48 protein-coding genes and 5 tRNA genes (1 of these 53 running past the window's edge) are annotated in these 57,671 nt (G+C 45.3%); 25 read left to right on the plus strand and 28 right to left on the minus strand.

The window, feature by feature from the left end:
- Positions 1 to 883: 883 nt before the first annotated feature.
- The 8 genes from FTU87_RS13510 to secA form a co-directional block, all read right to left on the minus strand.
- Positions 884 to 960 (minus strand) — tRNA-Pro (locus tag FTU87_RS13510).
- A 17-nt stretch (positions 961 to 977) separates the two neighbouring features.
- Positions 978 to 1,053, minus strand: a tRNA-His gene (locus FTU87_RS13515).
- Positions 1,054 to 1,086: 33 nt separating this feature from the next.
- Positions 1,087 to 1,163, minus strand: a tRNA-Arg gene (locus FTU87_RS13520).
- A gap of 34 nt (positions 1,164 to 1,197) precedes the next feature.
- Positions 1,198 to 1,274, minus strand: a tRNA-Pro gene (locus tag FTU87_RS13525).
- Positions 1,275 to 1,425: 151 nt separating this feature from the next.
- Entirely contained in the window at positions 1,426 to 2,493 is a 1,068-nt protein-coding gene (gene nadA / locus FTU87_RS13530; protein ID WP_179999634.1) for a quinolinate synthase NadA, read from the minus strand.
- 152 nt (positions 2,494 to 2,645) lie between these two features.
- A complete protein-coding gene (argJ, locus tag FTU87_RS13535) occupies positions 2,646 to 3,866 on the minus strand; it encodes a bifunctional glutamate N-acetyltransferase/amino-acid acetyltransferase ArgJ (RefSeq protein ID WP_074383508.1) in 1,221 nt (406 codons plus the stop codon).
- Between the two features lie 158 nt (positions 3,867 to 4,024).
- Positions 4,025 to 4,378 carry a hypothetical protein gene (locus FTU87_RS13540; RefSeq protein WP_005098054.1) on the minus strand — a complete coding sequence of 118 codons (354 nt, stop codon included), beginning with the start codon at positions 4,376 to 4,378 and terminating at the stop codon, positions 4,025 to 4,027.
- A gap of 137 nt (positions 4,379 to 4,515) precedes the next feature.
- Positions 4,516 to 7,242 carry a preprotein translocase subunit SecA gene (secA, locus tag FTU87_RS13545; RefSeq protein WP_180097631.1) on the minus strand — a complete coding sequence of 909 codons (2,727 nt, stop codon included), beginning with the start codon at positions 7,240 to 7,242 and terminating at the stop codon, positions 4,516 to 4,518.
- A 334-nt stretch (positions 7,243 to 7,576) separates the two neighbouring features.
- Here secA and FTU87_RS13550 point away from each other — a divergent pair, with 334 nt between their 5' ends.
- Complete coding sequence (locus FTU87_RS13550) at positions 7,577 to 8,212, plus strand: peroxiredoxin (protein ID WP_180097633.1); 636 nt, start codon at positions 7,577 to 7,579, stop codon at positions 8,210 to 8,212.
- A 396-nt stretch (positions 8,213 to 8,608) separates the two neighbouring features.
- Here the strand turns inward: FTU87_RS13550 and FTU87_RS13555 are convergent, their stop codons facing one another.
- The 4 genes from FTU87_RS13555 to trpA are packed head-to-tail and all read right to left on the minus strand — an operon-like array spanning position 8,609 to position 12,627.
- Positions 8,609 to 9,658, minus strand: coding sequence for an SPOR domain-containing protein (locus tag FTU87_RS13555; protein ID WP_373684778.1), 1,050 nt, complete (start codon positions 9,656 to 9,658; stop codon positions 8,609 to 8,611).
- Entirely contained in the window at positions 9,649 to 10,932 is a 1,284-nt protein-coding gene (folC, locus tag FTU87_RS13560; protein ID WP_180097635.1) for a bifunctional tetrahydrofolate synthase/dihydrofolate synthase, read from the minus strand. Before folC ends, FTU87_RS13555 begins: the two co-directional genes overlap by 10 nt.
- A complete protein-coding gene (gene accD / locus FTU87_RS13565) occupies positions 10,929 to 11,825 on the minus strand; it encodes an acetyl-CoA carboxylase, carboxyltransferase subunit beta (RefSeq protein WP_034608357.1) in 897 nt (298 codons plus the stop codon). Before accD ends, folC begins: the two co-directional genes overlap by 4 nt.
- A 1-nt stretch (position 11,826) precedes the next feature.
- The gene (gene trpA, locus FTU87_RS13570) at positions 11,827 to 12,627 is read right to left on the minus strand and encodes a tryptophan synthase subunit alpha (RefSeq protein WP_005098062.1); all 801 of its coding nucleotides are present in this window, start codon (positions 12,625 to 12,627) and stop codon (positions 11,827 to 11,829) included.
- Between the two features lie 365 nt (positions 12,628 to 12,992).
- Here trpA and FTU87_RS13575 point away from each other — a divergent pair, with 365 nt between their 5' ends.
- Complete coding sequence (locus FTU87_RS13575; RefSeq protein WP_100355754.1) at positions 12,993 to 14,327, plus strand: Na+/H+ antiporter NhaC family protein; 1,335 nt, start codon at positions 12,993 to 12,995, stop codon at positions 14,325 to 14,327.
- A 48-nt stretch (positions 14,328 to 14,375) separates the two neighbouring features.
- Here FTU87_RS13575 and FTU87_RS13580 read toward each other — a convergent pair whose 3' ends face one another.
- Positions 14,376 to 15,413, minus strand: coding sequence for an AraC family transcriptional regulator (locus FTU87_RS13580; RefSeq protein WP_005098065.1), 1,038 nt, complete (start codon positions 15,411 to 15,413; stop codon positions 14,376 to 14,378).
- 142 nt (positions 15,414 to 15,555) lie between these two features.
- On the opposite strand from FTU87_RS13580, the gene FTU87_RS13585 reads away from it, so the two are divergent.
- The gene (locus tag FTU87_RS13585; RefSeq protein WP_100329829.1) at positions 15,556 to 16,434 is read left to right on the plus strand and encodes a metal-dependent hydrolase; all 879 of its coding nucleotides are present in this window, start codon (positions 15,556 to 15,558) and stop codon (positions 16,432 to 16,434) included.
- A gap of 61 nt (positions 16,435 to 16,495) precedes the next feature.
- Here FTU87_RS13585 and FTU87_RS13590 read toward each other — a convergent pair whose 3' ends face one another.
- Both FTU87_RS13590 and FTU87_RS13595 read right to left on the minus strand, forming a co-directional pair.
- Positions 16,496 to 17,488 carry a DUF2804 domain-containing protein gene (locus tag FTU87_RS13590; RefSeq protein WP_180078679.1) on the minus strand — a complete coding sequence of 331 codons (993 nt, stop codon included), beginning with the start codon at positions 17,486 to 17,488 and terminating at the stop codon, positions 16,496 to 16,498.
- Between the two features lie 136 nt (positions 17,489 to 17,624).
- Entirely contained in the window at positions 17,625 to 18,134 is a 510-nt protein-coding gene (locus tag FTU87_RS13595) for a DUF1543 domain-containing protein (RefSeq protein ID WP_005098068.1), read from the minus strand.
- Positions 18,135 to 18,620: 486 nt separating this feature from the next.
- On the opposite strand from FTU87_RS13595, the gene FTU87_RS13600 reads away from it, so the two are divergent.
- The gene (locus tag FTU87_RS13600; RefSeq protein WP_005098070.1) at positions 18,621 to 20,852 is read left to right on the plus strand and encodes an NADP-dependent isocitrate dehydrogenase; all 2,232 of its coding nucleotides are present in this window, start codon (positions 18,621 to 18,623) and stop codon (positions 20,850 to 20,852) included.
- Between the two features lie 252 nt (positions 20,853 to 21,104).
- On the opposite strand, the gene FTU87_RS13605 is transcribed toward FTU87_RS13600, so the two are convergent.
- Positions 21,105 to 21,191, minus strand: a tRNA-Leu gene (locus FTU87_RS13605).
- Positions 21,192 to 21,358: 167 nt separating this feature from the next.
- Between FTU87_RS13605 and queA the strand changes: the two genes are divergently transcribed.
- The 8 genes from queA to secF all read left to right on the plus strand — a co-directional run bounded on the left by queA (position 21,359) and on the right by secF (position 29,640).
- A complete protein-coding gene (queA, locus tag FTU87_RS13610) occupies positions 21,359 to 22,393 on the plus strand; it encodes a tRNA preQ1(34) S-adenosylmethionine ribosyltransferase-isomerase QueA (RefSeq protein ID WP_180097637.1) in 1,035 nt (344 codons plus the stop codon).
- A gap of 15 nt (positions 22,394 to 22,408) precedes the next feature.
- On the plus strand, positions 22,409 to 23,437 hold the full coding sequence (locus FTU87_RS13615; protein WP_005168601.1) for a hypothetical protein: 1,029 nt from the start codon (positions 22,409 to 22,411) through the stop codon (positions 23,435 to 23,437).
- Positions 23,438 to 23,493: 56 nt separating this feature from the next.
- Entirely contained in the window at positions 23,494 to 24,063 is a 570-nt protein-coding gene (locus FTU87_RS13620) for a LemA family protein (RefSeq protein ID WP_005098074.1), read from the plus strand.
- A 111-nt stretch (positions 24,064 to 24,174) separates the two neighbouring features.
- Positions 24,175 to 25,026 carry a DUF4303 domain-containing protein gene (locus tag FTU87_RS13625; protein ID WP_180050901.1) on the plus strand — a complete coding sequence of 284 codons (852 nt, stop codon included), beginning with the start codon at positions 24,175 to 24,177 and terminating at the stop codon, positions 25,024 to 25,026.
- Between the two features lie 119 nt (positions 25,027 to 25,145).
- A complete protein-coding gene (gene tgt / locus FTU87_RS13630; RefSeq protein WP_005098076.1) occupies positions 25,146 to 26,276 on the plus strand; it encodes a tRNA guanosine(34) transglycosylase Tgt in 1,131 nt (376 codons plus the stop codon).
- 101 nt (positions 26,277 to 26,377) lie between these two features.
- Positions 26,378 to 26,707 carry a preprotein translocase subunit YajC gene (gene yajC, locus FTU87_RS13635; protein WP_005098077.1) on the plus strand — a complete coding sequence of 110 codons (330 nt, stop codon included), beginning with the start codon at positions 26,378 to 26,380 and terminating at the stop codon, positions 26,705 to 26,707.
- A gap of 51 nt (positions 26,708 to 26,758) precedes the next feature.
- Positions 26,759 to 28,657: a protein translocase subunit SecD gene (gene secD / locus FTU87_RS13640; protein WP_180097639.1), complete on the plus strand. Its 1,899-nt coding sequence runs from the start codon at positions 26,759 to 26,761 to the stop codon at positions 28,655 to 28,657.
- Between the two features lie 8 nt (positions 28,658 to 28,665).
- On the plus strand, positions 28,666 to 29,640 hold the full coding sequence (gene secF, locus FTU87_RS13645) for a protein translocase subunit SecF (protein ID WP_171255744.1): 975 nt from the start codon (positions 28,666 to 28,668) through the stop codon (positions 29,638 to 29,640).
- 47 nt (positions 29,641 to 29,687) lie between these two features.
- Here secF and FTU87_RS13650 read toward each other — a convergent pair whose 3' ends face one another.
- The 5 genes from FTU87_RS13650 to cysM all read right to left on the minus strand — a co-directional run bounded on the left by FTU87_RS13650 (position 29,688) and on the right by cysM (position 35,945).
- The gene (locus FTU87_RS13650) at positions 29,688 to 30,341 is read right to left on the minus strand and encodes a hypothetical protein (protein ID WP_159516640.1); all 654 of its coding nucleotides are present in this window, start codon (positions 30,339 to 30,341) and stop codon (positions 29,688 to 29,690) included.
- Positions 30,342 to 30,441: 100 nt separating this feature from the next.
- On the minus strand, positions 30,442 to 32,751 hold the full coding sequence (locus tag FTU87_RS13655) for a bifunctional (p)ppGpp synthetase/guanosine-3',5'-bis(diphosphate) 3'-pyrophosphohydrolase (protein WP_180001501.1): 2,310 nt from the start codon (positions 32,749 to 32,751) through the stop codon (positions 30,442 to 30,444).
- 44 nt (positions 32,752 to 32,795) lie between these two features.
- A complete protein-coding gene (gene rlmD / locus FTU87_RS13660) occupies positions 32,796 to 34,172 on the minus strand; it encodes a 23S rRNA (uracil(1939)-C(5))-methyltransferase RlmD (RefSeq protein WP_005098083.1) in 1,377 nt (458 codons plus the stop codon).
- Between the two features lie 6 nt (positions 34,173 to 34,178).
- A complete protein-coding gene (locus tag FTU87_RS13665) occupies positions 34,179 to 34,997 on the minus strand; it encodes a 3'-5' exonuclease (RefSeq protein ID WP_005098085.1) in 819 nt (272 codons plus the stop codon).
- 18 nt (positions 34,998 to 35,015) lie between these two features.
- Positions 35,016 to 35,945 (minus strand): cysteine synthase CysM, encoded by a 930-nt coding sequence (gene cysM, locus FTU87_RS13670; RefSeq protein WP_005098086.1) that lies wholly within the window; start codon positions 35,943 to 35,945, stop codon positions 35,016 to 35,018.
- A 366-nt stretch (positions 35,946 to 36,311) separates the two neighbouring features.
- Here cysM and FTU87_RS13675 point away from each other — a divergent pair, with 366 nt between their 5' ends.
- The 5 genes from FTU87_RS13675 (at position 36,312) to rsfS (ending at position 42,237) form a co-directional block, all read left to right on the plus strand.
- Positions 36,312 to 39,119, plus strand: a complete 2,808-nt coding sequence (locus FTU87_RS13675) for an ATP-binding protein (protein WP_100329836.1) — start codon at positions 36,312 to 36,314, stop codon at positions 39,117 to 39,119.
- Between the two features lie 105 nt (positions 39,120 to 39,224).
- Positions 39,225 to 40,013, plus strand: a complete 789-nt coding sequence (locus tag FTU87_RS13680) for a crotonase/enoyl-CoA hydratase family protein (protein WP_100329837.1) — start codon at positions 39,225 to 39,227, stop codon at positions 40,011 to 40,013.
- Positions 40,014 to 40,049: 36 nt separating this feature from the next.
- The gene (locus FTU87_RS13685; RefSeq protein WP_180097642.1) at positions 40,050 to 40,919 is read left to right on the plus strand and encodes an NAD(P)-dependent oxidoreductase; all 870 of its coding nucleotides are present in this window, start codon (positions 40,050 to 40,052) and stop codon (positions 40,917 to 40,919) included.
- Positions 40,920 to 40,959: 40 nt separating this feature from the next.
- On the plus strand, positions 40,960 to 41,748 hold the full coding sequence (locus tag FTU87_RS13690) for a hydroxypyruvate isomerase family protein (RefSeq protein ID WP_100329839.1): 789 nt from the start codon (positions 40,960 to 40,962) through the stop codon (positions 41,746 to 41,748).
- An 81-nt stretch (positions 41,749 to 41,829) separates the two neighbouring features.
- Positions 41,830 to 42,237: a ribosome silencing factor gene (gene rsfS, locus FTU87_RS13695; RefSeq protein ID WP_180097644.1), complete on the plus strand. Its 408-nt coding sequence runs from the start codon at positions 41,830 to 41,832 to the stop codon at positions 42,235 to 42,237.
- 268 nt (positions 42,238 to 42,505) lie between these two features.
- On the opposite strand, the gene FTU87_RS13700 is transcribed toward rsfS, so the two are convergent.
- From FTU87_RS13700 to FTU87_RS13710, 3 genes are read right to left on the minus strand one after another with little or no spacing between them, the layout of a single operon-like run.
- Entirely contained in the window at positions 42,506 to 43,951 is a 1,446-nt protein-coding gene (locus FTU87_RS13700; protein ID WP_180097646.1) for an NAD(P)(+) transhydrogenase (Re/Si-specific) subunit beta, read from the minus strand.
- Between the two features lie 3 nt (positions 43,952 to 43,954).
- Positions 43,955 to 44,278 (minus strand): proton-translocating transhydrogenase family protein, encoded by a 324-nt coding sequence (locus FTU87_RS13705; protein WP_004281642.1) that lies wholly within the window; start codon positions 44,276 to 44,278, stop codon positions 43,955 to 43,957.
- 11 nt (positions 44,279 to 44,289) lie between these two features.
- Entirely contained in the window at positions 44,290 to 45,417 is a 1,128-nt protein-coding gene (locus FTU87_RS13710; protein ID WP_179999655.1) for a Re/Si-specific NAD(P)(+) transhydrogenase subunit alpha, read from the minus strand.
- A gap of 942 nt (positions 45,418 to 46,359) precedes the next feature.
- Here FTU87_RS13710 and FTU87_RS13715 point away from each other — a divergent pair.
- The gene (locus FTU87_RS13715) at positions 46,360 to 47,547 is read left to right on the plus strand and encodes an MFS transporter (RefSeq protein ID WP_005098097.1); all 1,188 of its coding nucleotides are present in this window, start codon (positions 46,360 to 46,362) and stop codon (positions 47,545 to 47,547) included.
- Positions 47,548 to 47,561: 14 nt separating this feature from the next.
- Here FTU87_RS13715 and FTU87_RS13720 read toward each other — a convergent pair whose 3' ends face one another.
- Positions 47,562 to 48,206 (minus strand): hypothetical protein, encoded by a 645-nt coding sequence (locus tag FTU87_RS13720; RefSeq protein ID WP_180097648.1) that lies wholly within the window; start codon positions 48,204 to 48,206, stop codon positions 47,562 to 47,564.
- A gap of 273 nt (positions 48,207 to 48,479) precedes the next feature.
- Here FTU87_RS13720 and dusA point away from each other — a divergent pair, with 273 nt between their 5' ends.
- Positions 48,480 to 49,505 carry a tRNA dihydrouridine(20/20a) synthase DusA gene (gene dusA, locus FTU87_RS13725; RefSeq protein WP_373684779.1) on the plus strand — a complete coding sequence of 342 codons (1,026 nt, stop codon included), beginning with the start codon at positions 48,480 to 48,482 and terminating at the stop codon, positions 49,503 to 49,505.
- A gap of 50 nt (positions 49,506 to 49,555) precedes the next feature.
- On the opposite strand, the gene FTU87_RS13730 is transcribed toward dusA, so the two are convergent.
- Both FTU87_RS13730 and coaBC read right to left on the minus strand, forming a co-directional pair.
- Positions 49,556 to 50,068 carry a hypothetical protein gene (locus FTU87_RS13730; RefSeq protein WP_100355763.1) on the minus strand — a complete coding sequence of 171 codons (513 nt, stop codon included), beginning with the start codon at positions 50,066 to 50,068 and terminating at the stop codon, positions 49,556 to 49,558.
- A 229-nt stretch (positions 50,069 to 50,297) separates the two neighbouring features.
- Positions 50,298 to 51,572, minus strand: coding sequence for a bifunctional phosphopantothenoylcysteine decarboxylase/phosphopantothenate--cysteine ligase CoaBC (gene coaBC, locus FTU87_RS13735; protein ID WP_180097650.1), 1,275 nt, complete (start codon positions 51,570 to 51,572; stop codon positions 50,298 to 50,300).
- Positions 51,573 to 51,685: 113 nt separating this feature from the next.
- Here coaBC and radC point away from each other — a divergent pair, with 113 nt between their 5' ends.
- Positions 51,686 to 52,387: a DNA repair protein RadC gene (radC, locus tag FTU87_RS13740; RefSeq protein ID WP_180097652.1), complete on the plus strand. Its 702-nt coding sequence runs from the start codon at positions 51,686 to 51,688 to the stop codon at positions 52,385 to 52,387.
- A gap of 65 nt (positions 52,388 to 52,452) precedes the next feature.
- Positions 52,453 to 53,364, plus strand: coding sequence for a bestrophin family protein (locus FTU87_RS13745; protein ID WP_004281608.1), 912 nt, complete (start codon positions 52,453 to 52,455; stop codon positions 53,362 to 53,364).
- Positions 53,365 to 53,438: 74 nt separating this feature from the next.
- Here the strand turns inward: FTU87_RS13745 and FTU87_RS13750 are convergent, their stop codons facing one another.
- Positions 53,439 to 54,293 (minus strand): PHP domain-containing protein, encoded by an 855-nt coding sequence (locus FTU87_RS13750; RefSeq protein WP_180075585.1) that lies wholly within the window; start codon positions 54,291 to 54,293, stop codon positions 53,439 to 53,441.
- Between the two features lie 44 nt (positions 54,294 to 54,337).
- Here FTU87_RS13750 and FTU87_RS13755 point away from each other — a divergent pair, with 44 nt between their 5' ends.
- The 4 genes in view from FTU87_RS13755 to mnmC are tightly spaced (at most 39 nt apart) and all read left to right on the plus strand, a layout consistent with a single transcriptional unit that may run on beyond the window.
- Positions 54,338 to 54,949, plus strand: coding sequence for a septation protein IspZ (locus FTU87_RS13755; protein WP_005168649.1), 612 nt, complete (start codon positions 54,338 to 54,340; stop codon positions 54,947 to 54,949).
- A 28-nt stretch (positions 54,950 to 54,977) separates the two neighbouring features.
- Positions 54,978 to 55,280 (plus strand): YciI family protein, encoded by a 303-nt coding sequence (locus FTU87_RS13760; RefSeq protein ID WP_005098111.1) that lies wholly within the window; start codon positions 54,978 to 54,980, stop codon positions 55,278 to 55,280.
- A gap of 5 nt (positions 55,281 to 55,285) precedes the next feature.
- The gene (locus tag FTU87_RS13765) at positions 55,286 to 55,792 is read left to right on the plus strand and encodes a hypothetical protein (protein ID WP_005168651.1); all 507 of its coding nucleotides are present in this window, start codon (positions 55,286 to 55,288) and stop codon (positions 55,790 to 55,792) included.
- Between the two features lie 39 nt (positions 55,793 to 55,831).
- Positions 55,832 to 57,671: the 5' portion of an FAD-dependent 5-carboxymethylaminomethyl-2-thiouridine(34) oxidoreductase MnmC gene (mnmC, locus tag FTU87_RS13770; protein ID WP_180097654.1), read on the plus strand. Its footprint extends 59 nt past the window's final position; 1,840 of the gene's 1,899 nt are visible here — the first part of the coding sequence; its start codon is at positions 55,832 to 55,834; its stop codon lies off the right edge, out of view.

Raw genomic sequence — 57,671 nt, forward strand, 5'->3', positions numbered from 1 at the left:
CAATCTTGGCTCATCAATTTTCTGACAAATATTTCTCAAATAAACTTCGAGTCATTTCTACCATCAATCAATGAAAATAATTTCGATCGATCAACCAGTAAAAATCCACACAAGTTGTTCTTCATAAGCTCTTAATGATCTTCTTGCTGATTCGTCACCAGCAAGCTAGGTCGGCTATATTACACTGAATTTCTAAAGTGTCAATCCGTAATTCAAATTAATTTAAACTTAACCAACAAAACCTAATCTTAACACTTCGTGCTAAGTTACTGTTTTATCAGAAGTTTTAATCTTCATCACTGCCGATGGATGTGCATTCTACAGGATTTCACACCCAACACAACCCCTATTTCTAAATAATTCAGCAAAAAACCAACGACTGTTTATTTATTCTACAAAAAGTGCAGGTTTTTCTATTTTTTGATTATAAAACATACATTCCAAGGAGGTTTATAGTGTTTATTTACTTATAAAAGCTATTTCTGGTGGATTTCATATTTATATTTTAATTTATCTTTTCTTTAGCAAGAAAAATATAGATATCAAGACTGATAAATTATTTATATTTCCCTTTTATATAAATGCTGAGGAACGCATACACCTTACCAAAATAAAATAGTATGACAATGAGAATGCCTCAACATCCCCCCCCTTAAACGCATCATAATCCTTCTTCAACAAAAGACACAAAATAAAAAATCCATCTCACCTGAATATCTATATTGAGTGAAGAATAAATTGATATAGAGATATAAGTGCTTGTATAAGCAATTATTAAAAAGGCAATTATAAATAATATTGTATATTTTTTACTCTTGTTGAATTTCAGGCATAAAAAAACCGCTTAACGCGGTATCTTTTATCTCGACCATCTTTAAGGAGATGGTCGGAGCAGTAGGATTCGAACCTACGACCCCCTGGTCCCAAACCAGGTGCACTACCAGGCTGTGCTATGCTCCGATTTCAACTTTAAAAGTTGGGGTGAATGACGGGATTCGAACCCGCGACAACTGGAATCACAATCCAGGGCTCTACCAACTGAGCTACATCCACCATCATTTTGATTCTTAACATCAAGCGACCAAATGGCGCGCCTGACAGGATTCGAACCTGTGACCATCCGCTTAGAAGGCGGATGCTCTATCCAACTGAGCTACAAGCGCGTTACTGATGCAAACATCATTTGCCTTGAAGAATTGGTCGGAGCAGTAGGATTCGAACCTACGACCCCCTGGTCCCAAACCAGGTGCACTACCAGGCTGTGCTATGCTCCGATTCATCTCAGCTTTCGTATCGAACATCGTTCGGTACGGTGTGCATTCTAGGCGTGACGCCCGGAGACGTCAACACCTATCTTAAAAAAAAACCTAAAAAACGCGCCAAGCGTTTATTTATCAAGCGCTTCAGACATTTTTTATACAAATTTTAACGTTTTAGTCCGGCACTAAAATTCAACATGCGATCTAGAGGCAGTTTTGCGCGTTCAGCCAGTACAGGATCGACATGTACTTCCTGATCCTTATGCTGTAATACATGCAAAATACCATCCAGCTCATTCATTGCCATCCACGGACAATGCGCACAAGAACGACAGGTTGCCCCTTCCCCCGCAGTTGGTGCCTCAATCAGGACTTTATCGGGAACTGCTTGCTGCATTTTATAGAAGATACCACGATCCGTAGCCACAATTAAACGCTGATGTGGCAAAGTCTGTGCGGCTTTAATCAGTTGCGAGGTACTGCCTACTGCATCGGCAATCTCGACTACAGACATGGGGGATTCCGGATGTACCAACACCGCAGCATCGGGATAGAGTGCTTTCATATTGACAATACCGCGTGAACGGAATTCTTCATGCACGATACAGGCACCATCCCAGAGCAACATTTCTGCACCGGTTTTGCTTTGGATATATCGGCCCAAGTGCTGATCCGGCGCCCAGATAATTTTTTCACCGAGACTATCCAGATGTTCAATAATTTCCACTGCACAGCTAGAAGTCACTACCCAATCGGCACGCGCTTTCACCGCTGCGGAAGTATTGGCATACACCACCACGGTATGATCGGGGTGCGCATCGCAAAAAGCTGTAAATTCATCAACCGGACAACCAAGATCCAGTGAACAGGTTGCTTCCAGGGTTGGCATCAGCACGGTTTTATCTGGAGATAAAATTTTTGAGGTTTCACCCATAAATTTCACTCCTGCCACCACCAACGTAGAGGCTGGATGATCGCGACCAAAACGTGCCATTTCCAGAGAATCCGAAACACAACCACCGGTCAACTCAGCCAGTTCTTGCACTTCAGGATCGCAATAATAATGCGCCACCAAAACGGCATCCTGTTTTTCCAGTTCAGCCTTGATTTGTGCAAATTTGTCTAATTTTTCCTGCTGGCTCATTTGATGTTCTTGAGGAACGCCTAAACGATCTAAATGCGCCTGCACAATCGACTTTGCTTCATTGGCTATTAATTTGGTCGCACTATTCATAACAACTCTTACTCTACCCTAATTATCCGTTATGACACGGACATTTACCCTACACCCTAATCACAATTGGCAAAATGCCATTTTTGACCAGTCATTAAAAATCATAAGATATAAAAAAAGCCCCACAACGGAGGCTTTAGAAACGATCTGAATTATGAACGATAATCTGCATTAATCTTGACGTAATCATAAGACAGGTCACAGGTATAGACCGTGTCTTTCGCTGTACCACGTCCAAGATCAACACGAATCGTCATTTCAGCTTGGGCCATCACACCTGCACCAGCTGCTTCAGTATAGTCTGCCGCCGCACCACCATCTTTACAGATTTGTACATCATCTAACCAAACCTGAATTTTTGCAACGTCTAAATTCGGCACACCAGCATAACCAATCGCTGCCAGAATACGCCCCCAGTTTGGATCAGAAGCAAAAATCGCAGTTTTAACCAATGGCGAATGTGCAATGCTATAAGCCACATCACAGCATTCCTGAATATTAGCACCACCTTCTACCGCAACTGTAATAAATTTGGTGGCACCTTCACCATCACGCACAATCAGTTGCGCCAAGCGTTTCATGGTACGCATTAACACATCAAGCACGACTGCATAACGTGGATCTTCAGTCGAAGTAATTTCAGCCCCCCCGCCTTGACCTGTGGCAATCAAGATGCAGGAATCATTGGTTGAAGTATCACCATCGATGGTAATGCGGTTAAACGACACATTTACTGTTTCTGTTAATAACTGCTGAACCAGTTCACGGCTGATTGGAGCATCGGTTGCCACATAACCCAGCATAGTCGCCATATTTGGACGAATCATGCCGGCACCCTTGGAAATACCGGTCATGGTATAGGTGGCACCATCCAGCTCGAACTGCTCTGAAGCGCCTTTCGGTGTAGTATCTGTGGTCATGATTCCCGTTGCAGCATCGACCCAGGCATCATCACGCAATGAGTCTAGCGCAGGTTGTAAACCGCTGAGCAAACGCTCCATTGGCAATTGCTCGCCAATGACACCCGTAGAGAATGGTAAAACTTCAGCAGCCTGTACCCCTGCCAGTTCAGCCAGCTTGGCACAGGTAGCTTCTGCATTTGCCATGCCTGTAGGGCCGGTTCCTGCATTGGCATTGCCGGTATTGATCACTAGGTAACGCGGATTCCCTACCTGTAAATGCGCTTTAGATACATGCACCGGGGCTGCGCAGAAGGCATTTTGAGTAAATACCCCTGCAACATTGGAGCCTGCAGCCAGTTCAAATATCACCAGGTCACGTCGGTTCTGATAGCGCACATAGGCTTCAGCCGAACCAATTTTAACCCCTTTTACCACATGCATCTGTGGCATAGATACGTCACCAACTGCCATTTTAAAGTCCAATATTGAAGTTTCGGAAAAATACAGCTTAGTTGATCTGCAACAAAAAATCGAGCCAAAGCCTGAGTCAGCTTGAGATTTATGATGGATTTTCACAATAAAAAACCAGTCATCAAGACTGGTTTCTGCATTTTAAAAAATCGGAGATTTTAATTTTTCGCAAGTTGCCCTGCTTCATTTAATAAAGCCTGCTTCGCTTGCTGCTGACTCGCGGCAGAAAGTGCCGGATTAGATGCCACAATACGATCTGCATTGGCCGCATTGGCCGGTGCGATCGCAGCGGTCTGCAACACAATCGGGCGATTCTGATTGGCAAAGGTATAACGAATCCCGGTACGCGGGCTGGCCACGGTCACTTGTTCATCTGTACGTTGTACTTGAGCTGTAGTAGAACCCACTGCTTGCTGAACTTTATCAAGTGTCGTGGTGGCTGCAGTTTCTGCAAAACTTAAAGCAGGCATGGCCAAAGCGGCAATCATGAGCGTTTTTAATACTTTTTTCATTCAGGTTATTCCACTTTTCGGTGTTGAATGAGCCATTAAATACCATTTAATCCGCAGGACTGCAAATAGTATTCAGTTTCTGAAAAATCTTTATACATAAAAAATCAGAGCCATGTGGCTCTGATTTTCAATATCGCTTAGATTCTGCCATGACACTGTTTATATTTCAGGCCTGAACCACATGGACAAGGTGCATTACGGCTTGCCGGCGCTTCAAAGACTGGCGCTACCGGACTTACCTCAGCATTTTGTTCAGTCGTATTTTCATGTTCATCTGCAAGTAAACCCTCGAACTCATCATGAGATAACTGCAATCGCATTGCCTCAGCCTGTGCCTGCTGCTGTGCTTCCATTTCAGCCAGCTCTTCAGGGGTCGGCACATGAATACGCGATAAATCTGTAACGACATCCGATTTGATGACACCCAGCATATTCACAAACAGGTTATAGGCTTCTTTTTTATATTCCTGCTCTGGATTTTTCTGTGCATAGCCACGTAAATGGATGCCCTGACGCAAGTAATCCATCGCTGCCAGATGTTCTTTCCAGTGACGATCCAGAGAATTCAGCATAAAGTGACGTTCAAGCGATGCTGCAGATTCCGCACCCATTTGTTCACGACGTGAACGGTAACGATTCAGTACTTCATCGCTAATACGCACCACCAATGCCTCTTCATCGAGACGACGGTCCTGTTCCAGCCATTGTGCGATAGGAAGATCCAGTGACATGTCTTCACGCAAGGCCAATTCCAGACCTTCAATATCCCACTGGTCATGAATCGACTCAGGCGGAATATAATTGGCAATTACACCCTGCATCACTTCACGGATCATTTCTTCAATATAATCTTGCAGCGAATTTTCTGCCAGAATGTCATCACGCTGACTATAAATAATCTTACGCTGTTCGTTATTCACGTCATCGTATTTCAGCAAGTTCTTACGAATATCGAAGTTACGTGCTTCGACTTTACGCTGTGCATTCTCAATCGAGCGAGACACCATTTTGTGTTCAATCGCTTCATCTTCCTGCAAGCCCATGGCACGCATCATACCCACCACACGGTCACCGGCGAAAATACGCATCAAGTCATCTTCAAGCGACAGGTAGAAACGCGATACACCCGGATCCCCCTGACGGCCTGCACGACCACGCAACTGGTTATCGATACGACGTGATTCATGACGTTCAGAACCGATAATATGCAAGCCACCCGAATCCAGAACGGATTGATGATTAACATCCCATTCCGCTTTCAGACGCGCTTCGTCATCGCTTGTCGGATTTTCAATTTTGGCCAGCAATGCTTTCCAGTTACCACCCAGCAGAATATCGGTACCACGCCCCGCCATGTTGGTGGCAATGGTCACGGCACGCGGCGCACCAGCTTGCGCAATAATATCCGCTTCACGTTCGTGCTGTTTGGCATTCAGTACTTCGTGGGTAATGCCCGCAGCTTTCAGCTTATCGGATAGAATCTCAGATGCTTCGATGGTTGCCGTACCAATCAAGATTGGCGCAACACCGGCTTCATGCACACGCTGAATTTCTTGAATAATCGCGTTATATTTGCCTTCACGATTTAAATAGATTAAATCGTTCTGGTCATCACGGATCATTGGACGATGGGTCGGAATCAGCACCACATCCAGACCATAAATTTCTTTCATTTCCGCGGCTTCAGTATCAGCGGTACCGGTCATACCCGATAATTTTTTATACAGACGGAAATAGTTCTGGAAGGTTGTGGTTGCCAGGGTCTGGTTCTCTGGTTGAATTTCCAGACCTTCTTTGGCTTCTACCGCCTGATGCAAACCTTCAGACCAGCGACGGCCCGGCATGGTACGACCGGTATTTTCATCGACGATAATCACTTCACCATCATTGATGATGTATTGCACGTTACGTTGATATAAATAATGGGCACGAATTGCCGCAGTCACATGATGCAACAGGTTCAGGTTCGACGCTGAATACAAGCTCTCGCCTTCTGCCAACAAGCCCATTTCAATCAGTTCACTTTCAATGGTTTCAAAGCCCACTTCAGTAATTTCAACTGAACGCTGTTTTTCATCAATCCAGAAGTGGCCACCGTCCGGCACTTTTTCTTCTTTCTGTGGTTTTAACTTTGGTGGAATATTATTAATGGCTGCATAAAGCTGCGAAGAGTCTTCACTTTGACCAGAAATAATCAGCGGGGTACGTGCTTCATCAATCAGGATCGAATCGACCTCATCGATAATGGCATAGATCAGACCACGCTGCTTTTTCTCAGCCAGCGAGAACACCATGTTGTCACGCAGGTAATCAAAGCCAAATTCGTTATTGGTACCGTAGGTAATATCGGCACGATAAGCTTCCGCTTTTTCCATCGGATTTTGCATGGAATAAATAATCCCGATGCTTAAACCCAAAAATTCAAATAATGGACGGTTGAGCTCGGCATCACGTTGTGCCAGGTAATCGTTCACGGTAATGACATGCACACCTTGACCGCTGATGGCATTCAGGTAACAGGCCAAGGTACCCATCAGGGTTTTACCCTCACCGGTACGCATCTCTGCAATTTTACCTTCGTGCAAGGTAATACCACCGATCAGCTGCACGTCATAATGACGCATGCCCATGACCCGCTTGGCGGCTTCACGACAGACTGCAAATGCTTCAGGCAATAATTTATCGAGGTTTTCACCCTTATTATATCGTTGTTTGAATTCTTCAGTTTTTGCAGATAAGTCTGCATCGCTAAGGGTAGATATCGTCGGCTCGAGCACATTAATCTTGTCTACGATTTTACGCATGCGTTTGAGTTCGCGCTCATTTTTGGTACCGAAGATTCCTCCGATCAGACTTGCCAACATGAATAGACTCTCTAAATCTTGCTTGTCAAATGAATATGTTCTTAGTCGTTATTATGGTGCTAGAAATTTGAACTACAAGGGTTTTGCTATAAAACCGCTGAAAAAAATCTGATCCTGAGTTCTAGCCCCGAGATCTAAGGCAAAGTAATGTAGCAAACTTTAGCTGTGCAATATAGTCAATTAGACGACTGATTTGTTTGATTCTAGATAGATAAAACAAATCACTTATGCTATTTATTCATAAAGAAAGCTAAAAACACTATTTTTAATCATAAAAAATTTGATTCATATTAAATCGTATCTCGACATTAAAAGACCAATTGAGGCTAAAAAGATGAGTTTACGTTTAGGCGATACCGCACCGAATTTTGAACAGCAATCCAGTGAAGGCCTGATTAATTTTTATGATTTTCTGGGGGATAGCTGGGGCATTTTATTTTCACACCCTGCCGACTATACACCAGTATGTACGACTGAGCTTGGCTATACCGCAAAACTTAAAGACGAGTTTGCAAAACGTGGTGTTAAAGCCATTGCCCTGTCGGTCGATGATGTTGAATCGCATCATGGCTGGATTAAAGACATCAATGAAACCCAGAACACCACAGTGAATTTCCCGATCATTGCCGATCAGGATCGCAAAGTTTCTGAGCTGTATGACTTTATTCATCCGAATGCCAGTGAAACGCTCACAGTTCGTTCTTTAGTGGTCATTGATCCCAACAAAAAAGTCCGTTTGATTATTACTTATCCTGCATCGACCGGTCGTAATTTCCATGAAATCTTGCGTGTGGTAGACTCCCTGCAACTCACCGATAGCCATAAAGTGGCAACGCCTGCGAACTGGCAGCATGGCGATGATGTGGTGATTGTCCCTTCATTGAAGGATGAGGAGGAAATCAAGCAACGTTTTCCAAAAGGTTATACCGCTGTCACGCCTTACCTGCGCTTAACGCCACATCCTGAGTGAGGATCAGCAAGACACTGCTTCGCCCTAAGGAATATATTCCGCAAGAAGACGAGAAGCTATGCTTCGAGCAACAAATTAAAACGATTCCTTTTTAATTTTGTGCAACACAAGTGAAGTGCGCAGTAATAGATAAGCAGAGCACTGCTCTGTTCATAAAGAATATGTATAAGTACATCCACTCTTAACGTTGATGTATCTATATAAAAAGCAGCAAGATTAAAACTGAATTTCTAACCCGAATGACGTGCCGGTTTCGAAGTTCATCACCAGCCTATCTTTAGATAGGCTTTTTTAATCCTGAGAGTTTTGTCACCTTTTTAATTTTTGCTCCCCAACAAAAATGGATCCAGGCATAACCTGAATCCATTTTAAACCAAAGTACAGTAATACGCTGTCTTAGTTACGCTTATCTAAAGGCACCCAGTCAATCACCCAGGCAGATTTCATATTCAGACTGTCATCTGCAGCGATTTTTTTACGCGAAGCATCAGCAGTTTCCCGATCCTTTGATGGACCGACCATGATACGAATCCCTTTAGAGGTTGGACTCTTGGTCACTTTATAACCCTTGGCACGCAGTTTTGCCGCAACCGCATCTGCATTGGCTTCATTGGCTGCCAGTGCGACCTGCACCATCCACTGCTTGTCACTTTCACCTTCCAGCAATTTACGTGCCTGCTCAGCTTCTGCTTTCTTTTTGGCGTCTTCTGCTGCCTTTTTCTTGGCTTCTTCAGCCTTACGTTTGTCTTCGGCTTTACGTTTTTCTTCGGCGGCTTTACGTTCAGCTTCTTTCTTCTCGGCTGCCTTACGCTCTTCCTCAGCCTTACGTTTTGCCTCAGCCGTCTTACGTTCTGCTTCGGCTTTTTGCTGTTGCTCCAATTTACGTTTTTCTTCAGCCGCTTTGCTTTCAGCGGCTTTACGCTCCGCTTCTTTCTTGGCCGCTTCAGTTGAACTGTTGGCTTTTTGCTGCTCAAGCTTCTGCAGGGCTAGCTTTTTGTCTTGTGCAGCCTTTTCTTCAGCCAAGCGTTTCTGTTTGGCCTGTTCGTCTTCGACCAGTTCTGGTGGAATATTATCCGAGCTTTGCTGTCCCATACGATGCGCATTAAGTGCAGCATATTCTTCAGCCGCTTTACGCGCCGCATCTGCTTCTGCCTGCTGTTGCATCGCTAAAAATTCAGCCGCACGAGCCTCCTGCTCTGCCACAGATTTTTCCCGATCACGGCGTTGCTGTTCAAGTAAACGCTTTTCTGTTTCCACATCGACCGTCAAGGAACCCAGCGAATGATTCACTGCATCCTTAGTTTCCACTTCCGCAAACTGTGCCGGTTTCTGCTGACGATCCTGCTTGATTTCATCTTGACCTTTCAGGAGTAATGCTGCCAATAAAACACCACCACCGAGTAAAACAACACCGCCCATCCAGCGCTGTTTGTTATTCATTGACATTCTTCCAAATACTCCCATACCGCTTCTAAGGTATGAAATGATCCACATACCAAAATCAGCTGATTATTATCTGTTTGATCCAGTGCTGATTTAAAAGCTAATTTCACATTGTCAAATTGTTCTACCGCCTCACCGCCTAGAGCCTCAGCTAAAATTGTGAGCTCTGCCGCACGTGGGACGGATAATGGTGCAATTTTCCACAATTGAACCGTGTCTTTCAATAACTTGGTGACAGAATTTATATCTTTATCTGCCAACATTGAAAACACACAAACGATATTTTTATAGTTTTGATTGTAATTTAAATAGTTTCGCAACTGTTTCAGCAGAAACTCGACCCCATGCGGGTTATGTCCGGCATCAAAAATCACGGTTTTATTCTGGATTTGACAGACTTCAAAACGTCCCGGCAACTTTGCCGTTTGAATCCCTTGTGCCATCACATCCTGACTGACCGTTAAACCGCTCAGCAAAATTGCAGCCACAGCGGTAGAAATATTATCTAGCGCCAGTGAACCTGTTGGAAGTTTTAAGGTCGTACCCGAAGAGGCAAAGGCCCAAGACTGGCCATCTGCACATGCTTCATAGAAATAATCACGATTCACCGCATATAGGGGCGCGTTGCATTGCTGAGTTTTATCTAAAATGGCTTGTGGAATCTGTTGCTGTCCACCAAACACCACCGGAATATTCGGCCGGATAATTCCGGCTTTTTCAAAGGCAATTTTCTCGATGCTATCACCGAGCCAATCGGTATGATCCAGACCAATATTGGTAATCACTGCTACATCCGGATTAACCACATTAACCACATCCAGACGACCGCCCAGACCGACTTCCAGCACCCAGACATCACACAACTGATCTTTAAAAATCACAAAAGCTGCCAAAGTGGTCGCTTCAAAGAAAGACAGGCTCAAATCACATTCGCGACGAGCCTGATCCACCTGAACAAAAGCATCCACCAACAACTGATCTTCAACTTCAATGCCGCGCAGTTTTACCCGCTCATTGAAACGGTACACGTGTGGAGATTGATACAGTCCGACCTTGAAGCCTTGTGCATTCAAAATCGCAGCCAGTGTGGTGGTGGTTGAACCCTTACCATTGGTTCCAGCCACCGTCTGCACTTTGGCCGCCGGACGTGTCACACCGAGCTTTTCAGCCACCGGAATAACCCGTTCCAGACCTAAATCAATACCCGTAACGTGAACATGGCTCCAATAATCGAGCCATGTACTTAAAGAATCTGTTGCTAGCGGTGCTGTGTTCAATGCAGGTTCATCAATTTCGTAACAATACGGTAAACTGTATCACGTAATGCGTGACGGTGAACAATCTGATCGATTACCCCATGATCAAGCAAATATTCCGCGCGCTGGAACGGTTCTTCCAGTTTTTCACGGACAGTTTGTTCGATCACTCGTTTACCGGCAAAGCCAATCATCGCCTTCGGTTCAGCCAGATGTACATCACCCAGCATCGCCAATGATGCAGTGACACCACCGTATACCGGATGCGTCAATACCACCACATAAGGCAGGCCTGCTTCTTTTAAACGCTGGATAGCAGCCGAAGTACGTGCCATTTGCATCAAGGACAACATGCCTTCCTGCATACGTGCACCGCCTGAAGCAGCAAAGCAGATCAAGGGCTGCCGGGCTTCAATCGCACGCTCTGCCGCCTGAACAAAACGGTCACCGACCACTGTCCCCATAGAGCCGCCCATGAAATCGAATTCAAATGCACAGGCAATCATTGGGACATCTTTTAGCAGGCCTTGAATCACGACCAACGCTTCGGTTTCGCCGGTTTTCTTTTGCGCTTCTGCCATACGCTCTGGATAAGCTTTGCTATCGACAAACTTTAACGGATCTTTAGCCTTAAACTCCTGACCCAGTTCAGTCTGTACCTGGTCAAAGAACCAGTTCAGGCGATCACGGGCTTTCATGCGTAAATGCTCATCACACTGCGGACAAACATAGGCATTGAATGACATCGCGGTACGGGTCACCAAAGCATGACATTCAGGACACTCGACCGTAGGCTCGGTAAATGTCGCTTTGTAGATCGTTTGCTCATCAGGTACATGAATGCCTGGAACAATGCGTTCCGTCCATGGGGTCGATGGGCTCAGAATTTTGCCTGATTTCACGGGTTGACTCATACTATAACTCATCGAGCGCTGCTCGAAGCTCCTTGACTTTATTCACCGTCGCAATAACGGCTTGTTCTGGTGCAAGCGTTGCAAACTGCTTTACAAACGCACTTCCCACAATAACTGCATCCGCAGCAACACCCATCGCTTTCGCAGATGCAGCATCGCTGATACCGAAACCTACGCCTACAGGAACATCAGTCACAGCTTTAATCTTTTGAATGCGGGCAGCGGCTTCAGAGACATCTAAAGTTGCTGCACCGGTCACGCCTTTCAAGGATACATAGTAGATAAAGCCAGTGGCCTGTTTCGCTACGTGTTGAATACGTGCATCGGTTGAAGTGGGTGCCAGCAGGAAAATCTGATCCATGTCATATTTTTCCAGTACTTCACCCAGACTTTGTGCTTCCTCTGGCGGTAAGTCCACCAGCAGCACGCCATCTACTCCACATTCGTAAGCATAAGCCACAAACTTTTCATAGCCAATCACTTCGACCGGATTCAGATAACCCATCAGCACCACAGGTGTTTCGCGATCTTTCAAGCGAAATTCTTTCACCATGTGCAGTGCGTCCAAAGTATTGGTACCGCCTGCCAGCGCACGTTCAGCTGCTAAAGCAATTACGGGACCATCTGCCATCGGGTCGGAGAAAGGAAGACCCAGCTCAATCACATCGACACCCGCCTCTACCATTGCATGGAGCAAAGGTACAGTGACCTCTGGATGCGGATCACCAGCCATCACATAAGAAACTAAAGCTTTACGCTGTTGAGATTTAAGTTGTTCAAATCGTGTGGCTAAACGTGACATAGGGCTGAGCTTTCCTTAACGTGTTTCAAACTTGAGGCATTGACTATGTAAAAATACAAGACGTCGCATTGTAACGCTATTTTTTGTCCAATGAACAGTCTGCGATACCGACCTCGAGTATTTCATTTCCTGTACGAAGATTTCAAAACAATTCGGAAGGGTCTATTTACGATTATTTTGATTTTTTTCACAATGATCAAAGATGCCTAATTTTGCTATTAGCTAAAATCCTGAATATTTAGATAAGCTTATTTTTATCATGCAAAAATTAATAAAAATGCAGATGTTAGCGCATTCATTTAAAGTTTTCTGAAATTGCAAAACCTGCTTTATACTAGTCCTATTCTCTTACTTTTTTATCTCCTATGCAGACTGATTCTGAGGCGACAGTGCAGGCACGCGCCATTGCACTGCTGCCGCTTATTGTATTTTTAACCCTGTTTTTGGGTAGCGGGATCTATCATTCCCTGATTGGAACCGAATTTGCGTTCTATCAGGTGAAAGCGCCTGTTGCTGCCCTGCCTGCGATTATTTTGGCTGCATTGGTGTATCGCGGCAAACTCAATCAGGGCATTGAAGCCTTTTTAAAAGGGGCCAGTCATCCGAACTTAATTTTGATGTTTATGGTGTTTATGCTGGCCGGTGCCTTTGCCAGTGTCAGCAGTGCGATTGGCAGTGTGGATGCCACGGTACAACTGGGCATGTCGATTATTCCGCCTGAATTTATCTTGCCGATGCTGTTTATCATCTCGGCATTTATTGCCACGGCGATGGGCACCTCCATGGGCACCATTGCAGCTTGTGCCCCGATTGCCTTTGGTTTTACCCAGGTCACCGATATTAATGTGATCTACGCCATTGGTGCAGTCGTAGGCGGTGCCATGTTCGGTGACAATCTTTCAATGATCTCGGATACCACCATTGCTGCAACGACCAGTCAGGGCGTACAACTGCGTGACAAATTCAGAGTCAATGTCTGGATTGCGGTTCCTGCCTCAATCGTGACTATTTTGATTTACGTGTTGAGTAGCGGTAGTAGCAATGCAGTGGAATACAAGGACTTCAACTGGCTTCTGGTCTTACCTTATATCGCCGTATTTATTTTAGCCTTTAGCCGTTTACACGTTCTGGCTGTGCTGACCATTGGGGTACTACTTTCCGGCTTGTTTGGCCTGTTTGCCACAGCTGAATTTGATCTGCTCAAACTGAATACTTCAATTTATGATGGCTTTGTCGGCATGTTTGAAGTGGCATTATTGTCCATGTTCCTGGGTGGCCTGTCGGCGATCATGCAACGTGAAGGCGGTTTACGCTGGCTGATCGAGCGTATTTATAGCCTGACCCGTCTGTTTAAAGTCGGTCAGCAACGTGCTGGCGAAATCGGGATCAGCTTCTTGGTAGTATTTTCGAATATTTTTGTGGCCAATAATACCGTGGCGATTATTCTGTCTGGAGATATGGCACGTGAAGTTGCCAAAGAATACGGTGTAGATCCCAAGCGTTCTGCGGCACTGATGGATATTTTCTCCTGTGTGGTGCAAGGGTTGATTCCCTATGGCGCACAGTTACTACTGGCCTGTTCTATTGCAAAAATCTCACCGGTTGAACTGATTGGTGGTGTGTACTATTGCTGGATTCTGGCCATTTTTGCGATTGCGGCGATTGCATTTAGATTCCCCAAGATCAAAGCCAGCGCTTAACCTCACCATTTTCTTCAAATAAAAAAGCGACCTGTTTGGGTCGCTTTTTTATTGCTGTGCATGCTTTAACTGTTTCTTGCGCTGGAACAAAGTCTGTCCGGTGGCTGCTTTATAGGCGCGGGCCAAGGCCGACTGGTCGGAATAATCCAGCGCTTCAGCAATCTCGCTCAGACTAAGCCCCTGCTGTAACAAAATCTCACAGCGTTTGATGCGCTGCTGTTGCAGCAGTTTTTTAAATGAAGTTTGATATATGCTGAATAAGCGTTGCAAGCTTCGGGTCGACATCCACAACTGCTGGGCAAGCTGCTCAATTTTGATCGCCTGTTGCCTGGTTCGCAACTGTTCGGCAATGATTTGCTGTGCTTGCTGCAAGGTATTTTCAACAGGTACTTTTGCTGCAATCGCCTGTTCCGCCTGAAGAGTCAGCAACTGCAATAATATGGGGTCAGCATGCTCAGACCCATGAGCTAACCCCTGTACATCCAGTTCCAGAGCATAATAATCTTGAGAAAACTGAACCTCACAGGCAAAGAATTTTTGATAATGCATTTGTGCCATTTCAGCTGCATGAGCCAGTCGTACACAACGCAATAAAAGTGGCTGCTCTTGCAAAATAACCCGTCCCAGTTGCACCATTGCTGCCATGGTGAGCTCATTTAACAAATTATATTTTTCATCTAAATAGCCCCAATAGAGTTCCATACTGTGTTCATGCTGCTTCAACTGTAAAGGCACGAATTCACTGCCATCAATCACCAGCCGCTGAAAGCGCATGCTATAGCCGATCATTTCCGCGACACTACTGCTACGTGAAACCATATAACCCAGTACACCAAAATGCTCAGGACGAATGACCTGCACGATTTCAAAAATCAGCTGCGGACAGTTCAGATGTTGCCGAGTAGTTAAAATAATATGATTCAACAATTCCAAAGGTACTTGTGTATCAAAAGGCTGATCGATGAGGGTCACAAGCGAGTCATGCACATCTTGCAGAAAGTCGGCAGTTAAGGGTTCAATCCCCACATCACGCAAATAAGTCGCCCAGAGCTGAAGATAACCATTGGATATTTTTATGTCTTGCATGTGCGATTCTCGCTGGCAGCTCTAATCTGACCAGTTTTATTTTCATTTGGCATAAAATGTATAAAAATTGGCAAGCTCTGTCAAAACAATGGCGAGATTCGCCGACATACTGTCAGCATCGTCACAAAAAAGAATCTACAAGATGAACGCCATATTAAAATCCGCCCTACAGCCTGTGGTTCGCACCCAACTTGATTTTAAACTGGATGAAATTCCACGTTACTGGTTCGGCGGCGATCCCTTTATGACACGCATGTTCGATGCCCTGAGCCTGACCTTTCCAGACGGCGAGCGCTATTTTATTCAGAGTGTCCGCCTGTTCCGCGATCAGATCCAGGACCCGGAGCTGCAACAACGTGTCGCGGATTTCATCCGCCAGGAAGCCCAGCACGGCATCGCGCATGACAAAATGAATCAGTTGATGCGCGAGCAAGGCATGCCTGTAGACCAATTTATTGAACGTTTAAATAAAATTTTCAATTATGATCTGAAGCACCGCTCACCCCAGTTTAATATTGCCATTACCGCTGCGGCAGAGCATTTAACGGCGCTTATGGCAGAAACTTTTTATGGACAAAAACAGACCCTGAAAGATGCCCATCCTTTTGTACGGGCATTATTGGCCTGGCATGCCATTGAGGAAATGGAACACCGCGATGTAGCTTTTGATGTGATGAAAAATGTGGCTAAAACCCCAGAATTTACCCGTCGAGCCACCTTAGTCAGCACGACCATTTTAATGTTTAGTTTTACCGTCTACCGTGCCAATGTCATGCTGAAACATGATGGCTTTAGCCTCTTGCAACGCTTGCAGATGAATATCAAGAGCTTACCCTGGTTTTTTGGCCCAAAAGGCACATTGACCCGAATGGGCAAACAGTATCGAGACTGGTTTAAAAAAGACTTTCATCCGAGTCAGCACCCAGTGATTGCCCAATACGAGGTCTGGATCAACACCCTAAATGAAACCGGCGATCCGATTCAAGCCGGTGAAGCCTTCTGGCAGGCCGCGAAAGACTAAACGTGAGCATCGCTTAAATCAAAAAGCCTTCAAAATTGAAGGCTTTTTGATTTAAGCTGATTTACCATTTGGCATAATGCTGCTCAAGCAAGGCATATTCATTCAGTAAAATAATTTCCTGATCATCCTGCTGAATGGTGCCACAGACTTTGGCCTGCCACTGGCTAAACTGGCTGCCGACCAGACGCAAATTCAGATTTTCATAACGTCGCCAACCGGTTGTCACCGTTAGATTCAGCTTTTCATCTAGTGATTGAATCGTCCATTGAGTTTCAGTTTCCTGCTGAAAGAGCACATCAGCCAATGGATAAATTTTTCCGTTGATCCACAAACAATTTTCATTACCAAAGCTTTCGTTAACACCGGATGCTAAATTAATTCCAATCCGCTGATTGGTCGCATCCCAAAAGTTACACGACAACCAAAACCAGGCAGTTTCTGGACGTAGAAAACCACAGGTGTCATCCAGCAAGGCAAAAGTTCGTTCGTTAAATTGAATCTTTTGTTTTTGTTTATTTAGAAAATAGCCTTCGCAACCTAAGGTCGTGAGCTTTTGCGTATAAGTCCAACCATTAATACCAGTTGGGCTACACATACTTAAAGGATCGGTTCCTGCACAAAAGATTCGTGCACTGAGCTGAATTTCGCCGTATTTACTGACCTTGATATAGCGCACACCGTTGGCATGCTGAATATCGACCTGAAAAGGCGATTTATGAAAATAACTGTGATTGAATAATGGTTGTTCATCCAGCACAGTATGGCGAGACAGGAAATTAATCGCATTCCATTCCAGAACGTCATTGGTCATATGGTTGTAGACATAGACAAAACTGTGCCCTGCCCATGCAATATCGGCAATCGCCAGCCCAATGGTATAATGTTCGTGCTGAATACTACAAAATTTGAATTTCTTATATTTTAGATGCTTACGCCAGCCTGACAGCACCTGACCATAAGGGTTCTTGTATTGATATGCCTGATAGTCAATACTTTTTGGAAGTTCCTTGAAACGTCCATAGTGCGGTTGTCCATTTGCCTGAATTAAATCCATTTAAGATGTTCCATCTCAGTCAAAAGCTGTTTTTCCTTTCCGGTATTATGCAGATTATTGAACTTTGATAAAGATTTTTTTTAAGTCACTCGTCGAATCCTGACACTCAGCCACGCTATAGCCCTATGCTTCAGTTTTAAATCGTGAGATAGGTATTTTCCCAGCGATTCGCACTAAAATGTCCCTCGACCAGCTGTACATATCGGCCATACACCTGATCAATCGCAATGCAATCATCGACATCCAGCACCCGGTCAGTATGCTGTTTTTGCCAGTGCTTGGCGAAATAAGCTTTACCGCGCTGTTTTGCCACCATGGCATTCTGTGCCACCACCAGCACATAACGGTGCAGCTCACCAAATTCACGTGCATCATACCCCCCTAAATTAATCAGCCAAAGCTTTTCGGCAGCCTGATTCGGGGCAGCATCGCTAAATTGAACGTGATAATTTTTGCCCTCGAACTCCAGTCCATTAATTTGCGCCCAGGCATCAATATGCAGCCCTTTTTGCTCGGCAAACCAGGCATTTTTCAGTTGAGGATAGGTTTCTTCCAGAGTTTCGCCTACTGCCAGTACCACATCATGAACTTCTGTATTGGCACGGGCATGACGGCCACCAAGCATCACAATAAATAAACTGGGCATTCGATTTCCTTATTTCGCTGCAATTTTAAGAATGATTTGATCAATGCTTAGAAGTATATCGCAAAGTAATTCCATGATATTGAGGTGGCGATTCGTCAAGGCAAACTTCCTCAATTGACCCGAAGAAATTGTCCCGAAATAGTATCTGATTACTCAACATTCATTTGTATTTCGAGATCATCACGATCCCGCCCAATGCTCAAAAACTCATCTTCAGTGAATACAATCTGGTAGCATAAAATTTCTTTCCAGCACCACAATGATTTCTAAGCGCAGAAAATTATTTTTTTGTACAAAATACAAACACAGCTAAACCATACAAATCTGTACAAATTTTCGCCCAAATTTCAATCTAAAAGCATATTTCGTTGACTGAAATGCGCTGAAAGACGATACTCTCAATGTTTTTATTTAAGCAAATCGGTTCAATGAGGCTGGACCAAAAGTTCGGCCCTCAGAAACTCAATCCAACGCAAGGGGCTATATATGGCTGGTGGAAAGTCAACTATCATTTACACACTGACCGACGAGGCGCCATTACTGGCGACTTATTCTCTGCTGCCGATCATTGAGACCTTTACTAAGCCAGCTGGCGTTGAGATCGTCAAAAGTGACATCTCTGTAGCTGTGCGCGTGCTCTCTGAATTTACAGATTACCTAAGCGAAGAGCAAAAGGTGCCTGACACTCTAGCTGAGCTAGGTCGTCTTACACAAGATCCAGACACGAACATTATCAAACTCCCAAATATCAGTGCTTCTGTTGGCCAGCTAACAGCGTGTATCAAGGAACTCCAGTCTAAAGGCTATGCCCTTCCTGACTATCCTGAAAACCCGGCCACTGAAGAAGAAAAAGCAATCAAGGCACGTTATAGCAAATGTCTTGGTTCAGCAGTAAACCCGGTACTACGTGAAGGTAACTCAGACCGTCGTGCACCTGCTGCCGTTAAAAACTATGTGAAAAAACACCCGCACTCTATGAGCGAGTGGAAACAGTGGTCTCAAACTCACGTTTCACACATGGACGAAGGCGACTTCTACCATGGCGAAAAGTCGATGACTTTAGACCGTGCACGTAATGTGAAAATGGAATTGATCACCAAGTCTGGTGAAACCATCGTTCTTAAGCCAAAAGTTGCACTTCAAGATGGCGAAATCATCGATTCAATGTTCATGAGCAAAAAAGCGCTTTGCGATTTCTATGAAAAAGAATTAGATGATTGTAAAGAAGCCGGCATCTTGTTCTCACTTCACGTCAAAGCAACCATGATGAAAGTTTCACACCCGATCGTATTCGGTCACTGTGTGAGAATTTACTACAAAGACGCATTTGAAAAACACGGCAAGTTATTTGATGAGCTGGGCGTGAACGTAAACAACGGTATGGCTGGTCTTTACGAAAAAATCGAAACGCTTCCGACTTCTTTACGTGAAGAAATCATCGAAGATTTACATGCGTGTCAAGAACACCGTCCTGCTCTTGCGATGGTTGATTCTGCCAAAGGCATCACGAACTTCCATTCACCAAACGACGTGATTGTAGATGCTTCTATGCCTGCAATGATCCGTGGTGGCGGTAAAATGTGGGGCGCTGATGGCAAACCTTATGACTGTAAAGCCGTCATGCCTGAATCAACATTCGCACGTATTTACCAGGAAATGATCAACTTCTGTAAGTGGAATGGCAATTTTGATCCACGTACAATGGGTACAGTACCGAACGTTGGTTTGATGGCACAAAAAGCGGAAGAATACGGTTCACACGACAAAACTTTCGAGATCTCTGAAGCGGGTATTGCTAACATCGTTGATCTTGAAACTGGCGAAGTGTTGATGTCACAAAACGTGGAAGAAGGCGATATCTGGCGTATGTGTCAGGTGAAAGACGCACCGATCCGCGACTGGGTGAAACTTGCAGTAACGCGTGCACGTAACTCTGGCATGCCGGCAATCTTCTGGCTTGACCCGTACCGTCCACACGAAAATGAACTGATCAAGAAAGTTGAAAAATACCTGAAAGATCACGACACTACCGGTCTTGATATCCAGATCATGTCACAAGTACGTGCAATGCGTTATACGCTTGAACGTGTTGCGCGCGGTCTAGATACCATTTCTGTAACAGGTAACATTTTACGTGACTACCTGACTGACTTGTTCCCGATCATGGAATTGGGTACATCTGCAAAAATGTTGTCAATCGTGCCGTTAATGGCGGGTGGCGGCATGTATGAAACAGGTGCAGGCGGTTCTGCGCCTAAACACGTACAGCAGTTAGTTGAAGAAAACCACTTACGCTGGGATTCACTCGGTGAATTCATGGCGCTTGCAGTTTCTCTAGAAGAAATGGGTATTAAAGAAGGCAATGACAACATCAAGTTACTTGCTAAAACTTTAGACCGTGCAACTGGCAAATTGCTAGATAACGACAAGTCACCTTCTCGTCGTACTGGCGAACTCGACAACCGTGGTAGCCATTTCTACCTGGCGAAGTTCTGGGCTGAAGAACTTGCTGCTCAAGACGAAAATGCTGAATTGAAAGCGAAATTTGCACCACTTGCAAAAACTTTAGCTGAAAATGAAGAAAAAATCGTTACTGAGCTTGCTGAAGTTCAAGGCAAATCAGTAGACATCGGTGGTTACTACGCTGTTGATCAAGAGAAAGTAAATGCAGTGATGCGTCCAAGTGCTACTTTGAATGCAGCACTTGCTACGATCTAAGCTTTTGCAGAACTGACTCAGTCAGTGATGTAGAAAAACCGGCGTCTAGGCGCCGGTTTTTTATGTCTGATTGATGTATCAAAGTTATTCAATTAATCTATTTTTCGCTATAGATATAAATCATCATCTTACTGACAAAACCACTCAAATTCAGTCAAAAACCATTTTAAGAAATGATGAAAATAAATACTTTTAAATATACAGACAATAAAAAACCCCAAGACTGAATGTGCTTGGGGTTTTCTAGAATTTTGGTCCCGAGGGTCGGACTCGAACCGACACGTCATCTCTGACAGCGGATTTTGAGTCCGCCGCGTCTACCAATTTCACCACCTCGGGAGTGGATGAAAGGTATAATACGCGATTTCTCGGCACTGTCAACGCAGAATATTTACATTTGTTTATTTTTAAAACAAATGGCATTTTTTCGTTTTAAAATCGAGCAATTCCCGCTATAAAAAAGAAAAAAGTTTATACTAGCCGCAGTTTTTTTAGCGTAAATCATCATGCAACTTTCTGATTTTAATTTTGATCTCCCCGATGAGCTGATTGCTCTCTATCCTCTGGAAACACGCAGTGCCTCTCGCCTGCTGCACCTCGATGCACACGGTCAATATCACGACCATCAATTTACCGACATTCTGGACTTGCTTGAAGACGGCGACTTACTGGTATTGAACGACACCAAAGTCATGAAAGCACGTCTAAAAGGCAAACGTGCCTCAGGCGGTGCCATAGAAGTACTGGTTGAACGCATGATGGATCAGTTCATTGCACATTGTCATATCAAGGCCAGCAACTCACCGAAAGCCGGTGCAGAACTGTTTATTGGCCCAGATGCAGTAAAAGTGACCGTGCAAGGTCGTCATGAAAACCTGTTTATTGTGGAATTTTTACAGCCGATTTTAGACGTCTTAGACAAATATGGCGCCCTCCCTATTCCGCCCTATTTCAACCGTGAAGCAGAAGAAATTGATACCGAACGTTATCAAACTGTGTTTAATGATCCAACCAAGCTGGCCAGTGTCGCAGCACCTACGGCTTCTCTGCATTTCGATAAAGACTTATTGAAAAAGTTAGCAGCCAAAGGAATTCAAACCACCTTTGTCACACTACATGTGGGCGCAGGTACATTCTTACCAGTACGCACTACCGATATTGAAAATCACATCATGCACAGCGAATGGTGCCAGGTGTCCGATGAGTCGATGGAACTCATCAAAACAACTAAAGCGCGTGGCAATAAAGTGATTGCTGTCGGTACAACGGCTACCCGTGCCACAGAAAGTGCGGCGCAGGCCAATGGCGGTGAACTAAAAGGCTGGACCGGTGATACCCAGATTTTCATTTATCCAGGTTATCAGTTCAAAGTGGTCGATCGTCTGATTACCAATTTCCATTTACCGGAATCGACCCTGTTAATGCTGGTTTCTGCCCTGTCCAATCGTGACAACATTCTGAATGCCTACAAGCATGCAGTAGACAGCCAATATCGTTTCTTCAGTTATGGCGATGCCATGCTGATTGATCAGGCACAATAGCGAGAATAGCTGCCCATGCCGATCGAGTCTGTACAACAGTCCATTCATATTCGCCGCAAGAAAAATGCAGTGGTGTTTCAGAATATCGCCCGGCTGTGGGATTTGGGCCGTCAAGCCAAGAGTCATCAAGACCTGCTGGACGGATTGCATCCCTGGAATGGCCCGATAACGCTAAAATTTGAAAATAATCTGCCATTGGCGCTGGCTGGTATTGGTTTGTTGCTCATCGTCAGCATTTTTATTGCACCGGAAAATATCTGGATTCAAAGTGGCGTTTTTCTGGGCGGTCTGCTGCTGTTCTGGGCCTATCTTTGCTATGAGCAACAACAACCATTAGATGAAGTTATTGGCTTTCTGGAAGATGCAGCACTGGCCAAAAAATATCAGCTTGCCTTTCAGCAACAGCCACAGCATATTTCAATTCCTTTAAATCCCCTGCATTTTATTGGACATTTAAAACGTTTATTCCCCTTATTCAATCAAGGTTCTTTGAGTAATGAGATTACACGTTATGCCAGCACGGTATGGGAAGATGAAAACGGCCAGCAACATCAGGTGCTGCTGTTTCAATATCACTATATTGATGAAGTACAGGTTCGCAACAAGCAAGGGCAGCCGGTTAAATTAATGCAGGTTCACAAAGACCTGTGGGGCGTGTTTGTCTTTGATATCCAGATTCAGGGACTGGCGGTCACGACTTCTCGACGTAAATTTTATTATCCTTATAGCCATCCTTGGCATAGTAGCGATATTCGTACCAATCAACGCTTAAGCTTTTATGGCAGTGATCCGATGCAAACCGCCAAATTACTCAGTCCGGGTTTTGTACTGCGTCTGGCCGATTTTTTTGCACAGCGTCAGGGGGATTTACTGTTTCATCCAGAAAATCGGATGCTCTGCTATCTGGGGCCTCATGACCTATTTCAGGTGTCGAGCAAGCATCGTCATATCAATGATATTTCGACATTGCGCGGCCATCTCAGAACGTTTAAATTAAGACAACTCGAACAGTTACAACATGATCTTGTGCAGTTTTTAAAATAACTGCTTTTTTTAAATCAATATTTTCAGAATATAAATATGAATTGGGGAGATCTCGCATGGGATTTTTGGTTTTATGTTTGATCATTATTGCGCTGATTGTGCTGATCATTATGATCCGCAACAGTATTGTCCGTCATCACAACGCGACGATTCGCGCCTGGTCGGATGTTGCCAGTTATGAACGGCAGAAACTGAAAATTCTGGATGGGCTGCAGCCGCTGGTCGAGCAATATTCTTCTTTTGAAAAAGGCACACTGGAAAAAGTCACCGAACTGCGTCAGAACATCATGAATTTAAATATCAACGATGCCGACATTTCTCAGTTACAGCGCATTGAAAGCCTGAACAAACAACTCATGCATAGCCTCAATGTAGTGGTTGAAAACTATCCCGAGCTAAAAGCCAATGACATTTATCTGAAAATGATGGCTGAAATTGAAGAACAGAATGAAAATGTCGGTGCGGCAATTACCATTTATAATCGCAATGTGGAACTGTTTAATAACCAGATCCAGATTTTTCCACACAATGTGATTAATAATATGCTGTTAGGAAAAAAAGCAGTTCGCCCTTTTCGCGATCAGAGCGCAACCCAGAGTTTTGACTATCGTCCAAATTTTCACTGAGCAACTATCTCATCTGATCGACTTTCTCATCCTGGCGTACTCAACTTATAATAAAATGCCCCAGGATGAAGCTACACCTTTATAAAACCAATAAAATAAAGAATAAAAATTATGCTGAATTATGTAGAGCGCTTAGAGCAGACGCTGGTGGAAGAATTTTATCAGCTTTATGACCATTATCAGGACGATGGAATCTATGCCTGTAGTCTGGTCTTTGACGAATTTTTACTGCTGGATGATCTGGCCATTTCGACTGAATGCAGTATTTTTAAAGATCCGGAAGATCAGCGGCAATATCTGGCTGAACAAGATCGCTGGAATGTCCCAAAATGGCGTTATCGGGCACAAGCTGCGCCCGACTCCGGACTGATCCCCTTCAAAACTTTGCTGGCTGATTATTTTAAAACCCAGCATAGTTTTGGTCATCCGCTATTAGAACAGCAACAGCTCCACACAACACATCTGGATTTATTACTGCAAACATTCAAACAGGCCAAATATCGCCTCTCCGAAGCCTATGGTCTGGATCTGGGCAATATACTTTTTTTCCTGAGCCTGCCAAACCAGGCCGAATTTGAACGCCGATCTGCACTGGAACTCAACCCAGAAAGCGCCTTATTGCAAAACTTTCTAGCCTCCCGACATGCCCAGCCTTTTTCTGAAATCAGTAAGCGATTAAAACTCTCGCAAAATGACAAAGACATTCTGATTGATCTGGAGCAAATGCTGGTGATGGAGCCTTATGATTATCTGCAAGTGGCGCACGATGCCTATTTGCTGACCTTGGAATCCTACTTTATCGACAGCAATATCTATATCCAGAAACTGATCCAGCATATTGCCGCCATGGCCTCTGAACCGGATGGCAGCTGTGCTCTTAGCCGGGAAGATATCCAGCAGCGCTTGCAACAGTTTTCTGCAAATTCGACTATTTCACCTGATCTTGCATTTATTCAACGATAAATAAAATTACAGAGCGAATGCTCTACAATGCTGGCGTTTAGCGTAAGAATCAAGGAAAATAGCGCCCTTTAGCTATGAACTAGCAGCGAACTGTTTTTTCGCCTGGATGTGGAACTCCTATGAAGTTTGAAAAATTAGGTCAGTCGGGTCGCGCCCGTCGTGGTCGTTTAACGCTTGAACATGGTGTGGTTGAAACCCCGATGTTTATGCCTGTCGGCACTTACGGTACGGTGAAAGGCCTGTTGCCGCGTGATATTAAAGAGATCAAGTCTCAAGTCATTTTGGGCAATACCTTCCATTTGTATTTACGTCCAGGACTCGATGTGATTCGTGAACATGGTGGCCTGCACGAATTTATGAAGTGGAATAATCCCATTTTGACCGATTCCGGCGGCTTCCAGGTGTTCAGTCTGGGTGCAATGCGTAAAATTAAAGAAGAAGGGGTCACCTTCCGCTCACCCATCGATGGTTCAAAAGTATTTTTATCGCCTGAAATTTCAATGGACATTCAGCACACGCTGAACTCTGACATTGTGATGATTTTTGATGAATGTACGCCCTACCCTGCGACGCATGAAGAAGCGCAAAAATCCTTGCAACTGTCTTTGCGCTGGGCGAAACGCTGTAAAACCCAACATCATGAGGTTCTGAAAAACCGTAATGCACTGTTTGGGATTATTCAGGGTGGCATGTATGAAGACTTACGTGAAGAATCGTTAAAGGGCCTGCTTGATATTGATTTTGATGGTTACGCGATTGGCGGTCTGTCCGTTGGCGAGCCTAAAGAGGAAATGATCAAGGTACTGGATTATCTTCCAGAACAAATGCCGGCAGATAAACCGCGCTATTTGATGGGTGTCGGTAAACCTGAAGATATTGTGGAAGCGGTGCGCCGTGGTGTCGATATGTTTGACTGCGTGATGCCAACCCGAAATGCACGTAATGGTCATTATTTTGTCACAGATGGTCTGGTACGGATCCGTAATGCGAAATATCGTCACGATCAAAGCCCGCTTGATCCACATTGCGATTGCTACACCTGTACCAACTTTACTCGTGCTTATTTATTCCACCTCGAAAAATGTGGGGAAATGCTCGGTTCGATGCTCGGTACCATTCATAACTTGCGTTATTACCTGCGCTTGACTGAATCCATGCGTGATGCCTTGGACAACGGTACATTTGATGCGTTTGTGCAGGACTTTTATGCCCGTCGTGGCCTGGAAGTACCCCCTTGCCCGCAAGATTAATCCATCAGCATTTGCGCTGAGGAAAAAGACAATGTAAATTGCAAGAATATGTCAATTTATTATCAAGTTGATCACCAGTTTTTTTATTTTAGGAAAATGTAATGAGCCTTTTTATTTCGACTGCTCACGCTGCAGGTGAAGCTGCACAACAACCCAGCATGATGGCGAACCTTTTGATGATTGCGGTTTTTATTGCAATCTTCTATTTTTTGATCTGGCGCCCTCAATCTAAACGTGCCAAAGAACATCGTGCTTTGGTTGAAAGCCTTGGTGTTGGCAGTGAAGTCGTTTTTGCAGGCGGATTAATGGGCAAAATCACCAAGATTGAAGGTGACTTCGCAGTGGTTGAATTGAACCGTGGCGTAGAAGTTAAAGTTCAGCGTGCGAGTGTGATTTCAGTCCTTCCTGAAGGCACTTTAAATAACCTTTAATCAAAAATAGTCGTGCCCTTGCACGACTTTTTCATTTTAAGAAGAAAATAAATGCGTTACCCAGCATGGAAATATGTACTGATTCTAGTTGTACTAGTCATCAGTACCTTATATGCCCTGCCAAGTTTGTATCCAGATGAACCTGCTGTACAGATTTCGGGTGCCAAAGCCGGTACTCAAATTGATGCAAGCATCGTACAAAAAGCAGAGCAAATTTTAACAACTGAAAATATTGCCACCCATGACAATAGCTTTAGCAACAATGCTGCCTTATTACGTGTAGATTCAAGTGAATTGCAACTTAAAGCCAAAGAAGCTTTACGTCGCGGATTAGGTGATGATTACGTGGTTGCATTGAACCTTGCCCCGACCACGCCGGAATGGCTGCAAAAAATTGGTGCCAAGCCAATGAAGCTGGGTCTGGATTTACGTGGCGGTGTTCACTTCTTACTCGAAGTGGACATGGACAAAGCGATTGCGCAGCGCATGGAAACCTCTGCGACAGACCTACGTCGTCAGTTGCGTGATAACAACCTGAAATTTAATAGCCTGAATTTAAGCAACAACACCATTGTAATGCAGTTTGCCAACAATGATGACCGTTCTGCAACGATGGACTTCTTGCGCCGTAATGGCAACGAGTTTACCCAGCAGGCTGTTGCGACCGAGACTGGTTCGACTTTACGTTTGACTTATACTGATGTACGTAAGCAAGAAATTGAATCTTATGCAGTCAACCAGAACTTGACTACTTTACGTAACCGTATTAACGAGTTAGGTGTGGCAGAAGCATTGGTGCAAACCCAAGGCAGCAACCGTATTGTGGTTGAATTGCCGGGTGTACAGGACACAGCCGAAGCCAAACGTGTTTTGGGTCGTACTGCAAACCTCGAGTTCCGTCTGGTCTCTGACCTGAATGATCAGTACATCGATCCATATACCGGTCAGGCGACTGGCACATTGCCACCAGGTACAGAAGTATTCGCTTATGAATCCCTGGACAGTGGTCGTCAGCTGCTTTTGAACCGCAACCGGATCTTGACTGGTGAACGTGTTCAGAATGCATCTTCTGGCTTTAGTCAGGACACCGGCGGTGCTGAAGTCAACATTACGCTAGACAGCGCAGGCGGCAAACTGATGTCGGATGCGACCCGTAATGCGGTTGGCAAACGTATGGCGGTACTGTTCATCGAAAACAAACAGCGCATTAGCTATGTGGAAGACCCTGCGACCGGCACTCAAACTGAAGTTCGCACCCCATATACTGAATCTGTCGTGATTAATGCTGCAACTATTCAGGCAGTACTCGGCTCTCAGTTCCGTATTACTGGTCTGGATTCTCCGCAGGAAGCTGCTGAACTTGCCTTGATGCTACGTGCAGGTGCTTTGGCTGCACCAATGTACTTTGTCGAAGAACGTGTGATTGGTCCAAGTCTGGGTCAGGAAAACATCGACAAAGGGGTACTTTCAACGCAAATCGGCTTCATTCTGGTGGCGATCTGGATGGTGGTATTCTTCCGTCTGTTTGGTGTGATTGCCAACTTTGCTCTGGTCTTTAACCTGGCCATGCTTCTTACCGTCATGTCATGGATTGGGGCTTCTTTAACCCTTCCTGGTATTGCCGGTATCGTGATTACCATCGGTATGGCGGTAGATGCCAACGTACTGATCTGTGAACGAATACGGGAAGAGATGAAATGGGGTGCCTCGCCGAAACAGGCGATCGTGGCGGGTTATGATCGGGCCTATAACACCATTTTTGACTCGAACCTCACCACCTTCCTGGTTGCATTCATTCTGTTCGCGATTGGTACAGGTCCGATCAAAGGCTTTGCCGTGACCCTGATGATTGGTATCGTCTGCTCGATGTTTACTGCCATTACAGTAACCCGTGCCGTGGTACAGATCATTTATGGCAAAAAACGTAACTTGAAAAAGTTGAGCATTTAAGGAGATCGATGATGACTGAAAATACTCAACTGAATCAGAAACAGTATGGTCGCCCTGAAGACGAACGCGTCATTCCGTTTATGAAGATTGCTTTGCCTGCGGCATTGTTGTCTATCTTCTTAACGGTTGCGAGTCTGTTCTTTATTGCCACTAAAGGTCTGAACCTGGGTCTGGACTTTACCGGTGGTGTGGCAGCCGAGCTGAACTATACCAATCCGGTCAAACCGGAGGATGTTTCCAAGGCACTGAGCCAGGCTGGCTTCAACGATGCCGTGGTGCAGACTTTAGGTTCAGAACGCGACCTGATGGTACGTATGCCCGTTCAGGAAGACATTGAAGCTGAAGACCTGACCAAAGCGGTCACAGCAGCGGTTCAGCTGCCAAATAATGCGGCAGAGGTACCGAAGCTTGATGTAGTCGGCGGACAGGTGGGTAATGAGCTGTATGTCCGCTCTGGTGGCGCGGTGGCACTGGCACTCTTGCTGATGCTGGTCTATGTCACCATCCGCTTTGAGCTCAAACTGGCGATCGGTGCAGTACTGTCGCTATTCCATGACATCGTGGTGACCCTCGGGATTTTTGCCATGACGCAGTGGCCATTTGACCTGACGGTACTTGCGGCACTCCTTGCGATCATTGGTTTCTCACTGAACGATAATATCGTGGTCTCTGACCGTATCCGTGAGAACTTCCGTAAGATTCGGGGTGCAGAACCGCTTGAAGTGATTAACATTGCCCTGACCGAAACCTTACGCCGTACCATTCATACCTCTATGACGCTATTGCTGGTTGTTGTTGCAATGATGCTCATGGGTGGTGATGGCCTGAAATGGTTCTCGATTGCGATGTTTGTCGGCGTTTTTGTCGGTACCTACTCTTCAATCTATATCGGGACTGGATTTGCACTTTGGCGTGGTTTAAACCGTCAGGACTTTATCGTACAAGTCAAGCCAGAATTTGAAGACGAAAACCAGATTCCCTAATCTGATATTTCATTTTCATCGTTCAGCCCGTCCTAGGATGGGCTGAATTATTTCTGCTGTTTGAATGTTGAAGTAGCCGGCAGAATCGCAATCACTGGATGGATTTTTTCAATATCTGTTTTTTGGAAAATGACTTTCCGATTTTCATCCAGACTTCGAAATTCATAAACATCCTGAGCTTCGCCCAACTCTTCTAAAATGAGCTGCAAGCCGTTGACCAGATACACACAGCACATCCCAAAAACTGGCAACTCTTTATCACAAACCAGCCACCAGTCCGGTTTCAGAATGGGAAAATAATAGTGCTCTGCCACCTGAATCGCATAATGCTGTGCTTGCAGATGAAAAATATCTTGATTGAACGAAACCATAGAATCTATGGGATTGAGTTTAAAGGCCTGCTGCTGTACCACCTGCATCTGAAATAAAGCGACCTGTTCTATAGCTGTAGCAAGTTCAATCTTCGGTTCGACCGTCTGATCCAGAATTAAATGAGCTAAGCCAAGTTGCTGTTCCAGTTCCCTTGCCACCTTCTCTCCGATCTGGCGTTTGCTATTCAGTAACTGCGCGATATAAGCAGCAGACAAGCCAAAATGCTCGCAGATCTCTTTGCCGGTTTTAAATTGCTGGGTGTCAATCAGCTGATCAATCACTTTTGTCAGATGATGTCGTCTTCGTTCAAATATTTCTGGCGCACTCATATCGGTCTGTTGATCTGTTTTTATCCATTTTGTTCAAATACCTTACAATAAAAAAGCCCACAATTGAATTGCAGGCTTTCTTCAGCTTAGAAATAAAGAATTAAGTGCCCTGTACCAGACGGCGGGCGCTGATAATGCCCGGCTGCTGTTCAAGACGCGCCAGCAGTTTGGAAAGTTGCGCCAGACCTTTAACTTCAATCAATAGCTTCATATTGGCAATACCGTCCGCTTCCGAAATAGTATTGACCTGACGGATATTGATCTGGTCGGAAAAAATCACTTGCGTCAGATCTTTGAGCAGACCACGTCGATCATAGGCTTCCACCACAATCTGTACGCTCTGGCCACGTGTTGGCTGCATTTCCCAGTCGGCTTCTACCGCACGTTCAGGCTCTTGGGTGATCATGCGCACATAGTCCGGACAAGCCACCTTATGAATGCTTACCCCACGATTCAGGGTGATATAGCCAGCGATCGACTCACCATGCACCGGTTGGCAACATTGCGCGACATGCAGCTCTACGTTATCCAGCCCGTCAATCAGAATACCGTGCGCTGACAGCGTATGACTGGCACGCGGATTCAGCGCTGGCTTCAGCACCAGCTCAGGTTCATCCTGATCCAGATGCATATGACGATTCACCTGATTAATCAAGGCATGCAGGCTGATATCACCATTGACCAGATTCACCAGAATGTCATCACCGGTTTTGACATTAAAATGATTGCAATAATCACTCAAATCGATTGATTTTGGATGAATCGCCAGACGTGACAATTCTTTATTCAGCACTTCACGGCCGACTTCCAGGTTTTTACTGCGGTCCTGTTGACGGAACCAGTGGCGCAACTTGTCTCGCGCACGTGCAGTCTTGATATAACCCAGAGAGTTAACCAGCCAGTCCCGATTCGGCTCACGGTCTTTTTTGGTCAGAATCTCGACCTGTTCCCCGGTTTTCAAGGTATAGGTCAGTGGCACATAGCGCTGATTGACACGCGCCGCATAGCATTTGTTACCAACTTCGGTATGCACATGATAAGCAAAGTCGAGCACAGTTGAATCACGCGGCAACTCTTTGATATCACCATCACGACTAAACACATAAATTTTTTCGAAGCCTTCGAAGTCTTGAATATGTTCGAAGTTTTCGATTTCATCTTCTGCTTCTTTATGTGCACTGGACTCATTGCGTTCCTGATAATGCTCGAGAACTGCGCGTAAGGAATGCAAACGATGGTTAAAAGAATGATCGGTGGTTTTCGAGCCTTCTTTATAATTAAAGTGCGAACACACCCCCAGCTCTGCTTCTTCATGCATGCTGTAAGTACGAATCTGCACTTCAAGTGATTTGTTCTCGGCAATTACAGCCGTATGCAGGGAACGATAGCCATTGGCTTTTGGATTGGTAATATAGTCATCAAACTGATGCGGAATATGTCGCCAGATCTGATGTACAATCCCTAAACTGTGGTAACACTCCGGTACGCTCTTGACCAATACCCTTAAGGCACGAATATCATAGAGCTGGTCAAAACTCAGGCTCTTGCTTTTCATTTTTCGATAAATCGAATAAATGTGTTTTACGCGTCCGTTAATTTCAGCTTCGATGCCATATTCAGACAATTCATTGCGTAATTTATCAATCACGAATTGAATATATTGCTCTCGCTCTAAACGTTTTTCATTCAGTAAAGAAGCAATTTCTTTATAACGTTCTGGCGCAAGATAACGGAAGGCCAAGTCTTCCAGTTCCCACTTTAACTGGGCGATGCCTAAACGGTGCGCCAGTGGTGAGTAGATCGTCAGAATTTCTCGGGCAACCCGCTCCTGACGTTCACGCGAGGAATTGGTCAGCTCACGCAAGGCATAGGTACGCTCTGCCAACTTCACCAGAACCACACGCACATCTTCAGTCACTGAAATCAGCATTTTATAAATGCCGGACAGATGTTCACGCTGATTATTATCGAAATGGTCTTCCAGACGTTTATTTTTTTCGATCAGTTCAGACAGTTTACCCATGGCCAGCGTGCCCTTGACCAGGCTATACACTTGCTCACCAAATTTTTCTAACACTTCAGTCAGTGGCATGACGCCTTCACGCACCGAACGATAGAGCATGGCCGCAGACAGGGTATCTTCATCGACATGCAGATGTGCCAAAATATCTGCCATCTCAATACCGGTATAAAAGGTATTGGAACGATGCTGAACCGTACTTTGCAGCTCTCTTTCTAATGTTAAGTGGGCGACTTCTTCGAGCTGCTGTAAAGGTGCCCCATCTAATATGCCACGAACCCGATCCAACCACTCAGTCAGATCGTGGTGTGCTTGTTCGGCATGTTCTACAGTCGTCTCCTGTGACAACTCATTGAGTCGTCCAGGGAGTTGCTCACGTACTGTGACCATACCCTTCTCCTACTTGTAAATACATCATTTCTTCAATCGTTCATTTAATTTTCTTTTTCGAACAATGCAATCGATTCAACATGCCCAGTATGCGTGAACATATCCATCACTCCGGCTTGAGTGAGGCGATAACCCTGTTGTACCAAGAGCCCTGCATCTCTTGCGAGTGTCGCAGGATTACATGACACATAAACGATTCTTTTTGCGCCAAACTGAGGAAGATAATGCATGACTTCTTCTGCGCCAGCACGTGGCGGGTCAATCAATAATGCATCAAAACCTTGATTTGCCCAAGTCTGGTGCGAGAAATCTTTGGTTAAATCTTGTGAATAAAAAGCAACTTGGGCAATACCATTATTTTTGGCATTTTCCGCACCGCGTTGCACCATTTCTTCACTCCCTTCCACCGCAATCACCTGACCGGATGTGCCTACACAGCGTGCCAGTGCTAGAGAAAAATTTCCTAATCCACAAAATAGATCCAGAACCCGCTCACCCTGTTGCAGCTGTAGCAAATTACATGCCAGCGCTACCATTTGCGGATTGATAGTCGAATTCACCTGAGTGAAGTCCACAGGATTAAAACCGAATTTCACATCAAAGTCATCAAGACTATAGTGCAAGCGCGCCGCGGCATCTGGAGCATCAATTCGCGAGAGTGTATCTTTGCCGGCAGGCTGCACATACAGTTGCCAGCCTTTCTGTAACGTAAATTCGCGCAATTGGTTGACATCAGCCACTGATAATTTTGCAGTTTCACGCACCAGTAAGGCAATATCCTGATCCCCCATGGCCAATTCTATATGACCAATGTCAGCCTTGCCATTGAGACTTTGCAGCAATTGTTTAAGGCTTGTAAGCGATCCAAATTCACGATCCAGAATCATGCAGCGATCAATCGAGGTTAATTTATTGCTTTGATTCTCACGAAAACCCACCACCAATGTGTCTTTAGCCGGCAGATAACGCACTCCGATCCGGGCTTTACGGCGATAATCTTCACGCTCGGAACGTAGCGGTGCAAGCCACTGCACAGGCTGGATGCCAGCAAAATGCTGTAAATGCGATTTCAGCACATTCTGTTTTAGTTCAATCTGTGCATCGGCTGCGATATGCTGCATATTACAGCCGCCACAGACCCCAAAATGTGCACAGATCGGCTTGACGCGAATTTCGGAAGCTTCGCTGAGTAATTCAAGACTGTCAGCTTCTTCCAGTTTTTTAACTTCACGGGTAATGCGAGCACGCACGGTTTCACCGGGCAAGGCATAACGGATAAAGACTTTCTTGCCGTGTTTATGCGGTGGATGATCCGGGTGTGAACCATAATGAGCGATGCCACGTCCCTCATGCGAAAGTGACTCAACCTGAAAAATGTACTCGGGTTGCTGGGTAGGACGTGTGTGTGCTCGATGCTTCATGAAAACCTAGGATGTGGGAGTTGGAAAATCAAAACGGGTAAAGTCAGTTCTTTGTGACGTTTCACGCCAAACCGATAAAAAGTCCGCATGCTGCGGTTGGGTATGCAAATATTGAATCGTACTGTGCAGCAAATGCTGATAATCCGGCAATAATAGCTGTCCTTTTAACAACAGCCAGCGGATATAGACCAGCCAGGTATTCAGCACATCGCCTTCACAATAAGAGGTCAGTTCGGTCCATTGCTGATTGCGGACATATTCAGGAACCCGATAGGCCCCGTCACCGCGTTTACCCGGATAACCCAGCAAATGTGCAACATCGTCCAGCTTCTGGAAATGACGCGCATGGAACATGGCCATCACATCCATTAAGTCGACATGACGATGATGGTAACGATTCTGGTAGTTATTATAACGCTTTTGCGTGTCAATTTCGCCCTGATCGAATAGACTCGGTGCAGAGAGTCCATGATACATGGCACGGTATAAAATCACCGGTAAATCAAACTGTGAACCATTCCAGCTGACCAGCGTCGGATGACGCTTATCAAAAATCGATAAGAATTTTCTTAAAATTTCCGCTTCAGAATGCTGTTCCCGGCTAAAAGAAAACAGCTTCATGCCCTGCTCATCGATCCATAAACCGGAAATACAGACAATTTCATGCAAGGGCGGACGCTGAAAATCAGAGCCTGAATCCTGACGGCGCAGTTTGGTCAGGGCCTGATCCAGATCTGCTTCAGGCAAGTCCAGACCAAATAAATGCGCGCCTGATTTGAGATCGGTTTGGGTTTCAATATCGAAAGTTAAAACAGGCAGGCGCATAACACAGTGCTCAAATAATTATTCAGAATCTTGCACAGAGAATAACCCTGTAGACAAGTAACGGTCACCACGGTCACAAATAATACACACAATGACGGCATCCGGATGTTCTTCCGCCAGCTTTATGGAAGCCCACACTGCACCACCAGATGAAGTACCAGCACTGATGCCTTCTTTCTGCGCCAGCTTACGCATGGTTTTTTCAGCTTCAATTTGTGGAATATCGATAATACGATCCACGCGACTGCGATCAAAAATGGTCGGCAGATATTCTTCCGGCCAGCGACGGATTCCGGCAATGCTTGAACCATCAGATGGCTGTAAACCCACGATCTGAATCTCCGGATTCATTTCCTTCAGATATTTCGAGACACCCATAATAGTGCCGGTTGTACCCATAGAACTGACAAAGTGGGTAATCTTGCCACCGGTTTGCTGCCAGATTTCAGGACCTGTAGTCAGATAATGTGCTTCGACATTATCCGGATTGCCAAACTGATTCAGTACCAGACCCACGCCATCATTTTGCATTTGAGCGGCCAGATCACGTGCACCTTCCATGCCTTGTTCTTTGGTAACTTCAATCAGCTCGGCACCATAAGCACGCATCGCATCCTTACGTTCCTGACTCATATTGTTCGGCATGATCAGCTTCATTTTATAGCCACGCATCGCTGCGACCATCGCCAATGCAATCCCCGTATTTCCGCTCGTTGCTTCAATCAGGGTATCACCCGGCTTGATCTGTCCACGCTTCTCGGCCTGCATGATCATATTATAGGCCGGACGGTCTTTGACCGATCCTGCCGGATTATTGCCTTCGAGTTTCGCGAGTACTGTAGCTTGAGTGTGACTTACCAGACGCTGTAAACGCACCAGTGGCGTTTTGCCGACATAGTGGTCTAACAAAAATTCATCTGCTTGAAAATCGGGGGTGGTATTACTCATTGTGTGCACCTATATCGAGGTGCGGCTATTGTATGAAAAAATGCTTTTCCCTGCATCCATTTAGCACTGCTTTTTCAGGAAACTCTCTAAAACAGACTCAGTATCCTGCTATAAACTTCATTTCCCTGTGATTTAGCAAGATCAAGCAGCTCAGCTGTGAATATAAAAGCGTTATTTTCAGCCCCGGACTTTCAGACGACTGAAGTCTTCATCGCCCGCTTTTCACTGTATTTCAGCAATCATTTAACTGAAATCTCTTGTATTTTTAAAGGTTGATCTGAACCCTTATAAAAATAATGCTTAAATTTTAACTGTCGATTTAAAGCATGCTAATATGCCAGACATAAAGAAAATACTGCTTAAATCATGTCAACGATCAATAAAAAGCTGTTTAAACGCCTACACTTAAATCACGCCTATGGACAGTTGATTGCGCTGATTTTTGTGCCGATTACTATTTTGGCCTGTGTTGGCGCGATGCTGGTGTTGACTGAAACCTCGAATGCCGCACGTGCCCAGCAAAAGCAGATGGCAATTGCCATTATGACGCGTTTTCAAGGCACGTCTGAGTATGCACTGGATATTTTAAGCCTGTATCCCTGGCAATATGATCAGGCCCACAATGCCATGCAGAATATGCTCAATGAAAAACATCTGGTTCGGGCAGCCATTCTGGATGACAGTGGCAAGAATCGTTTAGGTATCGGCTTTCAGGAACAGGCCGCTTGGCCCGATTTTGATAAAAGCGGTAACTTTATTGGCCCGATTCTGCATAAAGACAATCATATTTATGCCATTAAAGTGAATGAAAACAGTTTTTCTAAAGGCTGGCTGGCAATTGAACTGGATAATCAGCCGCTGGAAATTGCCCGTTACCGGGTCTTGATCGTGTTGATTGCGACCGGTCTGTTGACCTTATTGCTGTTATTACTCTGTCTGAATTTCTACTCACGGCGCTGGATTGCACCGATGTATGAAATTCGCATGCAGCTGCAACGCCTGAATGCCGACACCCTGGGTCAGCATATGGTGATTAACAGCACTGGAGAACTGCGTTTACTACAACGGGATATTGCCAATGTGGTGAAACGTCTGCATTTCAGCTTTCTGGAACTGCGCGAACATACCGAACAGACCGAAGATGATTTACGCCGTACTCTGGACACGTTGGAAGTCCAGAATATTACTTACCGTCAGGCACGTGACCAGGCGATTTCAGCCAACCAGGCCAAGTCGGTGTTTCTGGCCAATATTTCCCATGAACTGCGTACCCCACTCAACAGTATTGATGGCTTTATTCATCTGCTCTTGCGTCAGGGCAATCTCAGCAATGAGCAAAGCTTATATTTGCAGACCATTCGTAAATCTTCGGCGCATTTACTGGCGCTGATTAATGATGTGCTGGATTTTTCCAAAATTGATGCCGGCAAACTGGAACTGGAAACCGCAGCTTTCGATCTGGAAGAAGCCATTTTTGATGTGATGGACATGCTCTCACCCCTGGCGGCACAAAAACATATTGATATGGCCTTCTACTACGCAGATAGCGTACCGAAACATGTGATTGGCGATGCGCTACGCTTTAAGCAGATTCTGACCAACCTGATTTCCAATGCGATCAAATTCACGCCGGATGGCGAAATCATCGTGCGGGCACGTATGGAACATGAGGGGATCGATCGATGTGTCTTGCATTTTAGTGTACAGGACAGCGGCATTGGCCTGAGTGGTACCGATCGTAAAAAATTATTCGAGTCTTTCTCACAGGGCGATACTTCGGTCACCCGTCAGTTTGGCGGTACAGGGCTGGGGCTGGCCATTTCTAAACAGCTGGTCAGCCTGATGCATGGCCAGATTGGTTTTGAAGATAATCAGGAACGTGCCCCAACCGAAAAAGGCTCAACTTTCTGGTTTACTGCACAATTCCTGGTCGATGAAGATACTGTAATTGAACATCCAGATTTCAATGAATTGACGGTGGTGTCTTATCTGGCCCATCCGGCAACCGCGAACGTCTTGCGTCATTATCTGGAAAATTATCAGGTCAAGCATATTGAATGCGCATCGATTCTGGATCTGTTTAGCCGCCTGAATCATCTACAGAATTCTGAAAACACCTGGCTCATCGTCGATCATAGTGGCGACAGCGAAGTCCTGTTACGCGAGATCCGCTCGCGTTATCAGGGTCATTTGGCCGTATATGGTTATCAGATGCAACTCGATCCAAGCATGCTGAACGACCATCGTGCCCGTGCTCTGCATCAGCCACTCAGCCGCAGTGCCTTGATTCAGCTGCTGGGCAATCAACCGGTCTTCGATCAGGAACAGCATGAAGACTTTAATGGTCAGGGTCTGCATATTCTGGCCGTCGATGACCATTTGCCCAACCTGATTGTTCTGGAAGCATTACTCGCTGAACTGAATGTCACCACCAGCAAAGCCCTGAGCGGACAGGAAGCGATTGATATCATCCAGCGCCGTTATGAGCAGAAACAGCCGGCTTTTGATCTGGTCTTTATGGATATTCAGATGCCGGTGATGTCGGGAATTGATACCACACGTGCGATTCGCTCACTGGAATCGACCTTTGAAAACCATAACCGACTGCCGATTATTGCCCTGACTGCACATGCGCTGTCAGATGAAAAACATAAGCTGCTGCAAAATGGCATGGATGATTATGTCACCAAGCCGATCCAGATCGAGCAGATTGTGCAGATTCTGACCCACTGGACCACCGAACATTTTAAACGGCTTCCAGTGCTGGAACGCGCCCATGTGATTGATGCACTGGATCCGAATATTCTGGACTGGCAGCAAAGCCTGCAACTGGCAGCCAATAAGGAAGATCTGGCAGTAGACCTGTTGCGCATGCTGGTCGACAGTTTTGCCGATGAACTCACTGAAATGCAGCAGTTAATTGAGCTGGAAGATTTCCCGCAACTGGAACATGTCTTGCATCGTTTATATGGTGCAACCCGCTATGTCGGCGCACCAACTTTACAGAAAGTCACGGGCAGATTTGAACAGTTCGTTTCAACCCTGCGCAAAGAACGTCGCAAGGCCGACGAAAACTTTGTTCAAGACGTGCTGAAACATTTTGATGAACTTAAAGCCGTGGTCGAACAAGTTGAACAGGCCGCCCAGCAAATTCTGAAACAACATTTGAATTAAAACTTGAAGCTGCTCAGTCCGTGACTTAGAAAGTATGACTGAGCTGTCATGCAAGCTCATAGGCCGCATGCTATGCTCGGCTCAGAAAAAATAAGGAAGAATGCCATGTCACTCGTGCGCTTGGAAAAAAATAACGGCATTGCCACAGTTACACTGAATCGCCCGGATAAACGCAATGCCATGAGCTTTGCCCTGCTGCGTGAACTGGTTGCGACTGCGCAGAAAATCAAAAAAGATAAAAGTATCCGTTGCGTCATTTTAACCGGTGAAGCGCAGGTGTTTAGTGCCGGCATTGATCTGGCCGATTTAAATAATCCTAAAAATCGTGCCTATGCGGCCTGGGAGTTAATCCGTCCGGGTCAGAGCCTGTTCCAGAAAGCCTTTCTGGTCTGGCAGGAATTACCGGTGCCGGTGATCGCTGCGATGCAGGGCTTCTGTTTTGGCGCTGGTATGCAGCTTGCTCTGGCCGCAGATATCCGTATTGCACATCCTGATACCAAAATGTCGATTATGGAAACCCGTTGGGGACTGGTACCAGATATGGGACTCAGCCGTTCGCTGAAAGGCCTGATTGGGATTGATCTGGCCAAAGAGCTGACCTTGACTGCCCGGATTTTTGACGGTGCCTATGCCAAAGAGATTGGTCTGGTTACCCATGTGGATCAAGAACCACTGGCACGCGCACAAGCATTGGCTGAGGAAATGCTGCAACGCTCTCCGGATGCCCTGATGGCCTCTAAGTTTGTACTGGATGCCATGCAGCATCGCCCAAATAAATCTTTACGTATGGAAAAAATCTGGCAGCTCAAATTATTGCTAGGTAAAAACAGTCAGCTGGCTCGCAAAAAGGACAAGAATCCGGAAGTCCAGTTCGTGCCACGCCAATATAACTAAATCGAGTTAGAGTCCAAGCAAGGAATAAGAAAAAGCATGCAGTTAAATCGCGATACTAAGATTGCCTTTTTGGGTATGGGCCTGATGGGACGCCGGATGGCGACCCGTCTACTACAGGCAGGTTTTCAGGTCGCGGTATGGAACCGTACCTCGGTGGCTTGCCATCCCTTAATCGACTTGGGTGCAACTGCGCTGTCTTTGAATCAGATTGCGGATTATCCAGTGATTTTGACTTGCTTGGCAGATGATCAGGCGGTGCAATCGGTCTTTGAGCAGATCGTGCCGTATTTGGTTGCCGATCAAATCATTGTGGATTTTTCCAGCCTTTCGGTGCAGCAAACCCACGCGCTTGCAGCACAAGCACAGACCAGACAGGTGAACTGGATTGACTCCCCAGTTTCAGGCGGTACCGCAGGTGCTGAACAAGGCAGTCTGGTGATTTTTGCCGGTGGTGATGCCACAATGATTGAACATCTTGACCCAATTTATGCAGCACTTTCACAGCGCGTTACCCGTATGGGCGACACCGGTACTGGTCAGGCGACCAAAATTTGTAATCAGCTCATTGTCGCAGCCAATAGTACCCTGATCGCGGAAGCAGTGGCATTGGCGGGCCTTGCAGGTGTAGATACACGCCTACTGGCACCTGCCTTGGCGGGTGGTTTTGCCGATTCCAAACCTTTCCAGATTCTGGCGCCACGTATGGCCACACAAACTTTCGAACCGGTGCAATGGAAAGTGCAGACCTTATCTAAAGATCTGAACAATGCCGTGCAACTGGCCCAAAGCTTTGACCTGAATGTTCCGGTCGCGACTCAGGCCTTATCACAGCTGCAAATCCATCAGGCCCAGGGCTTTGCCGAGGCCGATCTGGCCACTGTGATTCAACAGCTCAAGCACGCATAATTTTTACTTTTGTAATACCCTGAATGTATAAGGAAAATACATGATTAAACTCGCCGTTAACCTGTCGATGATTTTTACCGAAGTGCCACTCATCGAACGCTTCGCACTGGCTCGAGCACAGGGCTTTAATCATGTCGAAATCCAGTTTCCTTATGAATTGACGATTGGCCAGATTCAAAATCAGCTCAGCATCCATCAACTGAACTTATGCCTGATTAATGTGCCTGCCGGTGATTTAATGCAGGGCGGCCATGGCCTGGCCGGTATCCCGGGGCGGGAAATCGAGTTCCGTCATGCTGTTGAACAAGCCATCCAGTATGCCACGGCCTTAAATGTACCTCGGGTCAATATTCTGGCAGGCAAACAGCCTCTGGATTGTGACCTGTTGCCCTGCCTGAATACGCTGGCAAGTAATCTGAAAATGGCCTGTTCAATGCTGCTCGAGCATCAAATTGAACCGGTCTTTGAAATGGTCAATGGCACCGATATGCCACGTTTTTTGATTCAAAATGTTGCACAAGCTCAGGAAATGCTGGAAGCAGTCAATCATCCGGCCTTAAAAATGCAGTATGACTGCTATCACATGGCGATGATGGGCGAAGATGTACTGGAAAATTTAAAAGAAAATATTCACCTGATTGGTCATATCCAGTTTGCGGATTGTCCGGGACGACATCAACCCAATACGGCGTCTATTCAATATCATGATATATTTCAGTGGTTAAAACATAGTCAATATCAAGCTTATGTCGCTGCCGAATATAAGCCGATGCAGCATTCCAATGACTCCTTTGTCTGGAAAGCCGAATTCTTTCCGGAGCATGACTGAGTGGACTGCGGCTTCATTTGAAATTCAGCACTAAAACCGCTATATTAGACCATGCATAATTGTTAGGAAATTACACACCCCATGAATTTAGAACCATCGCCCAGCGCTTCTAATTCTCACGATCTTACTATGAATTCAAATTCTCAAGCTGTACAGGACTGCTTAAAAGTCGTACATGCTGCACTTGAAGATGTAAAAGCAAAAGAAATTGTTGAGCTTGATGTCAGCGGTATCAGTAATATGGCTGATGCTATGGTCATTGCAAGCGGCACATCGACACGTCATATCAAATCACTGGCCAATAACGTTGCTGAAGAAGCACGTAAAGCTGGCTTCCGTCCGCTTGGTATTGAAGGCGAACGTGATGCTGAATGGATCCTCATCGACCTCGGTTATGTAGTGGTTCATTGTATGCTTCCAACAGCGCGTAAATTCTATGATCTAGAAAGCTTATGGCGCAATCCTGCAGATACAAACTCTGTAGCGTAAAATCAAATATTCAAAAAAGCGACCTGTGTAGGTCGCTTTTTTATTGCCTGTTCATCGGACTTTATAAGCGTTAATACAACTCAAGCTACAGCTATTTTTCTTTAATTTTCATCTTGTCTTATGCACCGAGTTGATGGGTATTTTAGGATCAATTCATCATCAACATAGACGTTCGATGATCACTTAATCATCCTTTTCCCAAGATATAAAATAAAAAATCCCCCTTTATTAAAAGGGGGACTTAGGAGGATTCTAATGATTTAGATGATTAGTGACCCGTACCATTAATGGCTTTAGTCATATCTTCCACCACTTTCTTGGCATCACCAAAGATCATCATGGTCTTGTCATTATAGAACAAGTCATTGTCGAGACCCGCATAACCGGTTGCCATAGAACGCTTGATCACCATAATCGTACGTGCCTTATGGGCTTCCAGAATTGGCATACCATAAATCGGCGATGTTGGATCATCTTTGGCTGCCGGGTTGACAACGTCGTTTGCACCAATCACCAGCACCACATCCGTTGCCGGGAAGTCAGAGTTGATCTCATCCATCTCTAAAATATCTTCATACGGCACATCAGCTTCAGCCAGCAATACGTTCATATGACCTGGCATACGACCTGCCACCGGATGAATTGCAAAACGTACGGTTACGCCCTGCTCTTTTAAGATGTTCGCAAGTTCTTTGACCGCATTCTGTGCACGACCTTGCGCCATACCATAACCCGGTACAATCACCACGCTGTCCGCATTTGACATGAGGAAGCCCGCATCATCTGCTGAACCAGAACGGTGGTTACGTGGCGCTTTATCGCCTGCATCAGCTGCTGCAACCGCTGTACCGCCCATTGCGCCACCAAACAGAACGTTGATGATTGAACGGTTCATGGCTTTACACATGATATAAGACAGAATCGCACCTGAAGAACCGACCAGTGAACCTGCCACAATCAGCATGTTGTTTTCAAGCGTGAAACCAATCCCGGCTGCAGCCCAACCAGAGAATGAGTTGAGTAGCGAGACCACCACCGGCATATCACCACCGCCGACAGGTGCAATCCATACCCAGCCAAAGACCAGTGCAAGTGCTGTCATTGCCCAGAACGATGTCATATTACCAGTCAGGAAGAAGTGAATACCAAAACCTAACATTGCAATAAAGATGATCGCCTGAACCGGTTTCACCCATGCACCTGAAATGGTTTTTGCCCATTTCTTCGCAGCCAGTTTGCCGTAAGCAAAGACTGATGCAGTAAAGGTAATCGCACCCACGAAACAGCCCACAAACAGTTCAAATAAATGAACACGGCTCATTTCATGGAAATTGATACCATTGGCAGCCAACAGGTCTGGACCAAGTTCAATCAGTTTGTTGTTGTGAATAATGGCAGCAACGGCGATCAAGACCGCAGCCAGACCCACCAATGAGTGCATCAGCGCCACAGTTTCAGGCATCTGGGTCATTGGAACTGTGCGTGCACGGGCAATACCCACGATTGCACCCAGCACCATTGCACCAATAATCATCCAGACTACCGGATTCTCAGCCACAAAGAAGGTAGTCACGACCGCAATGGCCATCGCGATCATTCCGTAACGGTTACCGGCAATCGCAGTTTTAGGACCTGATAAACCACGTAGCGTCAGGATAAAAAGAACGGCACCAATCAGGTAGAACCAATCCGCATATTCTCGAATCATTTCCATGGATTAACCCTCTTTTTTCTTTTGCTTAGGTTTAAACATTTCCAGCATACGTGCAGTCACGGCAAAGCCACCGAAAATGTTAATGCTCGCCAGGAACACCGCAATCGCGCCAAGTACGCTCACCACGTTAATGGTCTGGAAATCCACGCTGCCTTCAACACCGATCACCGGCAGACCAACAGTCTGGATCATTGCACCGACAATAATGATCGATGACAAGGCATTGGTGACCGCCATCAACGGCGTATGCAATGCTGGTGTTACCCCCCACACCACGTAGTAACCTACGAAAATGGCAAGGACAAAAATCGTAATTGTTTCAACCATGAGTCTTCTCCTTAACCACGTTTCAGCAGCACTTGGCCGGCATGAGTGACAAGTAGGGCTTTTTGAATTTCTTCTTCTGGATTCAGGACAAAATTCTTATCGGCATCAAACAGCGTTTCGACAAAATTAAACACGTTACGTGCATATAAAGCCGATGCTTCAGTCGAGACTGTCGAAGGAATATTGGGAATACCGAGAATTTTGACACCATTGCCGGTATGCACAGTTTCACCGCATTTCGAACCTTCAACGTTACCGCCCGATTCCACTGCCATATCTAAAATGACTGAACCCGGTTTCATTTTCGCCACTGTTTCAGCACGGATTAAACGCGGTGCATCACGGCCGGGTAAAAGCGCTGTGGTAATCACAATGTCAGCATTTGATACGGCTTTATCCACAATGGCAGCCTGATCGCGGATGTATTCCTCACCCGGCATCCAGCCATAACCATTCTTGGCCGCATCCGCCGCTTTTTGCTGCTCTTCGGCAGACATCGGCACGTCCAGCCATTTACCGCCCAATGACTCCACTTGGTCTTTTGCTGTTGGACGCAAGTCTGTAGCTTCCACAATAGCGCCTAAGCGTTTTGCAGTGGCAATCGCTTGCAGACCCGCGACACCGACTCCCATGATCACCACACGGGCCGGTTTGACTGTACCCGCAGCCGTCATTAGCATCGGGAACATGCGCTGGTATTCAGCCGCAGCTAGAAGGACTGACTTGTATCCTGCAAGGTTGGCTTGAGAAGACAAGACATCCATATTCTGCGCACGAGACAAGGTCCGTGGCAAAAGTTCCAATGCAAATGCAGACACGTTCTGTGCCGCAAATTGGTCAAGCTCAGTATTACGGTAAGGATCAAACATCGCTACGATGGCGGTGTTCGGATTGAGTTTTTGAATTTCCTCACCTTTCGGTGCACGAACTTTTAAAATCAATTGACTGCCGATGTAGGCATCATCCGTAATTTTGGCACCAACTTGTTCATAGGCACTATCGATATAGGCAGCTTTAAGCCCTGCACTACGTTCGATAATCACGCTATGTCCTGCGCTGATCAATTTCTTTACTGTCTCTGGCGTCGCAGCGACGCGATTTTCACCGACAACAGTTTCGGCTGGAATTCCGATCTGCATGAGCGTTCCTCAAGCTAATTTTTCTTAAGTAAACATCGCTTAAACGATGCTTCCCCTCAGGATGTGTTCTTGTTGAATTTTTGGATTCTAATCAAACTGTTTGAAATTACTACCTACTATTTATTTAATAAATGCCTATATATTGAACTGATGATTCATAAAAATGTTGCTGTACTGGTGCGTGGCTTACATACGCCAAATATTTATATTTGATTATTTTATAAACGATATTCATTTACCTGAATGAAAACCTGAAAATGCGCTCGGCTGATAAGCCGCCTACTTGAGATTTCTTTTGTTACATTGATCTTTCTGACCAAAATTCCTGTTTTGGTTCTTTAGGCTACCCGTTTCTGAATAGGTCTCTCTGCTAAGGACAGCGGCACTTTAGCTTTCCAAGTTTTCTAAATTTGACTTTATTGACAAATAAAGAACTTATTCCCGATAAGCTATCTGATCTGTAAAGTAATACCTTTTATTCAATTTAGTTATGATTTAACACCCATCGAGCTAGGGTTGAATTGATGGATGTGACACAACGAGATCTGTGGGTCTAAGGATCAATTATCTCTAAAATGATCAGACCAAGAGGAACAAAAATCTTGCTGACCATTTATTATATTAATGTCATAAACCGAATAAGTGACTAAAATAAAGTTTATGCACCATATCTGCGCATAAAATGAGAGCCATTATTTAATTTTTTTCATTTTCAGGGGATTTTCCGTTCTTTCTTTGTCCTATGCATTGTAATAAAGCCAGCTATTGATCAAAAATCTGGCAACCTGATTATTCCTGACTGGTTTTCTAAGATCTTTTCATTGAGTCATTGTAATATTTTTCTACTTTTAAAGCCTAAAGTTCTCACTTATAGTGCCTTTCATTCCTGCATCAATGCGCTGCTTGTTTTAAATTCTCCTCGGCTTAGATAAGGTTGCTGCTATGAACACGCCCCTCGATATCAGTCAAAACAAGCCCTTATTATGGCTGATGGCGATTGCCTGTGGTTTATGTGCCGGCGCCAACTATTATTGCCAGCCACTGATTTCATCGATTCAGCAATATTATCAGGTGCCGGAATCACAAGTGGCACTCACCGTTACCTTTGCTCAAATCTCTTATGCATTAGGCCTGCTGTTTATTGTACCTTTGGGCGATATGCTGAATAAAACCAAGCTGATTCCCTTTCTCATGCTGGGTGCAGCTGCAGGTTTATTTATTTGTGCCAGTGCGATAAACCTGCCGATGCTGTGGGTTGGCACCATCATTGCCGGACTGTTTTCCGTGGCGGCACAGATCCTGATTCCCCTGGCCACCATGGCAGTCAAACCGGAAAAAACTGGAGAAGTAGTGGGTTTCCTGATGAGCGGCTTGCTGGTCGGTATTCTGCTCTCGACCAGTATTGCGGGATTATTGTCCGACCTGTTTCACTGGAAAATGATCTATATCGTCAGTGGCATCAGCATGCTGGCTTTAAGTTTTTATCTGCGAGGAAAATTACCGAGTCTGCCACGCCTAAGAATCAGCTATGCAGCGATTTTCAAATCTATGGCGAGCTTATTAAAACATGAACCACGATTGGTCTTGCGCTCTCTTACCGGTGCTTGTGCTTTTGCCGCCATGAGCATGCTGTTCTCTACCATTGCCCTGCTGCTGACCCAAGAACCTTTCCAGCTGTCTGATGTCATGGTCGGTCTGGTGACACTGGTCGGCGTCTTTGGCGCATTGTCGACTCAATTCATTGGTAAATGGGCCGATCGGGGCCATATCAAAACCTTGAGCTGGATTGGCTGTTCGATCCTGATTGGGAGCTGGCTGTTCCTATATTTTGGTGCGGTATCGCTGCTGAGCTATATTCTGGGCTATGGACTGATTAATCTGGGGTTGGCGATTACGCATAGCTGTAATCAGAATGTGATTTTCCGCCTGCGCCCGGATGCCAAATCACGGGTCAATTCACTGTATATGACCCTGTACTTTATTGGCGGTGCCTGTGGTTCAGCCTTAGGGGTTTATGCCTGGCATCATGGGGGCTGGAGCATGACCTGTATGGCAGGACTCGGGCTGGCCCTAGGCGCTACCCTATTCGCCTTACTGGATCAATGGCATCACGCCCGGACAGCAGCCTAGATGCTTAACTATATTTAGCTGACTTGAGCCGCTGGATAGAAAGGTTTATTTAAATCTAGAGCAACTGAATTTTCCAATAAAATACAGATAAAGACCGGCAGCAAAGCGGCCAGAATCCGGCAGCTTTCCTCGAGTGACTTGTGATTCAGGGAACTATGATAGGTAACTCCGCCCTGCATGAGCTGATGATGTAATGTATATAAACGACGAAACACCCCGACTAAAATTTCTACAGAATTTCGCTCATTTAAAGCATGCTGTATGATTTTTTTCTGTGTTTCCAGTTCAGCATTACAGCGTTCCAGACTAATTTTCTGGTGACGATAATCCCAAAAACTTTGTTCCATATAGGGGTTCACTAAGAGTGAGTGGACTGGCTGACTGTACTTATCCCAGACAATATGATTAATCTTCTGGTCCAGATCATTTTGGCAAAGTATTTCTAGAAATTGACGCAGCTTATCCCTTCCCTGAACCCGATCATCCTCTTCTGCATAAATAGCCTGAAAACCAATCCATAGACTGATGAATTTAAAATCCAGATCTTGATCCAAGTCTAGCGCTTTTTTAAACCAGCCTAAGCCACGATGAATTTTTAAGTTAAAATGTGCTGAATTTTGTGCTTTATGGCTTTTATAAATCTCCTCCAATAACAGCATAATTATTCTCCTTATTTCTATCATTTTTTATATTGGTGTTTCTACTATCAAAATATACCATTCTGGAATGACTTGGAATTCTAATTTTATTTCTTGTTTTATGTCCTGGACTTACTGGCTTGACTCAAGTTCGCCGGGTCGTTCTGCTGATTTTATGCTAGTATTACGCCCTCTTTTTTTGCGATGTTGGCCTAGCGAGCTTGGGCAAAAAAAATAATCTTTGGGTGATTTATTCATCCCTTCTTCTTCCATTTCGTTAAGGCATAATTTTGAATGACTGATCTGACCACCATTGAAAATAAACTTCAACCACGAATCAGTGTTGCCCCGATGATGGATTGGACCACCAAAGACTATCGCTTCTTTGCCCGTCTGTTTAACCCAAATGTGATTATGTACACTGAAATGGTCACCACAGGTGCCATCATTTATGGGGATGCCAAACGGCATTTGGACTTTAACACCGAAGAACAGCCGATCGTGCTACAACTTGGTGGCTCGAATCCTAAAGATCTCGCGATCTGTACCAAGATGGCACAGGATTGGGGTTATAACGAAGTCAATTTAAATGTGGGTTGCCCGAGTGACCGGGTACAGAATAATAAAATTGGGGCCTGCCTCATGGCTGAACCCGATTTAGTCGCGGAATGTATTGCTGAAATGCAGCATGCGGTGGATATTCCAGTGACTGTAAAACACCGGATCGGGATTGATGATATGCACTCTTATGAAGAGATGCTACATTTTGTCGATACCGTGGCCAAAACTGGCTGCAATAACTTTATCGTGCATGCGCGGATTGCCTTATTAAAAGGTCTATCACCTAAAGAAAACCGCGACGTTCCACCCCTACGTTATGAAGATGTCTACCGTTTAAAACAGGATCGTCCTGATCTGCTGATCGAGATCAACGGCGGGATTAAAACTTATGCTGAAACCCTGGAACATCTCAAACATGTGGATGGCGTGATGATTGGCCGCGAAGCCTATCATAATCCTTACTTACTGGCTGAACTAGGCCAGTTATGGAATCTGGATGCACCAGACCGTTTTGAGATTATGCAAAAAATGATGCCGTACATAGCCCAGCGTATGGCAGAAGGTGCACCTTTATCCATTATTACCCGTCATATTTTAGGCCTGTTCCAGAATTTGCCAGGCGCACGAAAATGGCGTCAGGCGCTAAGCGGTGGGAATGCCAAAACCTTGAAAGATGTAGAAACTGCGCTGTTTAATATTCAGGAAGCCATGCAGCGTACCGAAGATTATGTTCGCGAACATCAACAGGTTGAATCCTAAATACAAAAAGCACCGATGATCGGTGCTTTTTTATAGCGATTGCGCATGAGTTATTGCGTATACGCCGTGATATTGCCGACCGGAATCGGCTCTTCCTGATAAGAAACATCTTGTAATGTGGGTTCAGCCACTGGTGTGATCAGAGATCTGGAGACATTCTGGTTTGGTTCATCTACAGGTTCCAGATCATCCAAGGCTGAGGCCAGTTGCTGTAATTCCCGATCCAGTTGCTGACGATAATTTTCAATTTCAATTTCATCAATAAAAGCAAAGGCATCATCTTCAATCGACCAGCTATAACCCCCATCCACCTTAAAGACTTTTACATGAATGGGATATTCCTCACCCTGATAATTCAGATGAGAAATGGCCTGAAACTCATTCCCCTGACGCTGAACAATTTTGACTTTTTTTACGGTAAAACGATAGTGTTGATAATCTAGATTGGAATTAAATTCACGTTGCATCTGCGTTTGAATATTTCTGGCCAGTTCATCCATCGAGACAAAATAACTGCATCCAGCCAGACAGGCGACCATCCATAACATCATGATTTTTTTCATAGCGCCCCTCTTTTTTCTTTCCACTTCCTGCTTATAGCTGATATATGCAGTATTTTTATCTTTGCTTATTCTGTGACCCATTTTATGCTTTTTTGCAAAAACAATAAACAATCAGCGCTTCGATTAAGACTAAATATTTATGGTTTCTATAGTTTTTTTGAATTAATGATAAAAAAATCAGCCATAAAAAAACCCTGATAGATTCAGGGCTTTTTTGATACAGATCGTTTTAAAAATCATCATCACTGGATGGATCACGATGCAAGGCATCATGAATGGCTTCGATCAACTGCTGGGCAATCTCCTGCTTGGAGGCTTTTTCCAGATCACGTTTGTCCAGCTGATAATGCTCGGCAAAGAACACTGTCATGGCATTTTCATCCGAAGCAAATCCGATATCCGCACGTGAAACATCATTGCAGGCAATCATATCCAGTTTTTTCGCGACCAGTTTGCCCGCGGCATATTCTTCAATATTGCGGGTTTCCGCCGCAAAACCGACCATAAACGGACGTTTCTCTTGCTGGGCGATGGTGGCAACAATATCCGGATTTTTCACAAGCGCCACATTCAGCTCATCGCCAGATTTTTTAATTTTGTGTTCTGCAACTTCCGCCACGCGGTAATCCGCCACCGCAGCAGTTGCAATAAAAATATCACAGCCATCTTCCAGCATCTGCATGCTTTCATTGAGCATTTTTACGGCAGAACTGACATTTTTGCGTTTGACGCCATTTGGTGTATCCAGAGTCACTGGCCCTGCAATCAGGGTCACATCTGCCCCAGCGGCATAACAGGCAGCTGCCAGAGCAAAGCCCATTTTACCGGTACTGTGATTGGAAATATAACGTACCGGATCAATCGCTTCACGGGTTGGACCGGCGGTGATGGTGACACGTTTACCCGCAAGCTGACCAAATTTTTCTGCGATCGCACGCTGTGCTTGATGGAAATATTCTGTGACTTGTCGTGCCAGATCTTCCGGCTCAGGCATACGGCCTAAACCCACATCGCCACAGGCTTGAGATCCGGCATCCGGCATGATCACATGCACACCATCTTCAATTAAAGTGGCCAAGTTGCGTTGTGTTGGCTTAGCTGCCCACATTTGCTGGTTCATGGCAGGCGCTACCCAGACTGGTGCTTTCGTCGCCAGATATAAAGTGCTGAGTAGATCATCGGCCAGACCTGCGGCAAACTTTGCCAGGGTGTCACAACTGGCCGGTGCTACCAATAACAGATCTGCCCAACGTGCCAGCTCGATATGGCCCATGCCGGCTTCTGCTTCAGTATCCAGCAATTCAGTATGTACGGGATTGCCCGATAAGGCTTGAAAGGTTAAAGGTGTAATAAAAGCCTGCGCACCGTGAGTCATGACGACCCGCACATCAAATCCGGCATCTTTCAGACGGCGGACCAGAATTGCACTTTTATAGGCAGCAATACCGCCAGTGACGGCCAAAATGATATTTTTATGAGGAATTACACTTAGATCAAAGCTCACGAACAGATTACCTTGCTGTTGCAGTGGGGCTCACAATAGCATTAAATAATCGCATTCCCAAGCGATCGGCTTGCGGGAAAACTGATAATTCATAATAAATAAGTCTAATAACTATGCAATTTTCTATTAAAAACTGGCCGGAACAAGAACGGCCGCGAGAACGCTTAATTCAATATGGCGCAGAAAGTCTGTCCGATGCCGAGCTACTGGCCATTTTTCTACGTTCCGGTTCCCAGCAACATTCGGCAGTTGATCTGGCGCGTTTGCTGATTCAGCATTTTGGTCATTTGACTGCGTTACTGGATGCACCTTTACAGGAAGTCAGCCAGTTTCATGGCATGGGCATCAGTAAATATACCCAACTGATGGCCGTCAAGGAACTCGGACGGCGTTACATTGCCGAGCACCTGAAACAGGATACACTGGAACTTACCAATTCCGAGCGGCTGAGAGATTACTTACGTTTTGAACTGCTCGGTGAAACTCAGGAAGTGTTTGCCGTGCTGTGTCTGGATGCCAGTCTAAGAAAAATTGCCTTTAAAAAACTGTTTTATGGCTCCATCAATGCATGTGATATTTCTATTAATCAATTGCTACGTTATGCCATTAGCCAACAGGCAACCTCAATTGTCATTGCACATAATCATCCGCTGGGTCGGCCCTCTCCCTCCAAGGCTGACCTGGCATTGACCCGCCAGATTCAACAGGCTTGCCAACTGGTGGATATCCATCTGATTGACCACTGCATCATCGCTTTGGAGGGAAGTTTTTCCTTTGCTGAGCAGCAACTCATCAAACCGGAAATGCAGTATTGAATAGCACTTGACAAAGCAGGCACAACTCCACAAGATCATGAAAAAAATTGTGATGATTCCAATAAATGATCGTACGTGACCAGCCGACTGTTTTTAAACTGCTGTTTTCCTGGCGGGGGACGATTTTACCTAAAGTTTTACCGCCTTTAGGCGTGGTGATGCTGATGTCAGCCATCATTGGTGGCTTGTCGCATATTGGTTATTTTCATTTTCCAGAATTACCCCTGGTTGGCTTTACCCTGATTGGAGTGGTGCTGTCGATCTTTCTCGGATTTAAGAACTCAGCCTGTTATGACCGCTGGTGGGAAGCGCGCAAACTTTGGGGCATTTTGATTGCCAATTCACGTCATTTTGACCGTGATTGCAGGATGCTGTCTCAAGGTCGCCGTGAACGTGTGATTCAGCACGTGATTGTCTTTGCCAATGTACTCCGCGATCGTTTACGCCACCAGACAGCCAATCCAACTGAACTGGTTGAAACCAGCGGCATGAGCCAGCAGGCTGTGACTCAACTCTATCAGCAGGCCAATGCGCCGCAATATACCTTAAGCCTGATTCAATGGGAGCTGATGCAGGCGCTCAAAGAAGGTGAAATCTCCGATATCATCTATATGCAGATGAATAATCATGTGGCGGAACTAAGTATTGTCCAGACTGGTTGTGACCGGATTGCGACGACGCCTTTGCCTTTTGCCTATTCGGTCTTGCTCAATCGTACCGTCTATTTTTTCTGTTTTATTTTGCCCTTTAGTCTGGGTTCAACATTGGGCTTATTTACGCCCTTACTGGTCGGTATTTTAGCTTATACCTTTTTAGGACTGGATGCCTTAAGTTCAGAAATTGAAGAACCTTTTGGCACGCAAAGTAATGATTTGCCACTGGACTCAATGGTACGTACCATTGAAATTGAACTCTTAGGCACGCTGGGCAAACCAACCCCACCACCGATTCAGGCCAAAGATCATAATCTACTGTAATTTATTCTTCTCTTGCCCTTTTCTATCAGCAAAGGGCACTTCTGCTCTGCAAGAACAAAGTTCGAGTAAAGCACTCAATCAACAAAACTCTCCCAAATCCCGACTTGTCCCGGTTTTAGGCTCGGCACATTCCCGAGTCTGATCCATGGCATATGGTCGCCATGAAAGTCACTGCCAATCGAAACTTTCAGACGATGCTCCGCAATCATCCGATCGACCATCTGGCGAGTAGAACTTGGATCTACCGCTGGCGGCAGTTCAACGGCGTCGCCACCAAACTTGGCAAAGATCTCGATCAGGTAACGAATGTTGGTTGCAGATAGGTCATATTTGGTCGGATGTGCCAGCACTGCAAAACCGCCACTTTCATGAATCACCTGAACCGTGTCTTCAAGACTCAAGCCATCAAATTTGACATAGGCTTTCTTACCTTCCTTGATGTACTTATCAAAAGCCTGTTGCGGGCGAGTCACAATGCCCTTTTCTACTAAGGTTTTGGCAATATGCGTCCGTGTTACCCGATCAGGGATATTATCGACTTTGACCAGTACATCGGCATAAATATCCTGACCAATTAAAGGAATCAGTAAGTCACAGATCTGTTTCGAGCGTTCCGCCCTGATTTTCTTCTGCTGATTGAGGGCTTTTTGTAAAGGCTCAGGATTTTGCATATCCAATGCAACAATATGCACGCCATAATTTTTCTTGGTGGCTGGACGTGACCACTGGCTGGAGATTTCCACCCCAGAAATGATCTTAATCTCATGATTTTTAGCGGCTTCTTGTGCCAGTTCCAGGCCATCCATAGTGTCGTGATCTGTCAATGCCAAAGTATGCACCGATTTCTCTACGGCAGCCTCGACCAATTGCTGTGGAGTTAAAGTTCCATCAGAAATATTGCTATGTGTATGTAAATCTACGCCGTGCATCTCTATACTATGACATTTATTTAATCAGATTTAGATACTCTAACATGAAAGCACTTTTAGACTTTGTGCCACTCATTATTTTCTTTTATTTATATAAAACTGTAGATCCAAAAGACACTGACCATCAACTTTTGCAATTGATCGGTTCTGCGGGGGGTGTCGACAATAATAATATTCTTGTGGCAACCACTGGTCTGATTATTGCTATGCTGGTGGTCTATGGTGCGTTATTTGTCATGCAAAAATTCCGCCTGGATAAGCAGCAATGGATTGTACTGTTTATGACCGTGATTTTTGGTGGGATCACTCTGATGCTGAGCGACGATTTCTATATCCGTTTAAAGGCGGTATTGCTGAATCTGGTCTTTGCGGGCGTATTCCTGCTGTCGCCTTGGTTTAGTAAAGATAAAAAGCCACTGATTCAGCGTCTGTTTGGCCCGGTTTTCAACTTAAGTGAAAAAGGCTGGATCAAACTGAACTATGCCTGGGTCGCCATGTTTGCACTGATGTCATTTTTACATACCTTCTTTGCCTACTTGTGGCTGGATGGAAAATATTGGGGCGAATTCACGGCATTCGGTGACATGATCGTGATGTTTTCCTTTATCATTATCCAGTTTATTGTATTGCGTAAATACTTTAAGACTGCTGAATAAATCCAACTACAAACGATTGAGAATCATCATGCCATTATTTGTCGTTAGCTGTACCGATCAGGAAGGTACAGTGGAGAAACGTCTTGCCATTCGTCCACAACATCTTGCCCGCTTGCAAAAGCTGAATGATGAAGGCCGTCTGATTGTTGCAGGCGCGATGCCGAAAGATCCGAGTAATCCACAAGCCGGCTTTTATGGCAGTACCATCATTGTCGATTTTGACAGCCGTGAAGACCTGGATACCTGGCTAGAGGATGAACCCTTCCTGAAAGAAGGTGTATATGCACAGATTGATGTGAAACCGTTTAACAAAGCATTCCCTCAAGGATAAGGTTTATGCGTGTTGTTCTTGCCAGTGTTATTGGCCTCTGTTGTACCTTTCATTCTGTATGGGCAGTAGAAGTTGCCACAGTTCAGACAACACCAAACAGTGTCGCCGCTGCTGCTGTACAAGCTGCGGTCGCAACCCCCACTGCTACGCCAAAACCTGCAATTATCCCTGTGGTTGCAACAGCATCTCAAGCCCTTCCGGCAACTGGAAATAAGCCACTGACTGCTGAAGAACTTGCCAGAAATAAAGCTCAGCAAGACGCCAAAGTAAAAGCTTTGGTGAAGGATCAGGCGACGCGTCTGCAACAGCTGGAAAAAGCCAATCTGGAAGCGTTAGCACAAAATCAGGAACTACAGCTCAGAAATGACAATCTTGGCGTGCAAGTACAGGTTTTACAAAGCGAACGCAGTGCGCAGATGTTCCTGTATGGTGCTGCCACTTTGGCCGTGGGCGTTTTGCTGGGCTTTCTGATTGCCAGTTACGTTTATACCAAGCGTCGCCGTCAATGGTAATCTATTCCCCTTTCGGACTTATTTAAGGTTGTAGTCGTTTTGTCGCATGCAATTCAAACCGCCGATCTCGATTGGCACTTGGTGGATGGCATTGAAGTGCCTGTCTCTAAACAGTTTGGTGATGTTTATTTTTCTAAAGACAATGGTTTGCTGGAAACCCGCCATGTTTTTTTAAATGGCAATGACCTGCCGACCCGCCTGACTGACTTAAAACCGTTTGAATATTTTTGTGTGGGCGAAACCGGCTTTGGCACAGGCCTGAATATTCTGGCGTTATGGCAGCTCTGGCAACAGACCCGTCCGGACAATCACAGTCATTTGCATGCGATTTCAGTGGAGAAATTTCCGCTCTCTAAACCCGATCTGATTCGCGCTTTAAATGTCTGGCCTGAACTCAAGCCATTGGCAGATCAACTGATTTCCCAATATCCGATGCCAATTGCAGGCTGCCACCGTTTAAGCTTCCCTGAACAACGTTTCTCAATCGACTTGTGGCTTGGAGATGCCCATGATGTATTTCCCATCATGGAAAAAACCGCACCTGTGAATGCATGGTTTCTGGATGGTTTTGCGCCGTCTTGTAATCCAGACATGTGGGAAGAAAATGTTTTAAATAATATTGTGCGTTTATCCGAGATCGGCACCACTTTCGCTTCTTTTAGTGTCGCAGGTGTCCTGAAACGTGGCCTAAAGAATCATGGGATTTCCATTTCACGTCCAAGAGGTTTTGGACATAAACGTGAAATGCTCAAAGCCATCTGGAATCCATCTGAACCGGCCAATTCGGGTGCAGATCAGGATATTACTCAAAAAAAAACAGCATTAAATCCTGAGCTTGAATTTAACATACGCCAGATTGCGGTTATTGGTGCCGGAATCGCAGGTTTAAGTGCTGCTTGGGCCTTTGCGCAGCGTGGCCGCCAAGTCACGATTTACGATCAATCAGCGCCACTTGCTGGTGGTTCTGGTAACCCGCTTGCGCTCCTGAACCCAAAACTCTGCCCGATTGAGCAGAGTGCAGAACATTTAATGACCTTGGCTTGGCAACATGCGCTGACTCATTATGCAAAATTCAAAGCCTTTCGACCGATTCAGGTCAGTCAATTGGCACTCAAACATCCCGAGACTCTTTTAAGTCTGGCAAATGAATATCCAGCACATATTCTTTCAGTGCAAACGGCGGATGAGCAGAAACTGCATACTGAATATTCAAGTTTAAAACTTTTAGCAGCAGGAACTATTTCTCCGCATCAATTGCGTGATGAAATTTTACAGCATCCGAATATTAAATATATCCAAGCAAAAATCACCAAAATTGAGCAGCTATCTCAACCCGAACTTTTTGAAAATGAAAATTGTTTGGGTCAGTTTGATCATGCGCTGGTTTGTAGCGCGCGCGAGACAGCACAATTCTTTGAGCATTATCCGGCACTCAAGCCAATTCGTGGACAAGTGAGCTGGCTAAACAATAGCGCTCAGCCTTTAAGTAAAGATACTGCTTATAACTACGGTGGGTATTGTATGCAACTGGATGATACACATTTAATTCTCGGTGCATCTTTCCATCCCGGCCGGGAGGATACAGAGGTGCTCCCAGAAGATCATGCACATAATCATGAGCTGCTCCAGAGCGTCTTTCCAGATTATGCCGCGTCATTAGCACCGATGGACACCTGGCATGGCCGTGCAGCGCTACGTGCCCAAAGTCAGGATTACTTTCCTTTACTCGGTAAAATGCAGCCTGAACAGGAAATTTATAGTTTTGCCGGTCTAGGCTCCAAAGGCTTTTTATTTGCACCCCTTTGTAGTGAAATTTTGGCCGCCCAGATTCTGGGTGAAGCCTGTCCTGTTCCAGCAAGTCTGGTTAAAAAACTCAGCG

This window comes from Acinetobacter sp. YH12156, from assembly GCF_013418235.1.
In the GTDB taxonomy this organism is placed as follows: Bacteria; Pseudomonadota; Gammaproteobacteria; order Pseudomonadales; family Moraxellaceae; genus Acinetobacter; species Acinetobacter pseudolwoffii.

Bases quoted from the DNA above. Each gene is read 5' to 3' on its own strand.
- nadA (WP_179999634.1), bottom strand. From the start codon at position 2,493: ATGAATAGTGCGACCAAATTAATAGCCAATGAAGCAAAGTCGATTGTG.
- argJ (WP_074383508.1), bottom strand. From the start codon at position 3,866: ATGGCAGTTGGTGACGTATCTATGCCACAGATGCATGTGGTAAAAGGG.
- FTU87_RS13540 (WP_005098054.1), bottom strand. From the start codon at position 4,378: ATGAAAAAAGTATTAAAAACGCTCATGATTGCCGCTTTGGCCATGCCT.
- secA (WP_180097631.1), bottom strand. From the start codon at position 7,242: ATGTTGGCAAGTCTGATCGGAGGAATCTTCGGTACCAAAAATGAGCGC.
- FTU87_RS13550 (WP_180097633.1), top strand. From the start codon at position 7,577: ATGAGTTTACGTTTAGGCGATACCGCACCGAATTTTGAACAGCAATCC.
- FTU87_RS13555 (WP_373684778.1), bottom strand. From the start codon at position 9,658: ATGTCAATGAATAACAAACAGCGCTGGATGGGCGGTGTTGTTTTACTC.
- accD (WP_034608357.1), bottom strand. From the start codon at position 11,825: ATGAGTCAACCCGTGAAATCAGGCAAAATTCTGAGCCCATCGACCCCA.
- trpA (WP_005098062.1), bottom strand. From the start codon at position 12,627: ATGTCACGTTTAGCCACACGATTTGAACAACTTAAATCTCAACAGCGT.
- FTU87_RS13575 (WP_100355754.1), top strand. From the start codon at position 12,993: ATGCAGACTGATTCTGAGGCGACAGTGCAGGCACGCGCCATTGCACTG.
- FTU87_RS13580 (WP_005098065.1), bottom strand. From the start codon at position 15,413: ATGCAAGACATAAAAATATCCAATGGTTATCTTCAGCTCTGGGCGACT.
- FTU87_RS13585 (WP_100329829.1), top strand. From the start codon at position 15,556: ATGAACGCCATATTAAAATCCGCCCTACAGCCTGTGGTTCGCACCCAA.
- FTU87_RS13590 (WP_180078679.1), bottom strand. From the start codon at position 17,488: ATGGATTTAATTCAGGCAAATGGACAACCGCACTATGGACGTTTCAAG.
- FTU87_RS13595 (WP_005098068.1), bottom strand. From the start codon at position 18,134: ATGCCCAGTTTATTTATTGTGATGCTTGGTGGCCGTCATGCCCGTGCC.
- FTU87_RS13600 (WP_005098070.1), top strand. From the start codon at position 18,621: ATGGCTGGTGGAAAGTCAACTATCATTTACACACTGACCGACGAGGCG.
- queA (WP_180097637.1), top strand. From the start codon at position 21,359: ATGCAACTTTCTGATTTTAATTTTGATCTCCCCGATGAGCTGATTGCT.
- FTU87_RS13615 (WP_005168601.1), top strand. From the start codon at position 22,409: ATGCCGATCGAGTCTGTACAACAGTCCATTCATATTCGCCGCAAGAAA.
- FTU87_RS13620 (WP_005098074.1), top strand. From the start codon at position 23,494: ATGGGATTTTTGGTTTTATGTTTGATCATTATTGCGCTGATTGTGCTG.
- FTU87_RS13625 (WP_180050901.1), top strand. From the start codon at position 24,175: ATGCTGAATTATGTAGAGCGCTTAGAGCAGACGCTGGTGGAAGAATTT.
- tgt (WP_005098076.1), top strand. From the start codon at position 25,146: ATGAAGTTTGAAAAATTAGGTCAGTCGGGTCGCGCCCGTCGTGGTCGT.
- yajC (WP_005098077.1), top strand. From the start codon at position 26,378: ATGAGCCTTTTTATTTCGACTGCTCACGCTGCAGGTGAAGCTGCACAA.
- secD (WP_180097639.1), top strand. From the start codon at position 26,759: ATGCGTTACCCAGCATGGAAATATGTACTGATTCTAGTTGTACTAGTC.
- secF (WP_171255744.1), top strand. From the start codon at position 28,666: ATGATGACTGAAAATACTCAACTGAATCAGAAACAGTATGGTCGCCCT.
- FTU87_RS13650 (WP_159516640.1), bottom strand. From the start codon at position 30,341: ATGAGTGCGCCAGAAATATTTGAACGAAGACGACATCATCTGACAAAA.
- FTU87_RS13655 (WP_180001501.1), bottom strand. From the start codon at position 32,751: ATGGTCACAGTACGTGAGCAACTCCCTGGACGACTCAATGAGTTGTCA.
- rlmD (WP_005098083.1), bottom strand. From the start codon at position 34,172: ATGAAGCATCGAGCACACACACGTCCTACCCAGCAACCCGAGTACATT.
- FTU87_RS13665 (WP_005098085.1), bottom strand. From the start codon at position 34,997: ATGCGCCTGCCTGTTTTAACTTTCGATATTGAAACCCAAACCGATCTC.
- cysM (WP_005098086.1), bottom strand. From the start codon at position 35,945: ATGAGTAATACCACCCCCGATTTTCAAGCAGATGAATTTTTGTTAGAC.
- FTU87_RS13675 (WP_100329836.1), top strand. From the start codon at position 36,312: ATGTCAACGATCAATAAAAAGCTGTTTAAACGCCTACACTTAAATCAC.
- FTU87_RS13680 (WP_100329837.1), top strand. From the start codon at position 39,225: ATGTCACTCGTGCGCTTGGAAAAAAATAACGGCATTGCCACAGTTACA.
- FTU87_RS13685 (WP_180097642.1), top strand. From the start codon at position 40,050: ATGCAGTTAAATCGCGATACTAAGATTGCCTTTTTGGGTATGGGCCTG.
- FTU87_RS13690 (WP_100329839.1), top strand. From the start codon at position 40,960: ATGATTAAACTCGCCGTTAACCTGTCGATGATTTTTACCGAAGTGCCA.
- rsfS (WP_180097644.1), top strand. From the start codon at position 41,830: ATGAATTTAGAACCATCGCCCAGCGCTTCTAATTCTCACGATCTTACT.
- FTU87_RS13700 (WP_180097646.1), bottom strand. From the start codon at position 43,951: ATGGAAATGATTCGAGAATATGCGGATTGGTTCTACCTGATTGGTGCC.
- FTU87_RS13705 (WP_004281642.1), bottom strand. From the start codon at position 44,278: ATGGTTGAAACAATTACGATTTTTGTCCTTGCCATTTTCGTAGGTTAC.
- FTU87_RS13710 (WP_179999655.1), bottom strand. From the start codon at position 45,417: ATGCAGATCGGAATTCCAGCCGAAACTGTTGTCGGTGAAAATCGCGTC.
- FTU87_RS13715 (WP_005098097.1), top strand. From the start codon at position 46,360: ATGAACACGCCCCTCGATATCAGTCAAAACAAGCCCTTATTATGGCTG.
- FTU87_RS13720 (WP_180097648.1), bottom strand. From the start codon at position 48,206: ATGCTGTTATTGGAGGAGATTTATAAAAGCCATAAAGCACAAAATTCA.
- dusA (WP_373684779.1), top strand. From the start codon at position 48,480: ATGACTGATCTGACCACCATTGAAAATAAACTTCAACCACGAATCAGT.
- FTU87_RS13730 (WP_100355763.1), bottom strand. From the start codon at position 50,068: ATGAAAAAAATCATGATGTTATGGATGGTCGCCTGTCTGGCTGGATGC.
- radC (WP_180097652.1), top strand. From the start codon at position 51,686: ATGCAATTTTCTATTAAAAACTGGCCGGAACAAGAACGGCCGCGAGAA.
- FTU87_RS13745 (WP_004281608.1), top strand. From the start codon at position 52,453: ATGATCGTACGTGACCAGCCGACTGTTTTTAAACTGCTGTTTTCCTGG.
- FTU87_RS13750 (WP_180075585.1), bottom strand. From the start codon at position 54,293: ATGCACGGCGTAGATTTACATACACATAGCAATATTTCTGATGGAACT.
- FTU87_RS13755 (WP_005168649.1), top strand. From the start codon at position 54,338: ATGAAAGCACTTTTAGACTTTGTGCCACTCATTATTTTCTTTTATTTA.
- FTU87_RS13760 (WP_005098111.1), top strand. From the start codon at position 54,978: ATGCCATTATTTGTCGTTAGCTGTACCGATCAGGAAGGTACAGTGGAG.
- FTU87_RS13765 (WP_005168651.1), top strand. From the start codon at position 55,286: ATGCGTGTTGTTCTTGCCAGTGTTATTGGCCTCTGTTGTACCTTTCAT.